Consider the following 56,903-nt stretch of genomic DNA (forward strand, 5'->3'; position numbering starts at 1 on the left):
GACGGCCAGGGCCGGGACCACTCCGCGCTCGTCCATCAGGTACGCCCCGGTGGCCATCCCGATCGCGACGAGCCCGAAGAACAGCAGCGGCACGGCATAGACCGGCAGCCGGCGCCGCAGTCGTGGCCTGGGTGTCTCCCTTTTGAACGTTAGGTAAGTCAACGGCCCCATCACCGTATTGACCGCCCCGGGGCCGATAGTCTCCATTCCCAGCAGGCTAACGAGGAGCGGCAGCCCTGTCGTGACCCTGCGGTACCTCATACCGGGGTATGACTCGATCTCACGAAGGAGAGCGCTGTGCCTCGCACCGTGTTGGTGACCGGCGGAAACCGCGGCATCGGCCTGGCCATCGCCCGGGCGTTCGCCGAACAGGGCGACCGGGTGGCGATCACCCACCGCGGCTCGGGCGCCCCCGACGGCCTGTTCGGCGTGCAGTGCGACATCACCGACTCGGCGGCGGTCGACGCCGCGTTCGGCACCGTGGAGAACGAGCTCGGCCCGGTCGAGGTCCTGGTCGCCAACGCCGGCATCACCGACGACACGCTGCTGCTGCGGATGAGCGAGGAGCAGTTCGAGCGGGTCCTGGACACGAACCTGACCGGCGCGTTCCGGGTCGCCAAGCGGGCCAGCGCCAAGATGCTGCGCAACAAGTGGGGCCGGTTGATCTTCATCTCGTCGGTGATCGGCCTGTACGGCGGACCCGGCCAGGTGAACTACGCCGCGTCGAAGGCCGGTCTGGTCGGTATGGCCCGTAGCATCACGCGGGAGCTGGGCAGTCGCAACATCACCGCGAACGTGGTGGCGCCCGGCTTCATCGAGACCGAGATGACCGATGTCTTGCCGGAGTCGCGCAAGGCGGAAATCATCAAAGCCGTCCCGGCCGGTCGGCTCGCCACTCCCGACGAGGTCGCCGCCGCGGTGACCTTCCTGGCGAGCGACAGCGCGGCGTACATCTCGGGCGCCGTGCTCCCCGTCGACGGGGGCCTCGGCATGGGGCACTAGTCCGCCCCGGCCTGCACATCGAGTTGTCGAGAATTCCTTCAGGAGAGAATGTTGTCTGGACTGCTGGCCGGAAAACGGCTGCTGGTCACCGGTGTGATCACCGACGCCTCGATCGCCTTCTCGGTGGCGAAGCTGGCCCAGGAGAACGGCGCTCAGGTCGTGCTCACCGGCTTCGGCCGGCTGTCGCTGGTGGAGCGGATCGCCAAGCGGCTGCCGGAGGCCGCCCCGGTCATCGAGCTGGACGTGACGAATCAGGAACACCTGGACGCCCTGGCCGACCGGGTGCGTGAGCACGTCGACGGGCTGGACGGTGTGGTCCACTCGATCGGCTTCGCCCCGCAGAGCTGCCTCGGCGGCGGGTTCCTGGACGCGCCGTGGGCGGACGTCGCGACGGCGCTGCAGGTGTCGACGTATTCCTACAAGTCGCTCGCGACGGCGGCGCTGCCGCTGATGGGCGCCGGCGGGTCGGTCGTCGGGCTCACCTTCGACGCGACCAAGGCGTGGCCGGTCTACGACTGGATGGGCGTGGCCAAGGCCGGGCTGGAGTCGGCCAACCGCTACCTCGCGCTGCACCTGGGCAAGCGCGGCATCCGCAGCAACCTGGTCTCGGCCGGGCCGCTGCGCACCATGGCCGCCAAGTCGATCCCGGGCTTCCAGCAGTTCGAGGACGCCTGGTCGGAGCGCGCGCCGCTGGGCTGGGACCTCAACGACCAGGAGCCGGCCGCCCGCGCGGTCTGCGCCCTGCTGTCCGACTGGTTCCCGGCCACGACCGGCGAGATGGTGCACGTGGACGGCGGCTACCACGCGCTGGGAGCCTGACCGCTCCCGCACGCCGGGTCCGGCCGGGGGCCGGGCCGCGTGACGCCGCCGACACGTCGCCGGTTACCGGAGGCCGGGGAACACCCCCGGTGGCAGGATGGGCGCGTGGTTTACGACGCCTTCGTCCTGCTCTCCTTCGGCGGGCCAGAGAAGCCTGATGACGTGATGCCGTTCCTGCGCAACGTGGTGCGCGGGCGCGGCGTGCCGGACGAGCGCCTCGCCGAGGTGTACGAGCACTACATGCACTTCGGCGGGGTCTCCCCGATCAACCAGCAGTGCCGCGATCTGCTGGCCGCGGTGGAGTCCGACTTCGCCGCGCACGGCATCGGGTTGCCGGCGTACTGGGGCAACCGCAACTGGCACCCGATGCTGGCCGACACCGTGGCGCGGATGCGCGACGACGGTGTCGAGCACGCGCTCGGCTTCGCCACCAGCGCGTACGGCGGCTACTCCTCCTGCCGGCAGTACTGGGAGGACATCGCCGCCGCGCGCCAGCACGTCGGCCCCCGGGCGCCGCGGATCAGCAAGCTGCGGCAGTTCCACGACCACCCGGGCTTCGTGGAGCCGCACGCCGACGCGGTGCGTACCGCGCTGGCCACCCTGGACCCGGCCCGCCGGGGCACCACCCGGCTGGTCTTCACCGCGCACTCCATCCCGCTGAGCATGGCCCGCACCGCGGGCCCGACCGGCGGCCGCTACACCGCCCAGCTGGAGGAGACCGCCCGGCTGGTCCGGGCCGCCGCGGCGGCCGACGACCTGGGGTACGACCTGGTCTGGCAGAGCCGCTCCGGCCCGCCGCAGATCCCGTGGCTGGAGCCGGACATCAACGACCACCTGGAGGTGCTCGCCGAGAAGGGGGTCACCGACGTGGTGCTCAGTCCGATCGGTTTCGTCTCCGACCACCTCGAGGTGATCTGGGACCTGGACAACGAGGCCAGGGACACCGCCGCCCGGCTCGGTCTCGGGTTCGCCCGGGCCGCCACGCCCGGCGTCCACCCGCGCTTCGTCGCCATGGTGCGCGAGCTCGTCGAGGAGCGGCTGGGTGATCAACCGCACACCGGGCTGGGTACGCTCCCGACCTGGGACGTCTGCCCGACGGACTGCTGCACCCCTCCGCCCCGCCCCGCGACGCGACCTGGAGCCGCGCAATGAAGGAACGCAAAGCGATCGAGAGCTGGCTCACCGACATGGACGGCGTGCTCGTCCACGAGGGTGAGCCGGTGCCCGGCGCACCCGAGTTCGTCAACCGGATGAAGGCGTCCGGCAAGCCGTTCCTGATCCTCACCAACAACTCCATCTACACGCCGCGTGACCTGCAGGCCCGCCTGGCCCGGATGGGCTTCGAGGTGGACGAGCACTCGATCTGGACGGCCGCGCTGGCCACCGCGCAGTTCCTGGCCGACCAGCGTCCGGGCGGCACCGCGTACGTGATCGGTGAGGCCGGCCTGACCACCGCGATGCACGCGGCCGGCTACGTGCTGACCGAGTTCGACCCGGACTACGTGGTGCTCGGCGAGACGCGCACCTACAGCTTCGAGGCGATCACCAAGGCGATCCGGCTGATCAACGGTGGCGCCCGGTTCATCTGCACCAACCCGGACGCGACCGGACCCTCCAACGAGGGGCTGCTCCCGGCGGCCGGCTCGGTGGCCGCGATGATCTCCAAGGCGACCGGGGTGAAGCCGTACTTCGTCGGCAAGCCGAACCCGATGATGATGCGCTCGGCGTTGAACGCGATCGGCGCGCACAGCGAGACCACCGCGATGATCGGCGACCGGATGGACACCGACGTGCTGTGCGGGCTGGAGGCCGGACTGGAGACGATCCTGGTGCTGACCGGGATCAGCAGCCGGATGGAGAGCGAGACGTACCCGTACCGCCCGTCCCGCATCGTCAACTCGGTCGCCGACCTGATCGACGAGATCTGAGCCGGGTCCGGAGCGAACCGCCGGCCGCCTGATCACCGCACGCGCGATCGGGTGGCCGGTCGTCCCGGTCGCCACCCGGCCCCGACCAGCACGATCAGCGCTGCCGGCACCCCGGCCAGCGCCGCCAGCCGCGGGCCGCCGCCCCGGCGCCACCACAGCACCGGCAATCCGGCGTACCGGATCCGCAGCCGGCCCACGCCGGTCACCGCGCCCGCCGGGACCGGGGTGGCATCCGCCACCGCGTTCGCGTCGCCCTTGGTGATCAGCCGGCCGTCCGGCGCGACCCGGGCGACCCGGTGCAGCACCGCCCGCCCCGGCCGGTCCGGACTCCGGAACCGGATCACCGACCCGGCCCGGATCCGCTGCCCGGTCAGCGGCGCGGTGATCACCACGTCGCCGGCCTCGACGGCCGGGCGCATCGACCCGCTGATCACGACCGACAACGACCACCCCGACAGCAGCGCGACCAGGGCGGTGAGCGCCAGCGCGCCGACGGCCGCGGGCAGTGCCCGTTGCCGGGCCGGGGGCAGTGCCCGTTGCCGGGCCGGGGGCAGTGCCCGTTGCCGGGCCGCGGGCAGTGCCCGTTGCCGGGCCGGGGGCAGTGCCCGTTGCCGGGCCGGGGGCAGTGCCCGTTGCCGGGCCGGGGGCAGTGCCCGTTGCCGGGCCGCGGGCAGTGCCCGTTGCCGGGCCGCGGGCAGTGCCCGCCGCACGGCCGCGCGCAAGGTTTGCCGTCCGGCCGCGAATACGGCCGACCGCCCGGCCGTGGGCCGTGGTCGTCGCTCGGCCGCGGGCAGCGCCCGCCACCCGGCGGAACCGGTCACGTCCTACGGTTCGGCAGCGGCCGGCCCGGGCTGAACGGCTCCCGGCGCCCGGCGGCGGCGCGCCCCTGCAGTAGGGTCGCTGCCGTGCCGGCGAGCGAAGAGTCGTACCTGGAACAGTCGCGGGAGCCGGTCCCCACCGGTCCGGGCGAGGTGGTCGCCGCCGCCTGGGTGTGCGTGCGCGAACGGCGGGTCCTGGTGGTCCGGGCGCACCGCTCCGACGCGTTCTACCTGCCCGGGGGCAAGCCCGAGCCGGGGGAGACGCACGCCGCGGCGGCCGCCCGGGAGGCCGAGGAGGAGGTCGGCGTCGTGCTGGACGCGGGGCGGCTGCGCCATTTCCGTACGATCGAGGCCCCCGCGCACAACCGCCCCGCCGGCACCCGGGTCCGTCTGGTCTGCTATCTCGGCGAGCCCGCCGTCGCGGACGCCGCTCCGGCACCGGCCAACGAGATCGCCGAGCTGGCCTGGTTCGCCTCGGCCGACGCCGCGCGCTGCGCCCCGGCGATCCGCCTGCTCCTCGACGAGCTGGTCCGGGTCGACCTGATCGACTAGGGCGGCGTCACCGTGGCGCCGGTCAGGACGACGACGCCGTTCGGGTTGCCGCATCGGACCCGGATCGTCAGCCGCTCCGCCCCGCCGACGCCCCCGGTCAGCGGCTTGGCGCTGGTCACCGTGGCGCTCTGCTGCCGTCCGGCCTCAGCGGTGGTCAGGTCCCCGGTCTTGCGCCGGGTGCCGGTGACGGCGAAGACGTAGGTCGCCGCGGCGGTGTCGGTGCCGGCCGGGTAGTAGGGGTGCACGTCGGCCCGGAAGTCCAGGTAGCGGCCGCGGAGCAGCCAGGTGACCTCGCGCGTCAGGTCGCCGGTCTGGTTCGACGGGCAGGAGATGGCGATGGGCCGGTCCTTGAATCCGGGTCTGTCGCGCACCGCCGGCGGCACCGGTGCCAGGTTCGCGTGGCCCGCGGCCACGTCGAGGGCGTCCAGGGGCGTGCCGGACGGGTTCCCGGCCCCGGGCGCCACGGTGGCAGCGGCCGTCGGCCCGGCCGTAGGGGAGGAGGTGACCGGGGGGACGGCGACCGGCGCGGGCGAGGGATCCGGCGATTGGGGCCACTGCCAGGCCGCGAGTGCGATCACCGCACTGACCACACCGGCCACCATCGAGGCCACGGCGACCACATCTCGCCGCTTGCGCCTGTCGCCGGGCGCGGGCGTGTCGTCGGGGGGAGGAGTCGTGCTCACCGTTGTGCCGCCTGCCGGGTAGTCGCCGGTTTAGGAGGCGCCACCATACATCGATCGGCGTCCCGAAATGCCACGTCGTCGCGGATGACGGATATTCGACAGATGGATCGAGGCTGGTAGGCGCTATGGTGCCGTCCACCTCCCCATATTGATCAGTCTTTGTTGATCAAACCCTCATTGAACGAAGAGGATGCGATAAGTGTGAGCCACGATAATCCGTTACCGCAGGATCCGCCGACCGGCACCCCACCGGCCAAGGCGCAGAAGGGAGCGGGCCGGGGGCGCTCCGGCTGGACCGCGGTCCTGGCCGGGCTCGCGCTGCTGCTCGCCGCCGTGGCGGTGGTGCTCTCCTGGCACGCCAACAGCGTCGCCGGGGACGCCGCCGCGCGGGCCGACAAGCTGGCCGCGAGGGCGGCGCCACCCAGTGGGCCGGCGGTCACCGTGCCACCGCCCGACCCGGTACAGAGCACCACCGCGCCGGTGGACCCGGGGCAGCCGTCCGAGTCCGCGGAGGGGTCGCCGCCGCCGCTCGGCCCCGAGACGCAGTTCGACCAGTTCTACATCGAGACCGCTCTCGAGATTCCCGGTCCCTGCAACGGCGCCGTGTACATCGATCTGGATAAGCCGCGGGTGCAGGTCGACCCGGCGATCGCCGAGCTGAGTTACCACAACCCGTGCACCGCCGGAAACACCCCCTACCTCACCCTGCAGCCGGGTGTCGAAGGTACCTCCTACGACTCGGAGGCGGTCAAACCGTCCGACTGCGTGACGCGGATCGCGGTCAGGCCCCTGGCCAAGGAGGGACGGCTGCCGGCCGTGCAGGGCGACGTGTACTGCCTGCTCACCTCGGACAGCGATGCGCAGCGGATCGGCATCCCTCGCAAGATGGTGGTCGTCTCGGTGACCGGCCTGGGGAAGGCCGATGCGCTGGCGCTGCAGGCCACCGCCTGGAACATTCCGCGCTGATCGGGGCGGCGGCCGGTCGGCGCCGGGACGCGTCAGGCGGCCCGGCGGATCTCGGTGAACCAGCGGTTCGCCACCTGGGTGTGCAGGCTGAAACCGAGCTCCGTCGGGCCGTGGAGCACCTCGAGCCCGAGCGCCTCGTCCGGCGGTGGCACCGTCGGCAGTCCCGAGCCGTCCGCGAGGCGGGGGAACAGGCCGAAGACGAGCAGGGTGCCGTCCGGCGCGCTGAGGGTGTCGAAAAGGCGTACCTCGTCGGGGTCGGCCTTGATGCCGGTCTCCTCGCCCAGCTCCCGCGCCGCCGCGGCCTGCCAGGTCTCGCCCAGCTCGATGAACCCGCCGGGCAGCGCCAGCCGGCCCTCCGCCGGCGCAATGCCGCGCCGCACCACCAGCAGGCCGGAACCGATCGGTTGCAGGGCTACCGCCACCGGGGCCGGATTGCGGTACGTCGTCTCCCCGCACGCCGCGCAGCGGCGCGGCCAGGCCTGCCCCGGGGTGAACCGCGCCCCGCAGAACGTGCAGTGCGCGTGCCGGTCCGGCGTCACGGGCGCAGCGGGGAGTTGCAGGCGGCCACCAGGGCCTGCCGGCACGCCGCGGTGAGCGGGCGCAGCGCCTCGTCGCGCTGCTGCGCCTCGTAACCGTTGACCGCGCCGCCCGGAGCGTTCGTCTCGGCGAGCGCCAGCACCTGGTCGAGCACGCTGGCCCGGGCGAACAGCCGCCGGGCCCGCGGGTCGAAGCCGGGTGGCAGGGTGGCCGTGCTCTCCGGGCGGCGCAGCGCCTGCAACGCGCCGGCCAGCTCGGGTTTCCACTGCGCCACGTCCAGCTTGGTGAGGCGGGTGGTGGCCTCGCCGAGCGCCGCGGTCAGCTGCGCCTCGGCCTCGGCCGCGCCCATCTGGAAGACCGGGCGGTGCTCCGGGGCGGGCAGCACCCGCCAGAGCAGGGTCTCGAATTCCACACCGGAGCCGGAGGTGTGCCGGCGCACCTCGGGGACCACGCCGAAGCCCGGGGTGATGATCGCCTCACCGGCCAGCAGCGCCGCGCCGGTCAGCGGGCCCGGACCGGGCAGGCCGCGCGGGTCGCCGGGCACCGGCAGCACCAGCCGGATGTCGTCCGGATGCAGTTTCGCGAACAGCGGGAGGCCCTGCCCGAGCGGCACGTCGGTCCAGGTGCCGGGGGCGTCGGCGACGAGGTGCTCCTCGTCCCCGGCGATCTCGTCGGCCAGCTCGTCGAACGGAACCAGTCCGGCGCGCCAGGCCCGCACCCAGGCCACGAACCGGGTGGACCGGCGGGCGGTGCGGGTGGCCGCATCAGCTGCGGGTGACATGCGAGCAAGGGTACGTGCCGTCGCGGAACCTTGTCTCGGTCCGGAGCGTCACCCCGGTGTGTGGCGGTGGCCCGGGTTACCGTGCGGATCATGTATGGGGAGGACGTGCTTTCCGGCAACTGGCGCCGCCGTCGGGCGATCCCGGAGGTGGACGCCGAACCGGAGCTGGTCGTGGAGGACGCCGACTCCGGGTTCTGCGGCGCGGTGGTCGGGTTCGAGCTCGGCGCGGTGGTGCTGGAGGACCGGCACGGCAGGCGCCGCAACTTTCCGCTCGCCCCGGCCGCGTTCCTGCTCGACGGGAAGCCGGTCACGCTGCGCCGGCCGGCGCGGCCCGCGGCGCCCGCGCAGCGACGTGTCACCGCCTCCGGGTCCATCGCGGTGGCCGGGGTCACCGCCCGGGTGGCCAAGGCCAGCCGGATCTGGGTGGAGGGCATTCACGACGCCGCGCTGGTCGAGCGGATCTGGGGCGACGACCTGCGGATCGAGGGCGTGGTGGTGGAACCGCTGGACGGCATCGACGACCTGGCCGCCGCGGTCCGAGACTTCCGGCCCGGCCCGCGGCGCCGCCTCGGCGTGCTCGTCGACCACCTGGTGCCCGGGTCCAAGGAGAGCCGGATCGTGGCCTCGGTCACCCACCCGGACGTCCTGATCACCGGGCACCCGTACGTCGACGTCTGGCAGGCGGTCAAACCCGCGCGGGTGGGGCTGCGCGAGTGGCCGGTGGTCCCGCCCGGCCGCCCGTGGAAGGAGGGGGTCTGCGAGGCCGTCGGCGTCCGCGAGCCGGCCGACATGTGGCGTCGCATCCTCGCCTCGGTGAGCAGCTACAAGGACGTGGAGACTCCGTTGATCAACTCGATGGAGCGGCTGATCGACCACGTGACGGCGCCGCCGGAGTAGCCGCTGTGCCGGCCAGCGCGGCGCCGATGCGGACGGCGGCGTCGGTCAGGCGGTCCGGCGGGTGCGCGGCGTAACCGAGCACCAGGCCGGGCCGGCCGGGCTGGCTGCGGTGCCAGCTCAGCGGGTGCACCAGCACGCCGTGGGCCCGGACCCGTTCCGCGAGCGCGACGTCGTCGCCGGCCGGCAGCTCGGCCAGCAGGTGCAGCCCGGCCGCCACCCCGCGCACCCGGGCCTGCGGCAGGTGCGTGCGCAATCCGGCGAGCAGCGCGTCCCGGCGCGCCCGCTGCCGGGCCCGTACGTGGCGCAGGTGCCGGTCGTAGTCGCCGGAGGCCAGCAGGTGCGCCAGCACGAGCTGCGGGAGCGCCGGGCTGCCCAGGTCGCTGGCGTGCTTGGCGGCCAGCAGCTCGGCCTGTCGGCGCCGGGGCGCGATCAGCCAGCCCAGCCGCATCCCCGGCGCCAGTGACTTGGAGACGCTGCCCAGGTAGGCGACCCGCTCCGGCGCGGCGCCCTGCACCGCGGCGACCGGGGCCCGGTCGTAGCGGTGCTCGGCGTCGTAGTCGTCCTCGACGATCAGCCGCGCCCCCTCGGCCACCCAGGTCAGCAGCTCCCGGCGCCGCTGCGGGGCGAGCACCACCCCGGTCGGGAACTGGTGCGCCGGGGTCAGCAGGACGGTGTGCAGGCCGGTCGCCCGCAGCGGGGCGATCCGCAGGCCGTCGTCGTCGACCGGGACCGGCTCCGGGCGTACCCGCCAATGCGCGACCTGGTCGCGGGCGCCGCGCGAGCCGGGATCCTCGACCGCCCACGCGGCTTCGCCGCGGGCGCTCGCGGCCTGCGCCAGCAGGGCGAGACCCTGGGCGACGCCGCCGCACACCAGGATGTCGTCCGCCTCGGCCCGGACCCCGCGGGTACGCGCCAGCCAGCCGGCCAGCTCGGCACGCAGTCGCGGGCTGCCGCCGGGGTCGCCGTAGCCCAGGTCGGCCGCGGTCACCCGGTCCAGCACCGCGCGTTCGGCCCGCAGCCAGGCGGCCCGGGGGAACGCGGACAGGTCCGGCACCCCGGGGGACAGGTCCAGGTCGATGCCGTCCGGGGTGGGAAGCGGCAGCCGCAGCCGGCGCAGCGTGCGGCGCCGGTCCGCGCTCGGGCGTGGGGCGACCGCCGCGTCGCGCGCCACCACGGTGCCCGAGCCGGTCCGGGCCGCGGCCAGCCCCTCGTCGACCAGTCGCTGGTAGGCCTGCACCACCACCCCGCGGGACACGCCCAGTTCCGCGGCGAGCCGCCGGGTCGCCGGCAGCCGGGTCCCGGGCGCCAGCCGTCCCGCCGTGATCGCGGCGCGCAGCCCGTCGGTCAGCCACCCGGTCAGCCCCTTGGCCGGCGCCTCCTGCGCGCGCAGTTGCAGGAAGTCCGACCCGGGTGCGGGCCGGGACGGCTCGGCAGCGGAAATTGGTCCACCTCATAGCGCTGGGATTGGTCCTCGAACCGGACCATACCCGCCGGGAGCATGGCATGCATGAAGACGTCACCCATCCTCGCCGGCGCGGCCGGCATGGTCTTCGTCGGCGGCGGCGTCGCGGTCAGCGGCCACCTCGCGGACGCGCCGCACCTGACGGTCCAGGCGCTCCGGTACGCGGTCGCCTGCCTGCTCCTTCTCGCCTGGGCGCGGTGGACCCGGACCCGGCTGCGCCGGCCACGCGGCGCCGAGTGGCTCTGGCTGCTCGGCGTGACCGTGGCCGGTCTGCTGGTCTTCAACATCGCCCTGGTGCACGGGGCGCGCCACGCCGAACCGGCCGTCCTCGGGGTGGCCGTGGCCTGCGTCCCGGTCCTGCTCGCGGCCGGCGGCCCGCTGCTGGAGGGCCGCGGGCCGGCTCCTCGGGTGCTGCTCGCCGCAGCCGTCGTCACGCTCGGCGCGGTCCTGGTCGAGGGGCTGGGCCGGACCGACGCGACCGGGGTGTTCTGGGCCGTCGTCACGTTCGCCGGCGAGGCGCTGTTCACCCTGCTCGCCGTGCCGGTGCTGGGCCGGCACGGCCCGCTCGGCGTCTCCGTGCACGCCACCTGGCTCGCCACCGCGATGTTCGGCGTCCTCGGCCCGCTCACCGAGGGGCCGTCCGCGGTCACCCGGCTGCACACCGACGACGTGCTGGCCGGCGCCTACCTGGCGGCCGGGGTCACCGCCGCCGCCTTCCTCCTCTGGTACACCTGCGTGACGCGGATCGGCGCCGGACGTGCCGGGCTGCTGACCGGCGTCGCCCCGGTCGCCGCGGCCCTCACCGGGACGGCGCTGGGCGCGCCGCCGCCCGGCCCGCTGGTCTGGGCCGGCATCGCCACGGTCGCGGGCGGCCTCGCCGTCGGCCTGACCGCGCGCACCCCGGCCCCGGCCGTGGCCGCCACCTGACGCCACCGCCCCCGGCCACGCCCGGGGGTGCGAGGGCCGCGCCGATCGCCGCGGGACGCCCCGGCCGTACCCGGGGAAATCCGGCCGCGAGCGGCGGGGATCACGCCAGGTCGTACGGGTTCCGGCTGTAGCGGAAGGTGGCGATGTCCAGCCCGGTGACCGTGCCGTCCGGGGCGCGCAGCACGGACAGCACCTCGCCCTCGTCGCTGCCGGCGGCGCCGCGCCAGCGGTCCGGGGCCTCGCGGTGGAACCGGGTGTGCCGGCCCGGGCCGGTCATCACCAGGCCGGCGCCCACCGGGGCGACGTCGTACTCCCGGCCCATCCACCACCAGCGGCCGCAGACCTCCGCGGCCTCGCCGGTCGGCGGCGCGGGCGGCTGCCAGGCCGGCGCGGGCGCGGCCGGCTCGTGGTCCAGCACCGTGGTCAGCGCGCGCAGGCCGAGGTCCATGATGCTCTCGCCACCGGCGAAGCCGTAGGCGTTGGCGAACACCACCACGCCCATCCGGCTGCGCCGGTGCACGGCGAGATGGGCGAGGTAACCGGGCATCGAGCCACCGTGCCCGACGTGGACGCGCTCGCCGACCCGGAACAGTTGCGGGCCCAGACCGTGGCCGGCCGTCCACGACTCCGGATCGCTGATCGCCACCGGGCTGCACATCTCGTCGACGGTCTCCCGGGCCAGCACGGCCGGGGCCGGGTCGGCCAGGAAACCGGCCCACTTGGCCATGTCGGTGACCGTGGACCAGAGCTGCCCGGCGGGGGCCATCGCGCCGGTGTCCGCGCGCGGCTGCTCGTGCAGCGTGCCGCCCAGCGCGTGCACCACGTACCCGCGGGCGTACGGCTCCACCGGGTGGTACGTGGTGCGCCGCATACCCAGCGGGTCCAGCACCCGCTTGGTGGCCAGCTCCGCCCAGCTCTGCCCGGTGACCCGGCTGAGCACCGCGCCGAGCAGGCCGTACGCCAGGTTCGAGTAGCGGTGGCGGCGGAACGGCGGGCCGGTCAGCTTCTCGTACGTCAGCCCGGCCAGCAACCGGTCCACGTCCCCGCCGGCGGTGCGCTCCCACCACGGGCCGTCCGGCTCCCGTTGCAGCCCGGAGACGTGCCCGAGCAGCTGACGCAGGGTGACGCCGCCGATCGGGGTGCCCGGCAGGTGCCGGTAGAGCAGGTCGTCGAGGGCGAAGAAGCCCTCGTCGCGCAGCTGCATGACCAGTGTCGCGGTGATCGTCTTGGTGATCGAACCGAGCCGGTACTGGGTCTTCGGGTCGGGCCTCGGGGTCTCCCCGGCACCGGTGAAGTGCAGCACCGCCCGGTCCCGCAGCACGGCCAGCGCCAGTGACGGCACCCGGCCGGCGGACTGTGCCCGGGCGGCGATCTCCTCGATCCGCCGGGCGGTCTCCGGAAGCAGTGTCACGGTGGGGGCCCTCCTGCTGTGCGACTGACAGGTACAACTGCCCGGGGACGGTTCGGCTACGCCGCGCACCGGCATCGCCCGCAGTGCGCGGACGTGACACGATCGTTGATGTGGAAGCCGTAATCTGGATCGTTCTCGCCGTCGCGCTGGCGATCGGTGAGGCGTTCACCGCGACCATTCTGATCATCTTCTTCGCGGCCGGCGCCGCCGCGGCGGCGGTGGCCGCGGCCCTCGGCGCCAACCTGCTTCTCCAGGTCATCGTGTTCGCGCTGGTCTCCGGGCTGTCGGTGGCGGCGGTCCGGCCGTTGATCATGAGGCATGCGCGGTCCGCGCTGGAGAGCGGCGACACCCCGTTCGGCATCGAGGCGATGGAGGGGCACCACGGCACGGTGCTCGAGGACGTGGATGCCGACCACGGCCAGATCCGGATCGAGGGGGAGATCTGGCAGGCCCGCTCCTTCGACGGCCGGGAGACCTTCCCCGCCGGTCAGCGGGTGCGCGTGGTCAAGATCCGGGGCGCCACCGCACTCGTCTGGCACGACGATCTGCCCGACGTCTGAAAGAACACTTCTGTCACATAGAGAGGCGCCATGGAAGCTGTCATCGCTGTCCTGGTCATAGTCATCGCCATCTTCGCGGTGACCACCATCGTCCGGTCCATCCGGATCGTTCCCCAGCAGCGGATGGACGTCGTGGAGCGGCTGGGCCGGTACAAGCGGACGCTCAGCCCGGGGCTGAACCTGCTGGTGCCGTTCATCGACGCGGTGCGCAGCAAGGTGGACATGCGCGAGCAGGTGGTGTCGTTCCCGCCGCAGCCGGTGATCACCTCGGACAACCTGGTCGTCTCGATCGACACCGTGCTCTACTTCAAGGTCGTCGACCCGGTCCGGGCCACCTACGAGATCGCCAACTTCCTGCAGGCGATCGAGCAGCTCACGGTCACCACGCTGCGTAACGTCATCGGCTCGCTCGACCTGGAGCGGGCGCTGACCAGCCGGGAGGAGATCAACCGGCACCTCTCCACGGTGCTGGACGAGACCACCGGCCGGTGGGGCATCAAGGTCACCCGCGTGGAGATCAAAGCGATCGAGCCGCCGCCCAGCATCCGCGACTCGATGGAGAAGCAGATGCGCGCGGAACGGGAGCGGCGCGCCACGATCCTCAACGCCGAGGGCCACAAGCAGGCGCAGATCCTCACCGCCGAGGGTGAGAAGCAGGCCGCCGTGCTGCGCGCCGACGGTGACCGGCAGTCGCGCATCCTGCAGGCCGAGGGTCAGGCCAAGGCCATCCGTACCGTCTTCGACGCGATCCACCAGGCCAACCCGTCGCAGAAGGTGCTGGCGTACCAGTACCTGCAGTCGCTGCCGCAGATCGCCAACGGCTCGGCGAACAAGGTGTGGATCGTCCCGACCGAGCTGACCAAGGCCCTGGAGGGGCTGGGCGGCGCGCTCGGTGGCCTGGCCACCATGGCCGGCGACACCCCGTCGCCGCGGGTCGACTCCGATGCCGTGGAGCGTGAGGCGGTGGCGGCCGCGCAGGCCGCGGCCGAGGAGGCGCAGCGGGTGGACGCCGAGGTGCGCGCCGCCGAGGCGCAGGTCTCCGGGGAACCGGAGGGCGCCGCGGCGCTGTCGGCGGGGGAGCCGGTGCCGCCGTCGGCGGCGCTGGGCGGGACCGACCGCAGCGATGCCCACCAGATCGAGCGCGCCTGACGTGACGGCCGGCCGGCCTCTCGGCCGTCTGGCGCCGCGGCACTGCTGACCGGCGGTCCGCCGCAGGTCCGTTGACCGGCGGTCCGCCGCAGGTCCGTTGACCGGCGGTCCGCCGCAGGTCCGTTGACCGGCGGTCCGCCGCAGGTCCGCTGACCGGCGGTCCGCCGCAGGTCCGCTGGCCGGCGGTCCGCCGCAGGTCCGCTGACCGGCGGTCCGCCGCGCCACCGCCGGTCGGCCGCCCCGACGGACGGTCCCGCGCGCGGTCGGCGGGTGGCATCGGTGTGGCCGGCACCGGCCGGGACCGCGGCCGGCTCGCCGGATGAGTGAAGCGGACGGTCCGCCCCACACGGGACGGACCGTCCGGCATTCCCGGCTTTTTCCTGAGATGTGGCTCACATGGCGTTGTGGGTTTGGCATGCTTCGTCTCGGATTTCCGACCGGTTCCCCCCGGCCGCTCGGCATGTTGCCCCTGCGAGCGAGGCGGAGCCATGAGCATCAGCCATCGTCAGACCGCCAGTGGCCGGCCCCTGCGGGTCGCCCCGGCCTGGGTCGGCGCCGCGACCCCGGTCGCCGGCTCACCGGCGGACCACCACCCCCTTCCGGTACGCGATGCCGTCTGGATCTGGTCGGTCCGCCGATTCGCCCGGCTGGCCCTGTGGGCGCTGCCCGCGTCCGCCGTCCTCTACGGCTGGTTCACCCTCGGCGTGCACGTGCCGCCCGGCCCGCTGCCGATCGCGCTGCTGGCCGGCTGGCTGGCCGCGGTCTCCCTGATCGCCCTCGCCGGCCTGCTCGCCGGGTCGCGCACCCGGCGGATCGCGCTGACCGGCCTGCTGATCACCCTGGCCGGCGCCACCCTGCTGCTGCCGCTGGCCGCGCTGCCCGAGGAGAGCGCCGCGGCCCGCGTCGCGCTCGCCCCCGGCCAGGTGCACACGCTGGTCGAGGCGGCCTGCGCGGTCTCCGGGGCCGGGGTGCTGCTGCTCGGCTGGGCGGTGTTCCGCTCGAAGCTGGTCAACCCGGCCGACGGGGTGCTGCTGATGCTGGCCGCGATGACGCTCGGCGCCGGGTCGTACGGGGTCAAGCCGGTGCCCACGGTCGGCGCGCTGCTGCTGCTCGCCGCCGGGATGGGACTCGCCTGGACGGGCGGCCGGCTGCTGCCGCGCGCCTGAGCCGCGGTCCGGATCGGCCAGCGCGCCGGCTCCCGGACCGGCGGCGCGGCCACCCCGCGAAGGGTGGCCTCGTCCCGCACCGGCTACATCCTTCGGCGTACGCGCCCCTACGACTTCGGCCGGACGTGCCCGCCGCGGCCCGCCGGTAGGTTCGCCGACGAGGGACCGGGACGTACCCGGCGATCCCAGGGCGACCGCGAGGGGCACGATGACCAGAAACCTGCTGACCGGCTCGGCGACCTTCGTGATCGGCCTGTTGCTGTGGCTGTTCACCGGCGACATCGAGATCCCGGTGGTCACCCTGACGAAGGCCGGTGTGGTCCTCATGGTGATCGGCGCCGCCGAGGTGGGTTACGGGCTCTACCGGGCCGTCCGCGGACCGCGCCCGGCGCGGCGCTGAGCGGGTCCCGGGCAGCGCTGAGCGGACCCACGCGGCGCTGAGCGGACCGGCGTGGCGTTGAGCGGGCGCGGCGCTGAGCGGACCCGGCGTGGCGCCGAGTGGGCCCACGCGGCACTGACCGCACCCGCCTCGGCGCTGAGCGGGCGCGGCGCCGGGCGGGCCCGCCCGGGACCGCCCGGTCAGGGCAACGCGTCGCGGGTCAGCTCGTAGAACGTGATGGCGGCCGCGGTGGCGACGTTCAGCGAGTCGACGTTGTTGTGCATCGGGATGGCCACCCGTACGTCACTGGCCGCCAGCGCCTCCCGGGTCAGGCCGGGGCCCTCCGCCCCGAGCAGCAGGGCGGGCCGTCGCCGCTGGTCCGCGGTGAGCGCCTGGAGGGCGACCGCGTCCGGCGCCGGGGTCAGGGCGAGCAGCGTGAAACCGGCGGCACGGATCGCGGCGAGCGGGTCCGGCCAGGTGTCGGTCTTGGTGTACGGGATGGCGAACACCTCGCCCATGCTGACCCGGACCGCCCGGCGGTAGAGCGGGTCGGCGCAGTTCGGGGAGAGCACGACCGCGTCGATGCCGAGCGCGGCGGCGCTGCGGAACAGCGCGCCCAGATTGGTGTGCGTGTTCAGGCCCTCCAGCACGGCCAGGTTCCGGGCCCCGGCGAGCAGCTCGGCCAGCGCCGGCAGCGGACGGCGATGGAACGAGGCGAGGATGCCGCGGTGCACGTGGAAGCCGGTGATCGCCTCCAGGACCGGCGGGGCGGCGGCGTACAGCGGGGCGTCGCCGGGCAGGCCGGTGAGCTGGCCGGCGCGCTTCTCGTCGACCAGCGCCGAACGCATCCGGTACCCGGCCCGCAGCGCCCGCTGGATGACGAGCTCGCCCTCGGCGATGAACAGCCCGTTGGGCGGCTCCCAGCGGGTGCGCAGTTCGAGATCGGTCAGGGCGCGGTAGTCGCCGATGCGGGAGTCGTCGGGACTGGTGATGGCGATGGCTGGCACACCGAGCATTGTGCCGATCCGTGGCGGGGCCGGTCGGTGCCGGTAGTGTCGCGGCCGTTGCCGTCGAGGGGAGTGGCTGGATGAACAGGACACCGGAGCTGGTCACCGCGCGGTTGCGGCTGCGGCAGTGGACCGATGCGGACCTGGCCGGCTGGGCGGCGATGAACGCCGACCCGCGGGTCCGGGAGTTCTTCCCCGGCGCGCTCACCCGGGAGCAGGCCGCCGCGTCCCTCGACCATTTCCGCGCCGGGCTGGCCGCGCGCGGCTGGGGGTGGTGGGCGGTCGAGGTCACGGCGACCGGCGAGTTCATCGGGATGGCCGGGCTCGACCCGGTGGACGACGACGTCCCGGTCACCGGGGTCGAGGCGGGCTGGCGGCTGGCCGCGCCGGCGTGGGGGCACGGGTACGCGACCGAGGCGGCCCGGGCGGTGCTCGACCACGGGTTCCGCGTGCTGCGGCTGCCGGAGATCCTGGCCATCACGGTGGCCGGCAACGCCCGCTCCCGGGCGGTGATGGAGCGCCTGGGGATGGTCCACGACCGGTCCGCCGACTTCGACGACCGCACCGTGCCGCCCGGACCGCTGCGCCCCTCGGTCGTCTACCGGCTGAAGCGCCCGTGTGCGCGCCCCGATGCGGCAGTACGGTTGTACTGAGCGCTCGGTCCGCTTTCTCCGGGGGGGTGTCCGTTGTCGTCTGGTCAGGGATCAGACCCGCACCTGCTCGCCCTGCTGCGGGCCATCCGGCTCCGCCAGAGCGCGCCGGACGCGGCCGCCGCCGGCGCCGCCGACACGGCCGCCGCGCTGTCCGAGCTGTCCGCCGGCAAGCCGCCGCCGAAGCCCGAGCCGGCGCCGGACGCCGGGACACCGCCGCCGGCGGCGCCCGGCGCCGCCGGTGGGCGTGACCCGGGCGGCGCGACCAGGCCGGGCGGGCCGAAACGGGTCGGCGGCGTCGGGCGCGCAACGCCGGGCGGACCCGGGCCGGGCGCCCGGGCCGCGACCTCGGAGGGTGACACGGTGGCAGGTCCGCAGGGCGGTGCGACGGCCGGGCGCTCCGGCGACGACGACCGGCCGCCCAAGGCCGGATCGGAGCTGCTCTGGCGCGGGGACCAGGGTGCTGCGCTGGGCCGGGCCGGGCTCGGCGCCGCGGCCCGGCGGCCGGGCGCCGCGGGGCCGCCGGATCGGGCGGCGAGTGCGGCCTACGGCGTACCGATCAATCGGGTCAATCCGATCAGCGGGATCAACCCGGCCGGACCGGCGACCCCGGTCCCGGCCGTCCCGGGCGTGCCGAAGGTGCGCCCGATCGGCGGCGCGGGCACCGAGTTCCCCTCGGTGACCCCGGCCGAGTACGCCGCGCACTTCGCCCATCGGACCGCCCGGCGCAACCTGCCCTCGGACGGCATGGACCCGGGCGACACCATGGCGCTGCGGGACACCCAACGGCTGCTCAGCACCGGCCTGACCTTCGCCGGCGGTGTCGACGAGGTGGCCGAGCGGCTGTGGGACGCGCTGCTGCAGGCCCAGCCGGACCTGCTCACCACGCTGCCCGGCACCCCGGACTCGCAGCGTGCCCAGCTGGCCCGGGCGCTGACCTGGCTGGTGCACCGGCTCGACGACCCGCCCGCCGTGGTCGCCGGGTGCGCGCAGCTGGGCGCGGCCCTGGCCGAGTGCGGCGTGCAGTGGAACCAGCTGCAGATGGTCAGCGCGGCGCTCGCCGAGGCGATGCGCGCCGGGATGGCGCCGGGCGTCTGGCGGCAGGAGTTCGACCACGCCTGGCGCTGGACCTGGCAGCACGTCTACGAGTGGCTCGTGCACGGGGGCACGCTGGTCGCCTACCAGCCGACCGTCTGGGAGACCGAGGTGGTCGGCCACCAGCTGCGCCGTCCCGACCTGGCGGTGGTGCAACTGCGGCCGTTCCTGCCGCTGCCCTACCGCCCGGGCCAGTACGCCCGGGTCGAGCTCGACGGCGTGCCCGGCGCCTGGCGGCCGTACTCCCTGGCCGGCGCCCCGCAGCGGGACGACGTGATCGAGCTGCACGTGCGGGCCAAGACCGAGACCGGGGTGAGCGGCACGCTGGTGCACCACACCCGGGTCGGCGACCGCATCCGGGTCGGCCGCGCCGAGGGCGCCATGGGCGTGCCCGCCGAGCCCGGCCGCGGCATGTTGATGATCGCCGGGGACACCGGGGTCGCGCCGATGAAGGCGATGCTCGCGCATCTGGCCGTGACCCAGGACCCGCGGCCGGCGGTGCTGTTCTGGGGCGTGCGCAACCTCGACGAGCTGTACGACATCGAGGAGCTGCTGGAGATCGCCGGGGAGGCGCCGCGGGCCACGGTGATCCCGGTGGTCTCCGAGGGCGATCCCGGGCCGTACCCGTACGGGCTGGTCACCGACGCGGTGGCGGCCTACGGCGAGTGGACCCGGCACGAGGTGTATCTGGCCGGTCCGCCGCTCATGCTGGCCGCGACCAGTCTCGCGCTGCAGCAGCTGGGCGTCTCCCCGCAGCGGATCCACCACGACGCCCCGGAGTGACCCTCAGCCGATCGCGTACCCGGGCACGGACGGCCAGCGGACGGTGAGCACCACCGCCTCCTCGGGGGCGTACCACGAATGGTCGACGCCGCGGCCCCAGACCACGTAGTCGCCCTGCTTGCCGAGCACCACGGTGCGGCGTGGAAACTCCAGGTGGAAGCGGCCGCTGATCAGCACGAGCAGCGCGGTTCGCTGCTCGCCGCGGACCCACTCGGCCCGCCGGTCGCCGGCCGGGTGCCGGCCCCACTTGATCTCCACGTCGGTGCTGTGCCGCGGATGCCCCGGCGGCATGAAATGGCCCAGCAGCCAGCCGCGCTCGGCGAGCGCGTCCGGGTCGGCGTTCCCCACGTAGATCGACTCGTCCACGGCCGAGACGCTACCCGCCGGCGTTTTCGCCGCCGCGGCAGCGGCGCGGACGGGACACTCGAGGGCGTGGAGATCACCGACGACGTCCTGGCCGAAGCCGCCCCGCGGCTGCGCGCGGCGCTGACCGCGGCGGCACTGCCGTCGCTGCGGCTGACCACGGCCGGCGAGTGCGCCGGGGACACCGCCGGCACCCGCCTGGGCGGGTTGCCGCTGCTGGTCGCGGGTACGGCGTGGCCGTGCTCGCCGTCCGGCCGGGCGCAGTGCTTCCTCGGCCAGCTGAACAGCGACGACGTCAACGCCCGGTTCGGGGCCGCGCGGCTGCCGGCGGGAACCGTGCTGAGCTTCTTCTACGACTGGGTGGAGCAGCGCTGGGGCTTCGACCCGGCCGACGCGGGGCACTGGCGGGTGCTGGCGACCCCGGTGGACGGGGCGGTCGCGGTCAGCGGGACGGCGGACTCGTTCACCGCGCACGCGGTCACCGCCACCGTGGTGCGCACGGTGCCCGACCTGGGGGAGCCGCCGGTCGAGCCGGTTCGCGCCGTCTCCGGCGAGGCGACCCGGCACCACCTGCCCCGGCACCACGGGTGGGCGCGCGGATGGAACCCGGTCGACGCGTTCTACCGGGCCACCGGCGCGGCCGCCGGGGTGCCCGTGCACCGGGTCTTCGGCTGGCCGGACGTGCTACAGGGGCCGATGGAGCTGGAGTGCCAGCTCGCGGCGAACGGGGTGCGCCACGGCAACCCGGCCGGGCCGGAGCGGGCGCGGGTCGCCGAGCTGCGCCCGGGTGCCGCGGACTGGGTCCTGCTGTGGCAGATCGACACGGACGACGCCCTGGAGTGGCGGTGGGCGGACGCCGGCCGGCTCTACTACTGGATCCGCCGCCGCGACCTGGCGGCCGGCGCGTTCGAGCGGTGCTGGGTGGTGCTCCAGTGCCCGTGACCGGTGGCGGCCTCCGTCCCCGCCGCGGCTCAGAGCGCGTCGTGCAGCAGCTTCTGGTAGGTCGCCGGGATGTGGTGCGGGCCGCCGGGGGTGAACACGTCGCTGTGCGAGACGGTGTCCCACGCCGATGCCGGGACCGCGGCGCGCAGCGCGACCAGCACCGGCGCGTCGTCGGTCAGCATGGAGAGCGCCACCAGGCACTCCTCGGCCTCCCCGACGCACTCGAACGGCTTGTGCGCGTCCACGCCGAGCAGCTCCAGGAAGCCCGGGACCTGCGCCTCGTCGGCGAAGAGGTCGTGGCCGAAGATGTGCGCGAGGCGCTCGCGGGGCATGTGCGGGGCCATCGCGAGGAACACGAACCGGCACTTCGGGCAGTCACCGCACCAGCGCGCCGTAGGATCGTGCAGTTTGAACGCCTTGTTACAGCTGGTAACAACATCATCGTACGCTGTGTGACCGGCGAACAGCCGCGCGATGTGCAGCTCGGACAGCGTGCGCAGCAGCGAGAAGTACGGTTCGGTCAGCCCGGTGTGCGCCGTGACGGCGGCCCGCAGCAACCCCTCGGCGAGCACTCCCTTGGACCACTGGTGGTTGACCTCGTGACCGTTCCAGACCAGGTTGGGGTCGGAGGCGGAGCGCTCGTTCGACATCACCACCGGGCCCAGGCCGTGCCAGACGGCGGTGGCGATCGCGATCAGCGAGTTGATCGCGGTGACCGGGATGTGCCCGTTCAGCGCGCCGGCCTTGTTCAGCTCGAACAGACGCGGGTCCAGCCGGCGGCGGGCGGCCAGCGCGGGCAGGCCGGAGGCGGCGTTCACGTTCTCGATCACCGGGTTCGGGTTGACCGAGAAGGGCACCGGGTCCAGCCCGGCGGCGCGCAGGATCTCCAGCGTGACGATGGAATCCTTGCCGCCGCCGACCGCGGACAGCGGGCGGCCGGTGACCTCGACCGGGGCGGCGGCGGGCGCGACCCCCGGCGTTTCCACGGCCAGGTCCAGCACGTGCGGAAGCTGGTTGCGGTAGGCGTACTCGGCCAGGCCGTCGGTGTAGATCGCGGTGAACCAGGCGGCGACCTCGGGCGCCACCGGCCGTGGCGCGAGCACCCGCGGCGGGGCGCCGACCTTGTAGTAGCTCACCCCGGCGACCACGTGCAGCAGCTCGAGCACCCGGTGGAAGGCGGCCGGGACCTCCGGCTCTGACTCCGGCCGCGGGAACGTGATCGTCTCGGTGAAGTGCAGGGACTCCGGGCCGTCGAGCACGTAGTCGAACGTGGCGACCCCGCTCGCCGGGTCGAACGCGTACGAGGGGAAGCGCATGACGTCGAACTGCACCCGGGGACTCCTGTCTTCTGGCCGACGGGCAATATTAGTGCGGTCCGGCGGGGATCGATCGGTTCGGTCCGGCGACGACCGCCGCGAGGGACGACTTTGGGGGGACTGACGTGCGCCTGGCAGACCTGCGCGACCGCTCGGTGGCGGTCTGGGGAACCGGCCGGGAGGGGCGCGCCGCGGTGACCGCGATCGCCGCGCACGGTCCGGCCCGGCTGATCGCCGTCAACGACGGTCCCGGCTATCTCGATGACCCGTGGGACGGCACGCTCGCCCCGCTGGCCGGCGGCGAGCACGCGTTCGCGGCGCTGGTCAGCGCGGACGTCGTGGTGCGCTCGCCGGGCGTGCCGTCGACCCACCCGTTCATGGCCAGCCTGCGCGAGCGCGGCGTCACCATCACCGGCGGCAGCGCCCTCTGGATGGCCGACCACGCCGCGCGGACCGTCGGCGTCACCGGCAGCAAGGGCAAGAGCACCACGTCCAGCCTGATCAGCCACCTGCTGGCGGCGGTCGGCCGGCCCAACGCGTACGGCGGCAACATCGGCGTCCCGCTGCTCGACCTGCCGCCCGCCGAGCTCTACGTCCTCGAGCTCTCCAGCTACCAGTGCGCCGACCTGACCGACTCGCCGCGGGTGGCCGTGGTCACCTCGCTGTTCCCGGAGCACCTGGACGCGCACGGCGGCGAGCGGGAGTACTACCGCGACAAGCTCAACCTCCTCCGCCACGGACCGGATCTGATCGTGGTCAACGGCGCTGACGAGCGGCTGCGCGACGAGATCCGGGGCGTCACCGACCGCAACGGCTTCCCGCCCGTGCCGGCCGCCGCCGGCGACTCCCGTTTCCGGGTCGCGGACGGCATGGTGTTCTGCAGCGACGAGCCGCTGTTCGAGCGGGCCGCGCTGCGGCTCAAGGGCGGGCACAACGAGCGGAACCTGTGCGTCGCCCTGGCCGTCCTGGACGGCATGGGCGTCGACGTGGTGGGCGGTCGGGCCGAGCTCGCCGCCGCGGTCCGCTCGTTCGAGGGGCTGCCGCACCGCCTGACCGAGATCGACGACCCGTCCGGGGTGACCTTCGTCGACGACACCCTGTCCACGTCGCCGTACTCCGCGATGCACGCCATCGAGGCCTACCAGGACCGCCCGCTCACCGTGCTGGTCGGCGGTACCGACCGCGGCCTCGACTACGCTCCGTTGCGAGACTTCCTCGCCACGCGGGAACTCACCGTGATCGGTATACCGGACAGCGGCCCGCGCATCCTGGCCGAGCTGGCCGGCCTCCCGAAGATCACCGCCATCTCGGCCGAGGACCTCGCCGACGCGGTCCGGCTGGCCCGCGAGGCGACCCCGCCCGGCGGCGTGGTCCTGCTGTCCCCGGCGGCGCCGAGCTACGGCCGCTTCCGCAATTTCGAGCACCGCTCCGAGGCGTTCGCCGAGGCGATCCGCGCGACCGCGAAGTAGGGGCTGCCCCGGCTGGTGAGGCGCGGTCGGCGCTGCCCGGGTGGTCGGTGTGCCGGGTGGCGCGGTCGGTGCTGCCCGGGTGGTCGGTGTGCCGGGTGGCGCGGTCGGTGCTGCCCGGGTGGTCGGTGTGCCGGGTGGCGCGGTCGGTGCTGCCCGGGTGGTCGGTGTGCCGGGTGGCGCGGTCGGTGCTGCCCGGGTGGTCGGTGTGCCGGGTGGCGCGGTCGGTGCTGCCCGGGTGGTCGGTGTGCGGGGTGGCGCGGTCGGTGCTGCCCGGGTGGTCGGTGTGCGGGAGTGGCGCGGGCCCCGCTCCGGGCGGATCCGCCCGAGAGGGTGCCGAGGTCCGCGTGCCGGGCGGATCGGCCCGAGAGGGTGCCGAGGTCCGCGTGCCGGGCGGAATCGGCCCGCTCAGGTTCAGGATCTCGATGTCGTGGGTGGTCGGGAGGTGCGGGCCGCCGCTCCCGCCGAGGGCGCCTGCGGGCCGCGGGCGCGTCCGGGGCGCGAAGCCCGGGGCTACGCCCGTGGGTGGTCGCGGTCAGAGATCCGAGTACCGCCCGTGGATGGTGGCGGTCAGACATCGAGTACCCCTTGACCTCCCTCTCCTGGGCGAGGTCCGGGCTCCGGCTCGGGCTTCTGCGGCGGGGGGCTGTTCTGCGTCTCCGGCTCGGGCTTCTGCGGCGGGGGGCTGTTCTGCGTCTCCGTCTCCGGCTTCTGCGGCGGGGGGCTGTTCTGCGTCTCCGTCTCCGGCTCCTGCGGCCGGGAGCTGCCCCGCGTCCCGGGTCCGGCGCGGGCCCGTCGCTGCCCGTGGAGGCGACCAGCTGCGGCCGGCCTGCGGCTCTGCGGGCGCGTCCCGGGCAAGAATTTTTTTGATCTTGTTTCCCGCGTAACGGGCGGGTTTCGGGGTGTGAGCGGAACCGGCCGAACGGACTATGCGCCGACCGCCCTTCCGGAGCGGTGAGCCCACCGAACGGTTGATGGCAAAACGGGCGTAAGGCGGACATGTGATGGCGGTCACGTCGTAAGGGTTATTTCTGGATCGATGGCCGTCATCCGGCGGCGCCGAAACATCCGTTCATCGGCCCAGGTCAGGTAACGGTTTGAAAACTTCATCCACAGCCTTGACACAGGGGGGCGGTTAGTAAGAACTTTTACCGCGACAGTAAACAGTCCTTCCTGAAAGGGTGTCCGATGGCTGAGCCGGAGATGGACGGCACCGCGTCGACCGCGGTCGCCGACTCGCTGGTTCGCGACCAGGCTGCCCCGAACGGGAGCGACCGGGCCGCGCCAGACCGGCTGGACCAGGGCATCTGGGTCCGAGCCGAGCCCCGCAGCCGCCCCCCGGCCGGCCGCGCCGACACCGGCCGCGGCGAGGCCCGCCAGGAGAACGCCCGCAGCGACATCGGCCGTGGCGAGACGCGCCAGGACAACGGCCGTGGCGAGACGCGCCAGGACAACGGCCGTGGCGAGACGCGCCAGGAGAACGGCCGCAGCGACATCGGCCGCGGCGACGGCCGCGCCGACATCGGCCGGGGCGACCACGGGCGTACCGAAAAATTGGACCGGAACGGGAGCGACCCCATGGACCACCCGCCCGCCGACGGGGTCCTGGTCCGGGTCCGCACGCTGCTCCCGGAGTTCACCGGAGCGCTGCAGCGCGTCGCCGAGCAGGTCCTCGCCGACCCGGCGGCCGCCTCCCGGGCGACCATCGTGGAGCTGGCCGAGCGCAGCGGCACCTCACCGGCCACGGTGACCCGGTTCTGCCGGGCGCTCGGCTTCGACGGCTACGCCGATCTGCGGCTGGGCATCGCCGCCGAGACCGGGCGCGCCCGGTCGGCCGGCTGGACGGTGGACATCGGCCGGGAGATCCAGCCCAACGACCCCCTGGAGCGGGTGCTCGGCCAGATCATGGCCGCCGACACCAGGGCCATGCACGACACCGCCTCGCTGCTGGACCTGGCCGAGGTGGAGCGGGCCGCGGCGGCGATCGCCGCCGCCCCGCGGGTCAACATCTTCGGCGCCAGCGGAAGCGCGCTGGTCGGCGAGGAGATGCAGTTCAGTTTGCACCGCATCGGCATCCCGGTGTGGGCCTGGACCGACGTGCACAACGGTCTGGCCAGCGCCGCGCTGTCGAGGCCCGGCGACGTCGCGCTCGGCATCTCGCACAGCGGCGAGACCGGCGAGACGATCGAGTTGGTCGCCGAGGCGAGCAGCCGGGGCGCCACCACCATCGCGCTCACCAGCTTCCCTCGTTCCCCGCTGGCCGAGCTGGCGGACATCGTCCTGCTCACCGCCACCCAGGCGACCACCTTCCGGCCGGACGCGCTCTCCGCGCGCCACCCGCAACTGGTCGTCCTCGACCTCCTGTACGTCGCCGTCGCGCAGCGGACCCACGAACGCTCGCACGCCGCCTTCCAGCGCACCGCCCAGGCGGTGCACGGCCACAAAGCGGCGAAAGACGCCTGAGCAGCACCATCACCCACCTGTGAGATATGAAACCCCTTCGGGAGGAAAAGTGAAGCGCAAGATCGCGGTCGCCGCGGCGCTCGCTGCGACGTTGGCCGGCACCGCCGCGTGCGGCGGTAACAGCGACGACGGCGGCACCACCTCGGCCAACGGGACGGTCGACGGCAAGGGCAAGACCATCAAGGTCTGGCTCATGGTCGACGCCCAGAGCGGGTGGAAGGACGTCGTGGACGACGCCGGAAAGCGGTTCACCGCGGCCACCGGCGCCAACGTGACCGTCGAGTACCAGCAGTGGGCGAACGTGCTGACCAAGCTGGACGCCTCGCTGGCCGGCTCGGACGTCCCGGACGTGGTGGAGCTCGGCAACACCCAGTTCCCGAAGTACGTGGCCAACCAGGCGTTCGCCGAGCTGGACAAGAAGAGCTTCGAGAACTCCGACACCTGGCTGCCCGGCCTGTCCGGCGCCTGCGAGTCGGACGGCAAGACCTACTGCGTGCCCTACTACGCGGGCTCGCGTGTCCTGATCTACCGCAAGGACCTGTTCGAGAAGGCCGGCATCACCGCCGCGCCGAAGACCTACGACGAGTTCCTCGCCGACGCCGACAAGGTGCAGGCGGCGAACAAGGACGCCAAGTTCGGCGCCGTCTACATGCCGGGCCGGTACTGGTACGCCGCGATGTCCTGGGTGAAGGCCAACGGCGGCGACATCGCCAAGAAGGACGGCGACAAGTGGACCGGCACGCTGTCCACGCCGGAGTCGCAGGCCGGTCTGCAGAAGTGGGTCGATCTGGTCAAGAAGTACTCCAAGGCGGACGTCACCAAGGACGAGGCCGACCAGTACCTGGTGTTCAGCCAGGCCAACGCCGGCATGTTCTACGGCAACGGCTGGGAGCAGGGTTCCGCCGAGGAGGTCCGCAAGGACCCGAACGACCCGAACTCCGCGCTGGTGCCCACCAAGGTCAAGGGCAAGCTGGCGGCGGCGCCGATGCCGGGCATCCCGTCGCTGCTCGGCGGCTCGAACGTCGGTGTCCCGCTGAAGAGCAAGAACGCCGACCTCGCCGCGCAGTGGATCAAGTACTTCACCGACAGCACCTCGATGAAGGGCCTGATCAAGGCGAGCGCCCTGCCGAACGCCACCGCGCTGCTGGACACGGCGGCCACCGAGAACCCGAAGCTGGCGGTCGGCGCCGAGGCGGCCAAGAACAGCTGGGCCGTGCCGAACTCCGGCAAGTGGGCCGACGTGGAGAAGGCCAACATCCTGCAGAACATGCTGTCGGACATCCTGACCGGCAAGAAGTCCCTCGCGGACGCCACCACCGCGGCTGACGAGCAGATCGCCAAGACCCTCAACGGCTGATCCGCCTGCCCGCCTGCCCGCCGCACGGCGGGCAGGCGGCGCACCGCCACAGTCCTTCGGTGAGAGAGGAAAGCTGATGTACGCCGTCGACTCTCCGGCGGCCCGCACGCGCAGCGGGCCGAGCGGAACCGGCGCCAACCAGCCGGTGACCCGGCGCAAGCGGCGCGTCAGGGGCGACGACGTCGTCCTTCCCTGGCTGCTCGCCGGTCCGGCCCTGCTGCTTCTGGCCGCCCTGCTGGCCTACCCGGTCGGGCGCATGCTCGTGCTGTCGTTCCAGAAGTTCGAGCTCAGGGAGCTCTGGACGGGCGCCACGCCGGCGTGGCGCGGGATCGACAACTACACCGCCGTGCTGTCCGACGGCGCCTTCTGGTCGGTGGTGCTGCGTACGATCCTCTTCACCGCGGTGTCGGTGATCCTGACGGTGCTGCTGGGCCTGGCCGTGGCGCTGCTGATGCGCCGGGTCAACCGGGCCGTCCGGCTGCTCATGATCGTCGCGATGATGTTCGTCTGGGCGCTGCCGGCGCTGGTGCAGGCGCAGGTCTTCAAGATGATGACCGACTCCGACGTCGGTGTGCTGAACTACCTGATCGACAAGCTGCCGGGCGTCGAGTTCCAGAACCACTCCTGGTTCTTCACGCCCACCCAGGGCTGGATCGTGATCACCTCCTGTGTGGTGTGGGCCGGTATCCCGTTCCTGGCGATCACCCTCAACGCCGGGCTGACCCAGGTCCCCAAGGAGCTGATGGAGGCCGCGACGGTCGACGGCGCGAACGCCTGGCAGTCGTTCCGCAACATCACCGTGCCGATCCTCAAGCCGCTGCTGGTGATCGTCACGACGCTGTCGGTGATCTGGAACTTCGGGCTGTTCACCCAGAACTGGGTGATGCGGGACGGCAAGCCGGAGCCGGAGTTCCAGACCCTCGCCACGTACTCCTACGTGCAGGCGTTCGGGCAGAACAAGTACGGCCTCGGCTCGGCGATCGCGGTGATCACCGTGGTCCTGCTGCTCGCCGCGATGGCGGTCTACATCCGCCAGATGTTCAAGATCGGAGAAGTGGACTGATGGCCGTCATCTCCGCCACGACGCCGCGCCGCCGCCGGGCCGGCCGGGCCGCGGAAGGCACGATCACCGTCGGGCGCAGCCCGCTCGGCACCTTCTTCGCCAACCTCGGTGGCGTGGTCTTCGCGATCGTGATGTTCTTCCCGGTCTACTGGGTGCTGGTCACGTCGTTCAAGCCGCAGACCGAGTGGTCCAGCTTCACCCCGACGTTCCTGCCGGACCAGCCCACACTGGACAACTTCAGGTCGGCGTTCAACGCGCCGGGCTTCAAGCAGTCGCTGGTCAACGGCGTCCTGATCACCGCCATCGCGGTGGTGGCGGCGCTGCTGGTCGGTTTCCTGGCCGCGCTCGCCGTCGCCCGGTTCCGGTTCTACGGCCGGCGGGCCATCATCCTGGTGGTCCTGGCGGTGCAGTTGGTGCCGTTCGTCGCCCTGCTGATCCCGATCTTCCTGATGCTGCAGAGGGCCGAGCTGACCGGTGACAGCATCATCGGCGTGACCCTGGTGTACGTGGTGCTGCTGCTGCCGTACACGGTATGGACGCTGCGGGGTTTCATCGCCGGCATCCCGCGGGAGCTGGACGAGGCGGCGATGATCGACGGATGCACCCGTGGCCAGGTGTTCTGGCGCATCATCCTGCCGCTGACCGGGCCCGGCCTGGTGGCGACCTCGGTCTACGGGTTCATCCAGGCGTGGAACGAGTTCATCATCATCAACACGCTCAACGACCCGGAGCACCAGAACCTGATGGCCTGGCTGATGCAGAACCAGACCAGCCGGGGCACCTACTGGGGTCCGCTGATGGCGGGCGCGATCATCACCTCCATCCCGGTCGTCGTCTTCTTCCTGGCCGTGCAGCGCAACATCGCCTCCGGGCTCACCGCCGGCGCGGTCAAGGGCTGAACCGTCTCCTCGTCACCCACCCGAAAGGACACCGATGTCTGAGATAACGACCTCCGAGCTGGACCGCCGTACCCTGCTGCGCCGTGCCGCCGCGGTCGGCCTGGTGGCCACCCCGGGCGTGAGCTTCCTGAGCGCCTGCGCCGGCAGCTCCGGGGACGGTGGCGACACCAAGCAGGCGACCGGCACCAAGTCGGCGGACAACCCGCTGGGCATCGACCCGAAGGCGGGTGTCGAGATCGTCATCTTCGACGGCGGCCTCGGCACCAAGTACGCCACCGACGTGGACACTCCGCTGTTCAACCGGAAGTGGCCGGACGCGAAGATCACCTACTCCGCGACCCAGCAGGTGGCCACCACGATCAAGCCCCGGCTGAACGCGGGCAACGCGCCCGACATGATCAACAACTCGGGCACGGACCTGATGGACTTCGGCGCCATCGTCAAGGCCGGTCAGGCCGCCGACCTGAGCGACCTGTTCGCCGCCCCGTCGCTGGACATCCCCGGCAAGACGGTCGCCGAGACGCTGGTCCCGGGCGCCGTGCAGCAGGGCACCTACGACGGCAAGCCGTACGCGGTGAACTACTCCTTCACGGTCTTCGGGCTCTGGTACAACAGGAAGCTCTTCGAGAAGAACGGCTGGACCGTCCCGACCACGTGGGCCGACTTCACCGCCCTGCTCGACAAGATCAAGGCGGCCGGCATCACGCCGTTCGGCTACGCGGGCGCCAACGCCCCTTATTACATGGTCCGCGCGATCATGACCAGCGCCGCGAAGATCGGCACCGAGCAGGTGCTCAAGGACATCGACAACCTCAAGCCGGGCGCCTGGACCAACGACGCCGTGTTCAAGGCCGCGCAGGCGTGGGGCGAGATCGGTACCAAGTACATCGACAAGTCGTACCTCGGCCTCAAGCACACCGAGGTCCAGCTCCAGCAGAACCAGGACAAGCTGGCCTTCTACCCGTGCGGCTCGTGGCTGGAGAACGAGCAGGCCGCCAGCACCCCGCCCACCTTCGAGTACGCGATGATGGCGTACCCCGGCGTGACCGCCTCGGACCAGCTCCCGGCGACCGCGATCAACGCCGCGGCCGGCGAGATCTACTTCGCGGCGGCCAAGAGCAAGAACCCGCAGGGCGGCAAGGAGTACCTGCGCACCATGCTCTCCAAGGAGGCGGCGGTGGAGTTCACGAAGCTCACCAAGTCGCTCACGGTGGTCGCGGGCGCCGCCGACGGCCTCACCATCTCGCCCGGCCTCACCAGCGCGAACGAGGCGCTGAGCAAGGCCGGCAAGGACGTGTTCATGGGTTACCTCTTCGACACCTGGTACAAGAAGCTCGACGACGCCTCCCGCGAGGCGGCCAATCAGCTGATGTTCAAGGGCGGGGACGCGAAGAAGTTCTGCGACACCATGGAGGCCGCCTCCCGGGCCGTCGCCAAGGACTCCTCGATCACCAAGTTCGACCGTTCCTGACCCGCGTCCGGCAGAGGACCAGCGACAGATAGGCAGGCGTCATGCGGCACGGCAAGTACCCCTTCATCATCGGTTTCCTTGTCGTGCCGCTGGCGCTCTACCTGACCTTCGTGGTCGGTGCCTACCTGCAGATGTTCCAGCTGTCGCTGACCGACTGGTCGGGCTACGGCGCGTTCCGCTACGTCGGGCTCGACAACTTCGCGAAGCTCTGGGACGACTCGGTCTTCTGGATCGCTCTGCGGCACAACCTGTACATCCTGATCGGCATGCCGATCGTGACCATCGGGTTCTCGCTGTTCCTGGCGTTCCTGCTGAACGTCGGCGGCCGGAGCGGCGGCGGCGGCCCGCGGGGCGTCCGGGGCTCCAAGGTGTACCGGATCGTCTACTTCTTCCCGCAGCTGCTCGCCCTGCCCATCGTGGCGGTGATCTTCGGCCGGGTGTTCGGCTCGGACCGCAGCGGCATGATCAACGGGTTGTTGCCGGACTCCTGGTCGCCGAGGCTGTTCCTCGCCGACGAGCGCTGGGCGCTGGTCTGCATCGCGGTCGTGCTGATCTGGCAGCAGGTCGGCTTCTACGTGGTCCTCTTCTCGGCCGGCATGGGCTCGATCGGCCAGGAGATCTACGAGGCCGCGGCGCTGGACGGAGCCACCAAGATCACGCTGTTCTTCCGGATCACCCTGCCGCTGCTCTGGGACACCCTGCAGGTCGCCTGGGTCTACCTGGGCATCGCCGCGTTCGACCTGTTCGCCCTGGTCAACATCATATCGGTGAACAAGGGCGGACCGAACAACGCGACCCAGGTGCTCAGCTACCAGATCTTCCTCAACGCCTTCCAGAACTCGCAGGCGGGTTACGCCTCCGCGATCGGCGTGGTGCTGTTCTTCCTGACCCTGACGTTCGCCGCGCTGACCCTGCGGGTCACCCGCCGCGACGCCGCCCAGGCCTGATCCGCGGAGATTGTCATGATCGACTGCATCGAGCGGCACCTGGCCGCACCGGACGGCCTCGTCGGCGAGGGCCGGCAGAGCGGGACCGAGGAGGCCCAGCGATGACGAATCTGGTTACCGACCCGCCGGCCGTCGCCGCGCGGCCGGCGCCCGCCGCGGAGAAGCACCGGCAGGTCAGCCCGCTGGGCGGCGTCGCGCACCTGGCCCTGTTCCTCTGGGCGCTGGCCACCGCCGGCCCGCTGATCTGGGTGCTGCTCGCCTCGTTCAAGAACAACACCGAGATCTTCCTCGGCAAGCCGTTCGCGCTGCCGGAGAGCTTCTCGCTGCAGACGTACGCCGACGCGTGGAGCGAGGCGCACATCGGGCAGTACTTCCTGAACAGCGTGTTCGTGGTGCTCGTCAGCACGGCCGGCACCATGCTGTTCGGCTCGATGGCCGCGTACGTCCTGGCCCGCTACAGGTTCCCCGGCAACCGGGCGATCTACTACCTGTTCGTCTCCGGCCTGGCGTTCCCCACCTTCATGGCCCTGGCGCCGCTGTTCGGCATCCTGCAGAGCCTGCAACTGCTGAACACGTTCACCGGACTGATCCTGGTCTACATCGCGTACTCGCTGTCGTTCACGGTGTTCTTCCTGACCGCGTTCTTCCGCACGCTGCCGGCCGAGATCGACGAGGCGGCGATGATGGACGGGGCCGGTCACCTGCGCCGGTTCTTCCAGGTGATGCTGCCGATGGCGAAGTCCGGCCTGGTCAGCATCACGATCTTCAACATCGTCGGGCAGTGGAACCAGTACCTGCTGCCGGTGGTGATCATGCAGGGTTCGGGCGCCGACTCCAAGTGGGTGCTCACCCAGGGCATCGCGAACATCAGCACCCAGGCCGGCTACCACGCCGAGTGGTCCACCCTGTTCGCCGCGCTGACCCTGGCCATCCTGCCGATGATCGTGGTCTACGCGATCTTCCAGCGGCAGATCCAGGCCGGCCTGACCGCCGGTGCGGTGAAGTAGGAAAGCTGTCGTACCCCGCGAGCAGAATGACGATGTGCTCGTAGCGGTACTCCCCGACGGTCGGCTGCAGGACCTGCAAGCCGACGGGCGGCCGGTCGGGGCGCCTCACCCGGCGCCCGACCTGCCGGCGGCGATCGCTGCGCGCGAGGCCGCCGAGCAGCCGCGCTGGGTCTGGGCGGCCACCGCCGACACCTATCCCGCGCTGCTGCGCGCCGGCGTCCGCGTCGCGCGCTGCCACGATCTGGAGCTGACCGAGGCCCTGCTGCTCGGGCACGCCGGTCGTTGGGGCGAGCCACGGGGGCTGGCCGCGGCGGTCGCCCGGCTGCACGGGCGGCCCGTCCCGCCGGACCGGCTGCGGCCCGGGGCCGAGCCGCCCGGCTTCGCCCAGGCCGCGCTCTTCGAGGCGGTCTCCGCCCCGCCCCCGGTCTCGCCGGCGGATCTCCTCGCGGTGTATGCCGATCAGCAGCGCCGCCTCGCCGGCACCGAGCACCCCGGTCGGTTCCGGATGCTCGCGGCCGCCGAGTCGGCCGGCGCCCTGACCGCCGCCGAGATGGGCCACACCGGTCTGCCCTGGCGCGCCGACCTGCATGACCAGCTGCTGCGCGAGCTGCTCGGCCCGCCCCAGCCGGTGGGCCCGCCGCGCCGTCTGGCCGAGCTCACCGCGGTGATCAACGACGCGTTCGGCGCGCACGGGCTGCATCCGGACTCGCCGGCCGAGGTGGTGCGCGCGTTCGCCCGGGCCGGCATCCACATCCCGAACACCCGGCGGTGGGTGCTGCGCCAGGTCGACCACCCGGCGGTCGCCCCGCTGCTGGAGTTCAAGGAGCTCTACCGGATCTGGACCGCGCACGGCTGGGCCTGGCGCGACGCCTGGGTGCGCGACGGCCGCTTCCGCCCGGAGTACGTTCCCGGTGGCGTCGTCTCCGGCCGGTGGGCCACCCGTGGCGGCGGCGCCCTGCAGGTCCCCAAGGTCGTCCGCCGGGCGGTGGTGGCCGACCCGGGCTGGCGGTTCGTGGTGGCCGACGCCGGCCAGCTCGAGCCCCGGGTGCTGGCCGCGGTCTCCGGCGACGACCGGCTGGCCCGCGCCGCCGCCGGGGGCGACCTCTACGCCGCGCTGGCGGCCGACTCCTTCGACGGCGACCGGGCCAAGGCCAAGCTCGCCCTGCTCGGCGCGATGTACGGGCAGACCGGCGGGGACGCCGTCCCGGCCCTGGCGGTGCTCCGCCGGCACTATCCCACCGCCTTCGACTACGTGGAGCGCGCCGCGCGGACCGGTGAGCAGGGCGGCCTGGTGCGCTCCTGGCTGGGGCGCACGTGCCCGCCCGCCTCGGGGGCGGCCCGCGACGCCGGCCTGGATCCACCCGATGAGGTGGCGCCGCCACCCGGACGGGCGAGGGGGCGGTTCACCCGGAATTTTGTGATTCAAGCCACTGCTGCCGAGTGGGCGCTGGTCCTGCTGGCCACCCTGCGCACCGCCCTGGCCGGCACCCCGGCCGAGCTGGTCCTGTTCGTGCACGACGAGGTGGTCGTGCACTGTCCCGCGGAGCAGGCCGCGGAGGTCGCCGACGCGGTCCGGGAGTGCGCGGCGCGGGCCGGGCGGATGCTGTTCGGCGCCACCGAGGTCCGGTTTCCTCTGGACGTCTCAGTTGTTGGTTGCTATGCCGAGGCCAAGTGAGTAATTGGGTATCGTTGAGGCTCCGGCCGAGAGGCGCTGCAGCGGGCCACCCGTCACGCTCGACCGGTGATCCATCCGAACAAGGGCGCCTCCGACTTTTCTCGGAGGTGTGCCCCGTGACTCACAACGTCACCATGCTGCGCGACCTGCTCGCCGAGCGGATCCTGGTCCTCGACGGCGCGTGGGGCACGATGCTGCAGGGCGCCAAGCTGACCCCGGACGACTACCGCGGCGACGTGATCCCCGCCGAGCACCACAAGGACGTCACCGGCGACCCCGACCTGCTGATCCTGACCCGGCCGGACCTGATCCTCGACGTCCACCGGCAGTACCTCTCCGCCGGCGCCGACATCACCACCACCAACACGTTCACCGCGACCGGCATCGCCCAGGCCGACTACGGGTGTGAGCACCTGGTGCGCCGGATGAACGTGCAGGGCGCCCGGCTGGCCCGCCAGGCCGCCGACGAGGCCGCCGCGCGCGACGGCCGCCCGCGCTTCGTGGCCGGCTCGGTCGGCCCGCTCAACGTGACGCTCTCGCTCTCGCCGAAGGTCGAGGACCCGGCGTACCGCGCGGTCACCTTCGACCAGGTCAAGGCGACGTACGCGGAGCAGATCGGCGCGCTGGCCGAGGGCGGTGTCGACCTGCTGCTGGTGGAGACGATCTTCGACACGCTGAACGCCAAGGCGGCGATCGCGGCGGCCCGCGAGGTGGCCCCGCAGCTGCCGCTCTGGATCTCGGTGACCATCGTCGACCTGTCCGGGCGGACCCTCTCCGGCCAGACCGTCGAGGCGTTCTGGCGCTCGATCGAGCGGGCCGAGCCGATGGTCGTCGGCGTGAACTGCTCGCTGGGGGCGGCCGAGATGCGCCCGCACGTGGCCGACCTGGCCCGGCTGTCGAAGACCTTCGTCGCCTCGCACCCGAACGCCGGGCTGCCCAACGCCTTCGGCGGCTACGACGAGACCCCGGAACAGACCGCCGGGCTGGTCCGCGAGTTCGCCGAGTCCGGCCTGGTCAACCTCGTCGGAGGCTGCTGCGGAACCACGCCGCCGCACATCGCCGCGATCGCCGAGGCGGTCCGGGGCATCGCGCCCCGGCGGATCGACCCGCCCGCGCCGACCACCCGGTTCAGCGGGCTGGAGCCGTTCGAGATCGGCCCGGACACCGGGTTCGTGATGATCGGCGAGCGGACCAACGTGACCGGCTCGGCCAAGTTCCGCCGGCTGATCGAGGCCGAGGACTACCAGGCCGCCGTCGACGTGGCGCTGGACCAGGTCCGGGGCGGGGCCAACCTGCTCGACGTCAACATGGACGCCGACCTGCTGGACAGCGAGCGGGCCATGACCACGTTCCTGAACCTGATCGCGACCGAGCCCGAGGTGGCCCGGATCCCGATCATGATCGACAGCTCGAAGTGGAACGTGCTGGAGGCCGGCCTCAAGTGCGTGCAGGGCAAGGGCGTGGTCAACTCGATCAGCCTGAAGGAGGGCGAGGAGCAGTTCCTCGAGCACGCCCGCCGGATCCGGGACTTCGGCGCCGGCGTGGTGGTGATGGCCTTCGACGAGCAGGGCCAGGCCGACACCACCGAGCGCAAGGTGGAGATCTGCGGCCGGGCCTACGACCTGCTGGTCGGCGACGGCTTCGACCCCACCGACATCATCTTCGACCCGAACGTGCTGGCCGTCGCCACCGGCATCGCCGAGCACAACGGGTACGCCAAGGCGTTCATCGACGCGCTCCCGCTGATCAAGCGGCGCTGCCCGGGCGCCCGCACCAGCGGCGGCATCTCGAACCTGTCCTTCGCGTTCCGTGGCAACGACGTGGTCCGCGAGGCGATGCACTCGGCGTTCCTGTTCCACGCGGTCAAGGCCGGCTTGGACATGGGCATCGTCAACGCCGGACAGCTCGCGGTCTACCAGGACATCCCGGCCGACCTGCTGGAGCTGGTCGAGGACGTGCTGTTCGACCGCCGGCCGGACGCCACCGACCGGCTGGTCACCTTCGCCTCCACGGTCACCGGCAGCGCCGCCCGGCGCGAGGTCGACCTGTCCTGGCGCGACGCCCCGGTCGAGGAGCGGCTCTCGCACGCGCTGGTGCACGGCATCGTCGACTTCATCGAGGCGGACACCGAGGAGGCCCGGCAGAAGCTGCCCCGGCCGCTCGACGTGATCGAGGGCCCGCTGATGGACGGCATGAGCGTGGTCGGCGACCTGTTCGGCTCCGGCAAGATGTTCCTGCCCCAGGTGGTCAAGAGCGCCCGGGTGATGAAGCGATCGGTCGCCTACCTGCTGCCGTACATGGAGAAGGAGAAGGCCGAGGGCGCCCGTGGTCAGGGCAAGGTGGTGCTGGCCACGGTCAAGGGCGACGTGCACGACATCGGCAAGAACATCGTCGGCGTGGTGCTGGGCTGCAACAACTACGAGGTGATCGACCTCGGCGTGATGGTGCCGACCGCGAAGATCCTGGACACCGCGGTGGCCGAGGGCGCCGACGTGATCGGGCTGTCCGGCCTGATCACCCCGTCGCTGGACGAGATGGTCGCGGTCGGCGCCGAGATGCAGCGGCGCGGGCTGCGGCTGCCGCTGCTGATCGGCGGCGCGACCACGTCCAAGCAGCACACCGCGGTGCGCATCGCCCCGGCCTACGACGGCTCCACCGTGCACGTGCTGGACGCCTCCCGGGTCGTCGGCGTCGTCTCCGACCTGCTCGACGCCGACCGCGCGGCCAAGCTGGACGAGGCCAACCGCAACGAGCAGCAGCGGCTGCGCGAGCAGCACGAGAAGCGGCACGCCCAGCCGCTGCTCACTCTCGGCCAGGCCCGGGCCAACCGGGAGGTCGTCGACTTCGGCGAGCTGCCGGTGCCGGCCTTCACCGGCGTACGCGAGGTCCAGCCGACCATCGCCGAGCTGCGCGACATGATCGACTGGCAGTTCCTCTTCCTGGCCTGGGAGATGAAGGGCAAGTACCCGGCGATCCTGGAGGAGCCGGTGGCCCGGGAGCTGTTCGACGACGCCAACACGCTGCTCGACAAGATCATTGCGGAGAGCTCGTTCCAGGCCCGCGGCCTGTACGGGTTCTGGCCCGCGCACTCCGAGGGCGACGACATCGTGCTCGGCGGCGGTCAGCGGCTGCCGATGCTGCGCCAGCAGACCCAGAAGCCGGCCGGCCGCGCCAACCGCTGCCTCGCCGACTACGTCGCGCCCGCCGGCGACCACCTCGGCGGTTTCGCGGTGGCCATCCACGGCGCGGAGGCGCTGGCCAAGAAGTACGAGGCCGAGCACGACGACTACCGCGCCATCATGGTCAAGGCCCTGGCCGACCGGCTGGCCGAGGCGTTCGCGGAGTACCTGCACCTCAAGGCCCGCCGCGAGTGGTTCGAGCCGGACGCCCAGCCGAAACTGGAGGACCTGCACGCCGAGCGTTTCCGCGGCATCCGGCCCGCGCTCGGCTACCCCGCCTGCCCCGACCACAGCGAGAAGAAGGACCTGTTCCAGCTGCTCGACACCGGCCGGATCGGGGTCGGGCTGACCGAGTCGTACGCGATGACCCCGGCCGCCGCGGTCAGCGGCCTGATCTTCGCGCACCCCGAGGCGAAGTACTTCACCGTCGGCCGGCTGGCCGAGGACCAGATCGAGGACTATGCCACCCGGCGTGGCGTACCGGTCGCCGAGGTGGAACGCTGGCTGCGTCCGAATCTGGCGTACTCGATCGACTGACGGGGGTACACGGGGATGGTCCCGATCGTGGTGATGGGGGTCTCCGGCTGCGGCAAGAGCACGATCGGCCAGGCGCTGGCCGATCGGCTCCAGGTGCCGTACGGCGAGGCCGACGACTTCCATCCGGCGGCCAACGTGACGAAGATGCAGTCCGGGGTGCCGCTCACCGACAACGACCGCCGGCCGTGGCTGGCCGCGATCGCCGAGCGGATCGGCGCGGCCGGGGACAAGGGGCTGGTGGTGTCCTGCTCGGCGCTCAAGCGGGCGTACCGGGACGTGCTGCGCGCCCCTGACCCGCGGACCCTCTTCGTCCATCTGGTGCTGACCCGGGAGGTGGCCACGGTCCGGGTGGGCGGCCGGGCCGGCCACTTCATGCCGAGCAGCCTGGTCGAGTCCCAGTTCGCCGTCCTGGAGCCGCTGGGTCCCGACGAGAACGGCATCGGGGTGGACGCGACCCTGCCGGTCGACCGGATTCTCGCGAAGGTGCTGAGCCGTCTCTGACGCACCGGGCCGCCCGCGTCGGCGGCCCCGCGCGGTGCGGGACTATTGGGACGCCCACACGTCCAGGTCGAGGCGGTCCAGCAGGGCCGGCGCGAACAGCCCGGCGATCGAGAGCAGTGAGATCACGGTGAACGTGGTCCGCAGCACGACCGTCTCAGTCTTGCCGCCGACCTTCACCGCCATGCGGTTCGGGATGCCGATCATCCGCCACATCCGGCCCCGCCCGGTCGGGATCGGCCAGAGGATCGGCACGCCGTTCTTGGTGATCATGTCGCCGAGCAGGTGCACCACGCAGCCGGCGCCGACGGCGAAGCCGAGAGTCGGATAGCCCCGGTCACCCGGCAGGTTGGCCGCGGTGAACCAGGCGATCGCGGCCGAGCACAGGGTGACGACCACCCAGCCGGCCCGCTCCGCCCACTTGTCGAACAGCCCGCGCAGCGCCAGACCGGCCATGAAGAAGATGATGCCGACCACCGCCCACTTGCCGTAGTTCGCGGCGAGCGCGGTGGTGCCCCAGCCGATCAGCGCGGCGAACGGCAGCGTGTGGGTGAAGGTCCGGTGCCCGTGGTCGCGCCGCGGGTCCCGGCTCTGCCGGGTGGCCGCGTAGATGCCCAGCGAGATCTTCTCCACCACCTCGGACACGAACAGCGAGAAGACGCCGAACGTGCGGGCCACCGTCGCGCCGCCCTGGTTGGTGGTCACCTTCCCGGACAGGTCCAGGTCGGGCAGCAGGGCGCCGCCGGCGCACATCGCCGTGCCCACCGCGATCATCAGCGGCGTCTGGTGGTAGTCAGCGAACTGGTCGAGCGCCCAGCTGCCGGCCAGCCAGGCGGCCGCCCCCGACAGTGCGTGCGACGGACCCATCATGTGCGTCGTCCCTCCCCGAACAAACTGCGACACTGTCGCAGAGCCGGGAAGGAAGATCAACGACCGGCGGGTCCACACCGGAGTGGAGTCGGCCACCCGACAGTCACGGCTCAGGGCCGCAGGTGCATCCGGTGCGCGTCGCGGAAGTCGTAGCGGCCGTGGCGGGCGTGCCGGACCAGGCCCATCACCAGGAAGAAGAGCGGGAAGGCCGGCCAGAAGAAGGCCGCCCCGGAGAGCAGCCACAGACCGATCAGGACCCCGGCGGCGACCAGCAGGAAGCTGGCGTGCCGCTGCAGCGACCGGCGTGTCGCCGCCCGCCGGTGCGGCAACCGGGCCAGCGCTTGCCGGCCGCCGTGCGGCAGGTCGCGGGTCAGCGCCGCGAGCTCGTCGCGGTAGGTCGCGCGGTAGGCGGTGGCCAGCCGTTGCTCGCCCTCGTCCAGGTCGAGCCGGCCCTCGGCCATCGCGGCCCGCACGATCTCGGCGACCTCCTCGCGTTCGGTGTCGGAGGTCCGCAGCCGGGCCGGCCCGGACCAGGTGTCGTCTTCGAGATGCACGATGTCCTCCTCGGATCTGCTGCCTCCAGAATCGCCGCCGCGCGCCGCCGGCGCGTCGGCCCGGCGAAGCATCCGGACGGAGTGCCGGGGCGCGACGCGACGACTTTCCGGTACGCCCGTGGGCGTAGCCGACCCTCCCGCGTACGCCCGTGGGGGTATGCCGGGAACCGGCCCGTGCGCCGATGCCCCGGCGGTCGGCGGTGACGTAGTTTCGGCGTCATGAGCAAGCGCGGCGGGGACCGGCGGCGACCGGGCGGCGGCCGATCCGGCCGGTGCCCCCTCCCCGGTGCTCCCACGGCGCCGGAGGGCGGGGCCGACGGCCCGGGTGACGCGTTCACGCCGGAGGGTGGGCGTGACCGCTTCGGTGCTTCGGCCGCGTCGGCGGCCGGGGGTGGCGGCCCGGGTGCCGCTGTCGGCGGCGGCGCCCCGCTCGGCGAGTGGCTCGGCGACCCGGGCCGGCCCGGACCACCCTGGCATCACCGGCGCCGGCACCCGCACACCGGCTGGCCACCCGGCGCCGTGGTGCTGGCCGGGGCCCTTCACCTGGCCACACTGAACAACCTGGCCGCCCACGGCGGGCTGTACCGGCCGTGGGACCTCCTCACCACGCTGACCGTCATCATCGGCCCGGTCGCGCTGTTCTGGCGGCGGCGCGCGCCGATCGCCGCCTTCGCGGTCGCGTCGGCCGCGACGATCGGCTTCGCGCTGCACGCCGTGCCGCATCCGGGGTACGCCGCCGCCCCGGCCGTGGCGCTCTACTCGCTGGCCCGCCAGGGCCACCGCACGGCGGCCCTGAGCTGTGCGGCCACCGCCTGGGCGGTGTGGGCCGGCGCCGTCCTCGGGCTGTCCGGGCCGCTCGGCCTCGACCCCGGCGTGCGCCCGGCGTTCGGGCAGGTGTGCCTGGCCGCCGCCCTGCTCGGCCTGATGATCCTGCTCGGCGGCGCCGCCCGGATCCGCGCCGAGAACTACGCCGAGCAGGCCCGGACCCGGGCCGAGCAGGAGCGGGCGCGCGCCGAGCAGGCCCGGGCGCGCGCCGAGCAGGAGCGCCGGCAGGCCTCGGAGGAGCGGCTGCGGATCGCCCGGGAGCTGCACGACGTGCTCGGACACCACCTGTCGTTGATCAATGTGCAGGCCGGGGTCGGGCTGCATCTGATGGATCAGCGGCCGGAGCAGGCTCGGGAGGCGCTCGCCGCGATCAAGACCGCGAGCGCGGAGGCGCTGCGCGAGGTGCGGTCGGTGCTGGGCGTGCTGCGCACCGAGGGGGAGGCCGCGCCCCGGCAGCCGGCGCTCGGGCTCAACCGGCTGAGCGAGTTGACCGCGGCGGCCGGCATCCCGGTGCGGACCACGGTCACCGGGACGCCGCGGGAGCTGCCGGCCGAGGTGGACCGGGCGGCGTACCGGATCGTGCAGGAGGCGCTGACCAACGTGCGCCGTCATGCCGGACCGCGGCCCGAGGCGGACGTCGCGGTGAGCTACCTGCCGGCCGCGCTGTACCTGTCGGTCCGCAACAGCGAGCCCGAGGCGGCGCAGCCACCGGCCGCCGACGGCGCGCGGGGCAGCGGCATCGCGGGGATGCGGGCCCGGGCGGAGAGCCTCGGCGGTCGGCTGGCGGCGGGACGGCCACCGACCGGCGGCTTCCTGGTCACGGTGATCCTGCCGACCGGTCGGTCGCCGGCCGGTCCGGCTGGTCCGGGCTCTTCCGGTGTGTCGTCGGCTGGTCCGGGCTCTTCCGGTGTGTCGTCGGCTGGTCCCGGCTCTTCCGGTGTGCCGCCGGGCGGCCCCGGCTCCTTCGGTGTGCCGCAGGCCGGCCCTGACTCACCGGCTTCGGCCGGCGTGCCACGGGACCCGTCGGGTGAGGACGGCGCGGCCGGGCCGGATCCGGGCGGTGCCGACGTGGGGTCGCGCGCCCCGGACGGAGGCGGTCCGGACGGCGGCGGTGTGCCGGAGGCCGCGGAATGTCCGGGTCCGGTGGCCGGTGGCGGGGCGGAGTGCGGGGCAGGGGAGCGCGATGACGTGGGCCGGCGGACGGCTCCGGAGGGGGAGCGATGATCTCAGTGGTGCTGGCCGACGACCAGGCGCTGGTGCGGGCCGGGTTCCGGGCGTTGCTGGATGCCGAGGCGGACATCCGGGTGGTCGGTGAGGCCGCGGACGGCTTGCAGGCGATCGGCCTGGTCCGGGCCACCCGGCCGGACGTGGTGCTGATGGACATCCGGATGCCCGGTGTGGACGGCCTCGAGGCGACCCGGCGCATCGCCGCCGACCCGGTCTGCGGGGACACCCGGGTGGTCATCCTGACCACGTTCGAGCTGGACGAGTACGTGTTCGAGGCGCTGCGCACCGGCGCCTCCGGATTCCTGGTCAAGGACACCGAGCCGGTGGAACTGCTGCGCGGGGTGCGGGCGGTGGCGGCCGGGGACGCGCTGCTGTCGCCGAGCGTGACCCGGCGGGTGATCGGCGAGTTCGCCGGGGCGGGGACCGGGCGCCGGCCCGAGCCGCCCCGGGAACTGGAGCAGCTCACCGACCGGGAGCGCGAGGTGATGACGCTGGTCGCCGAGGGACTGTCGAACGACGAGATCGCCAGTCGTCTGGTGATCAGCCCGGCCACCGCGAAGACCCACGTCAGCCGCACGATGATCAAGTTGGGGGCGCGGGACCGGGCGCAGCTCGTGGTCTACGCGTACGAGGCGGGGCTGATCCGTCCGGGCTGGCTCGGGTGAGGCGCCGCCTGCCGGGTAGCGCCCGGGGCGGCCCGGCGCAGCGAGCGCGACGGGGGCAGGGTCGCCCCTGGCCCCGGTGGAGTCAGAGGCCGTTTTCGGACATCCGCACCGGTCCGCTGCCGGTCGCCCCGGGTCCGGGTGGGTCAGAGACCGCCCTGGCCGGGGGCGGCGAAGTAGGGTCGGTCGCCTTCGTCGAGCGCGATGGCCAGCAGCTTGCCGGCGAACGGGTTGATCGCGGGCATCGCGTCCAGCGGGAACCAGCCCACCGCCAGCGACTCGGTGTCGTTGACCCGGGCCTCGCCGCCCACCGCGCGGCAGCGGAAGCACATGTTGACCATCTGGCAACGGTCGCCGTTCGGATAGGTGACGTCGTGCGACACCACCCCGGCCAGCCGCTCGATCTCGACCTGGACGGCGGTCTCCTCCGCCACCTCGCGGACCACCGTGTCGGCTGGCTGCTCGCCGGGATCCATCATCCCGGCGATCAACGTCCACTGCCCGGTGTCGCTGCGCTGGTGCAGCAGCACCTCGCCGCGGTCGTTGAGGACGACCGCGGAGACCGTGGGAAACATGATGAGTTCCTGGCCGACGCGGGCGCGCAGGTTCCGTACGTACTCGGAAGCGGGCATGCACGGACCTTAAGCGTGCGCGCTCGCCGGGCGTGCGTGCCTTGACCGTGCGCGCTCGTTGGGCACGCGTGCCTCAACCGTGCGCGCGCCGGGGCGTGCGTGCCTTGACCGTGCGCACTCGCCGGGCACGCGTGCCTCAACCGTGCGCTCGCCGGGGCGCGCGCGCCTCAACCGTGCGCACTCGCCGGGCGCGCGTGCCTCAACCGTGCGCTCGCCGGGGCGCGCACCTTGACCGTGCGCGCTCGCCGGGGCGTGCGTGCCTCAGCCGTGCGCGCTCGCCGGGGCGTGCGCGGCGGGTGCGACCACCGTACGGTTGCGCCCGGCGGCCTTCGCCGCGTAGAGCGCTTCATCGGCGGCGCGCAGCAGCCCGGCCGGTTCGGTGCGCGGGCCGCGCGACCAGGCGGCGCCGATCGAGGCGGTCACCGTGATCAGCGCCCGGTCCGACACCTCGATGGGGAGTTCCGCGATCGACTGCCGGACCCGTTCGGCGACCAGCGGCAGCTCCGCGGCGTCGAGGTGGGGCACCAGCGCGACGAACTCCTCGCCGCCGTAGCGGGCCAGCATGGTTCCGGCACGCCGGCCCGCGGTCAGCCGCCGGGCCAGCTCGCGCAGCACCCGGTCGCCGGCCGGATGGCCGTACGTGTCGTTGATCTTCTTGAAGTGGTCCACGTCGATCATGAGCAGGCCGAGACCGTAACCGGCCCGGGCGGCCCGCCGGCACTCGGCGGTGAGCGCGTCCTCGAAGTGCCGCCGGTTGCGGACCCCGGTCAGCCCGTCGGTGACCGCGGCCCGCCGCTGGGTGGCGACCAGGCCCGCCATGCGCGCCAGGACCAGCAGGAACATGACGGCGCAGGCGGCGGTGGCGAGCGGCACGCTGAGGTCCTGGTGCCGCAGGTGCTGGATCAGCTGGAGGCCGGGGGCCATCAGGACGGCGACGGCGAGCACTCCGAGGCGGCCGGGGCTGGCGTCCGGGATGGCGGTGTCGGTGCGCCGGTCGAAGTGCCGGATGCCGGGGTGCAGGGCAGCCGCGCCGAGCAGGCCGAGCGCGATCATCCACAGGCCATCCAACCAGGACTCGAACGTCGTCTGCCCGGTCACCACGCCGACCACCGCATACAGGGTGTCGGCGGTGAACATCGTGGTCAGCCCGGCGAGCAGGAAGTACAGCACGGCGCCCCGGGTACCGTGGCCCATCACCAGGCGGACGGTGAGGATCAGCAGCATCAGGTCCAGCACCGGGTATGCCGACTCGGTGAGTTTGGCCGCCATCGGCAGCTCCGAGTCGGCGGTCAGCGGCTGGATCAGGTAGACCCAGGTGAGCAAGCCCGCGCTGATCGCCACGATGAGCGCGTCCACCGCGCTGGGCACGTCCCAGCCGGGCGCGCGGCGCCGGATGAAGATCAGCACGGCGGCCGCGACGAGCACGTAGCTGGCGAGGTACATCAGGTCGGCCGGGGTCGGTTCGAGGAAGTCGCCGGACAGCCACTCGTCGACGATCGAGAGCACGTCGCCGACGGCGTACAGGAGCTGACCGACGGCCAGGGTCAGCCAGCCGGCGCGGTGCGGCGGCCGGTGCCGCAGCGTTCCGACCAGTACGGCCACCGGCGTGCCCACCGTGACCACCAGGTACGGCACGGTGGTCACGAGGTAGGGCAGGTGCACGGCGCTCATCCCGACTCGCAGGACGACACAGACCAGCACCAGCCCCAGCCAGAGCCGCCAGGGCCCGTGATCGGGGGTGTCCGAGCCGCTCGGCTGTTCAGATCGCACCTGGAGAGCCTGACGGCGGCGGGTTGCAATCCGGGTGCGACAGCCCCGCCGTTGGGGTGCGGCAGGGAATCGGCGGAACCCCACGGCCCGGCGCGGAGACCCCACGGCCCGGCGCGGAGACTCCACGGCCCGGCGCGGAGACCCCACGGCCCGGCGCGGAGACTCCACGGCCCGGCGCGGAGACTCCACGGCCCGGCGCGGAGACTCCACGGCCCGGCGCGGAGACCCCACGGCCCGGCGCGGAGACTCCACGGCCCGGCGGGGAAACCCGACCGCCCGGCGGCGGAAACCCCACGGCCCCGCGGGGAACCCGAGCGGGCGGAGGTTGGCCGCGAACCACGCAGACCGGCGGCCGGAACGTGATCGGGCGCACGGTGGACACGGGTGTGAACCTCCGTCCTATGGGCAGAATCGGCGGAGCGGACACACTTGACACCAGACCGTGACAGTTGCAATGGCCGACTCACGGGTCGTGACGATGGGGACGGTGAGGACGGACGTGTCGGAGCGCGATCGGCTGGCCCAGGCCGATTCCGGCGAGCAGCCGTGGCGCGCCTGGGGCCCCTACCTCGCCGAGCGGGCCTGGGGCACGGTCCGGGAGGACTACAGCGAGCACGGGACCGCCTGGGACTACTTCCCGCACGATCACGCGCGCTCCCGGGCGTACCGGTGGAACGAGGACGGCATGGCCGGCATCTGCGACGACCGGCAGACGTTCTGCTTCGCGCTCGCGCTGTGGAACGGCCGGGACCCGATCCTCAAGGAGCGGATGTTCGGCCTCGGCGGCGACGGCGGCAACCACGGTGAGGACGCCAAGGAGTACTGGTGGTACCAGGATTCCACGCCGACCCACTCGTGGATGCGGTGGCGCTACCACTACCCGCAGGCCGAGTTCCCGTACGACGAGCTGGTCCGGGTCAACGGCCACCGCTCCCGCGCCGAGAGCGAGTACGAGCTGGTCGACACCGGGGTCTTCGACGCCGACCGGTTCTGGGCGGTGACCGTCGACTACGCCAAGGCCGGCCCGTACGACATGTGCATCGCGATCACCGTCGCCAACCGCGGCCCCGACCCGGCCACCCTGCACGTGCTGCCCACCCTGTGGTTCCGCAACACCTGGTCCTGGGGGTTGCCGAACCGGGCACGCCCGTCGCTGACCGGCACGCCCGGACGCCTGGCCGGCCAGCACCGCTCGATCGGCCACATCACCCTCGACGCCGAGGGCGCCCCGCCCGCCCTGGTCTGCGACAACGAGACCAACGCGCAGCGGCTGTGGGGGCTGCCCGGGCGCAGCCCGTACCCGAAGGACGGGATCAACGACTTCCTGGTGACCGGCGCGCCGACGGTCAACCCGGACGGGGTCGGCACCAAGGGCGCCCTGCACTTCCCGCTCACCCTGGGGCCGGGGGAGACCCGGACGATCCGGCTCCGGCTGACCCGCGGCGACGCCGCGCCGCCGCCGCTGGACCTCGGCGACGGGTGGGCCGCGGTGATGCGGGACCGGCGCGCCGAGGCCGACGAGTTCTTCGCCGGGATCATCCCGGCGTCCGCGACCCCGGACGAGGCGGCGGTGGCCCGGCAGGGCATCGCCGGGCTGATGTGGGGCAAGCAGTTCTACCACTTCGACGTGAAGCAGTGGCTGGTCGGCGACCCGGGCAACGCGCCGCCGCCACCGGGCCGGCGCCACGGGCGCAACCACGGCTGGTGGCACATGAACAGCTTCGACGTGATCAGCATGCCGGACCCCTGGGAGTACCCCTGGTACGCCGCCTGGGACCTGGCCTTCCACTGCGTCAGCATCAGCCGGGTCGATCCGGGTTTCGCCAAGTCGCAGCTGCTCCTGCTGCTGCGCGAGTGGTACATGCACCCGAACGGGCAGATCCCGGCGTACGAGTGGTCGTTCGGCGACGTGAATCCGCCGGTGCACGCCTGGGCCGCGCTGCGGGTCTTCGAGATCGACGGCTCCCGGGACTACGACTTCCTCGCCCGCGTGATGCACAAGCTGCTGCTCAATTTCACCTGGTGGGTCAACCGCAAGGACGTCGGCGGCAACAACGTCTTCGAGGGCGGCTTCCTCGGCCTGGACAACGTCGGGCCGTTCGACCGCTCGGCCGCGCTGCCGGTCGCCGGGGTGCTGGAGCAGTCCGACGGCACCGGCTGGATGGCGATGTACGCCCTCAACCTGCTGGACATGGCGATCCAGCTGGCCCTGCACGACCGGGCGTACGAGGACATGGCCACCAAGTTCTTCGAGCATTTCACGTACATCGCGGAGGCGGCGTACCGGCAGGGGCTGTGGGACGAGGAGGACAGCTTCTTCTACGACGTGCTGCGCCTGCCCGACGGGCACCGGGTGCCGCTCAAGGCACGCTCCATCGTCGGCCTGCTGCCGCTGGCCGCCACCACCCGGCTCACCTCCGACACCCTCCACCGGCTGCCCGAGCTGAACGCCCGGGTCCGCTGGATGCTGCACCACCGCACCGACTACCGCGACGTGATCAGCGCCCGGCGGCTGAGCGGCGCCGACCGGCGCCACCAGCGGTTGCTCAGCATGGTCGGGCAGGACCAGCTGTTGCGGATCCTGGCCCGGTTGCTGGACCCCGAGGAGTTCCTGTCCCCGTACGGCCTGCGCACGCTGTCGCGGGCCCACCTGGAGAAGCCGTTCACCGTCTCGCTGGGCGGATCCGACTTCACCGTCGGTTACGAGCCGGCGGAGAGCACCAGCGGGCTGTTCGGCGGCAACTCGAACTGGCGGGGCCCGGTCTGGATGCCGGTCAACTACCTGATCGTCGAGGCGTTGCGGGAGTTCGCCGAGTTCTACGGCGAGGACCTGCGGGTGGAGTACCCGACCGGGGCGCAGACCAGGATGTCGCTCACCGAGGTCGCCGACGACCTGGCCCGGCGGCTGATCGCGCTGTTCGTCCCGGACGCGGACGGGCGCCGGCCGATCTACGGGGCGACCGACCTCTTCCAGACCCACCCGGACTGGGCCGGCCTGATCGCCTTCCCGGAGTATTTCCACGGCGACAACGGCGCCGGGCTGGGCGCCTGGCACCAGACCGGGTGGAGCGCCCTGGTCGTCGACCTCATCCTGACCCTGCGCGCGAAGCGCCGCTGAGCCGCCGCGGCGGCTCAGCGCACCGCCGGCCGGCTCCGGGCCGCCCGGCGGTGCGCGTCGCGGCCGGTCAGCGGGCCTGGCCGACGATCGTCTCGGCCACGTGCCGCAGCTGTTCGTGGTCCGGGTGGAATCCGGCGGCGATGTCCGGGTGCAGCCCGGCCCGCGCCTGCTCCAGGAGCATCGTGGTGACCTGCTCGACGCTCTCCCCGGCGTACCGCTGGCGGATCTTCGCCGTCGCCGCCTGAAGCGCCGAGCTGAGCTGATCCTCCAGCGGGCCGCGCAGCTTCTCCTCCACCGGATTGAGCGATCGCGGATCGAGTGTGACGTGCGGCTCGGTCAAGGTGTCCCTCCGGAGATCAACGACGCCGTGCGCATACCCGTCGGTCAACCCGAAGTAAACCCCGCCGGGGCGCCGGCCCGCCGACTTTCCCCTCAACCGGGGATTCCGGGCCCGCCGCGGCCGGTCAGCCGCGGCCGCGTTTCACCTCGAAGAAGGTGTCGATGCGCATCAGGGCGGCGGTGGCGTCCCAGATGGCCAGCGCCTCGTCCGGCGCCGGCACCTCGCCGATGATCGGGCCGTGCAGGCCGCGCGCCGCCCCGGCCAGGTGCAGCACCGGCGACCCGATGTCCGGCCCGGCGAGGGCCATCGCCGCCTCGTGCGACTCGCGTACGGCCGCGTCCCACGCCGGGTCGTCGAGGACGGCGCCGGCCTGCTCCACTCCGGCCGCCTTCGCCGCCTCGTCGACGACGGCGTCCGAGAGCGGGGTGCCGGCCTCGAACGTCCGGTTCCCCAACTCGGTGTAGAACGCCCCGGCCGCCTCCTCGCGCCCGTCCGCGCGCAGCGCCTCGACCAGCCGCAGCGCCCGGCTCGACGCCTGCATCATCGGCCGGTACTTCTCGGGCGCGTCGTCGCCGTTGAGGATGGTCAGACTGAACGCCCGCCATCGCAGCCGCACCCCGCGCTCGGCCGCGACCGAGGTGAGCCACCGCGAGGTGCGCCAGGTGAACGGACATGCCGGGTCGAAGTAGTAGATGGCCTCCATCCCCTGATCCTAGGGGTGTCGCGCCCGGACCGCCGGGTGCCCGCGCCGGGCGGTCCGGTTCCGGGTCGGTGGCCCAAGGTGAGGCTCTCGATCGCCTTGGACCACCGACGTGGGTAATCGCTACCCGTTCGTCAGCGGGCTAACCACCTCGGCGAACAGTGGCGGGAGAAGTTCACGGAGAACATCGATGCCGTCCCGGCTGAGGACCGATTCGGGATGGAACTGGACCCCGGCGAACGCGCGGCCGCGCAGCGCGTGCACGGTGCCGTCGAGCGGGTCGCGGGCGATCTCGACCGGGCCGTGGGCGGAGTCCAGGGCGGACACCGCGGAGACGGCGGCGAAGCTGGAGTAGAAGCCGACCCGCCGTACGGCGCCGAACAGGTCGACGTCGCGGGCCAGGCCCTGGTAGGGGGAGTCGCGCCGGATCAGCGCCAGCCCCAGGCGCAGCGCGAGCATCTGCTGGCCCAGGCAGACGGCGAACAGCGGCCGTCCGGACGCGAGCCGGGCGGCCACGATCGCGCGCATGGCGACCATCTTGGGCTCGTCCGGGTCGCCCGGATCGCCCGGCCCCGGCCCGACCACGAGCAGGTCCGCGGCGTCGGCGGCGCGGGGCGCGTGCGCGGCGGACCACGGCACGACGGTGACCGTGAGCCCGAGGGCCTTCAACTGGTGGGCCAGCATCGCGGTGAACGTGTCCTCACCGTCCACGATCACCGCGGACCGGCCGGTCAGCGCCGGCACCGCGAGCGCCCCGGCCTCCCGGGAGTCCAGCCAGAACCGGGCCAGGTCCACGTTGCGCTCGGCCAGCGTGCGCAGTTCCGCCTCGCCCACGGCGGGCGGCGCCTGGTCGCGTACGGCGATGGTCGCCGCACCGAGCGCGGCCAGCACCCCGGCCGCCTTGGTGTGGGTCTCCGCCACCTCGCCCGCCGCGGTGGAATGCCGGACCAGGGTCGCCCCGACCGGTACCCGCAGGGTGCCGTCGGGGGTGATCTCCGCGGTGCGGATCAGGATCGGCGCGTCCAGGGTCTGCTCCCCGCGGTCCGAGACCGACAGCAGCGCCAGCACCCCCGCGTAGTACCGCCGCCCGCGCCGCTCGTGCCGGGCGATCACCCGGCAGGCGTTCTCGATCGGGCTGCCGGTGACGGTCGGCGCGAACATGGTCTCGCGCAGCACCTCGCGCACGTCCAGCGAGCCGCGGCCGGCCAGCAGGTACTCGGTGTGGGTCAGGTGCGCCATCGGCTTCAGGTACGGCCCGGCCACCTGCCCGCCGTGCTCGGCGACGGTCGCCATCATCTTGAGCTCCTCGTCGAGGACCATGTGGAGCTCCTCGACCTCCTTGGGATCGCGCAGGAAGTCGAGCAGCGGTCCGGAGCCGTGCCGGAACGTGCCGCTGATCGGGTTCATCATCACGATGCCGTCGTTGACGCTGACGTGCCGTTCCGGGGTGGCGCCGACCAGCGTCCGGGTCCCGGTGTGCACCAGGAACGTCCAGTAGGTGCCCTGTTCCCCGGCGAGCAGCCGGCCGAACGCCGCCCGTGCCGCGTCCACCGGATCGCCCTCGACGGTCGCCTCGTACACCCGGTGGATCACGAAGTTGGCGCCCTCGCCGTGCCCGATCTCGTCGCGCAGCACGTCCTCGACGACGCGGCCGTACTCCTCGTCGGTCAGGTCGAAGCCGCCGCCGCTGACGCGCAGGTCCCCGGCCGGGAAGTCGCTCAGCGGGCGGGTCGTGGTCTCGGCGACGAGCAGGCATTCCAGTGGCGCGCCGTCGTCGACGCAGGCGAAGCCGCGCTCGGCGATCTGCCGGTAGGGGACCACGGCCAGCACCGGGCGGCCGGGGCGCAGCGGGATGTCGGCGAGCGCGTCCACGGTGATCATCTCGCCGGTGAGAACTTCGACGTGGTCGGCGCCGTCGCGGTGCAGCAGGGCGAAGGGCATGGTTCCTCGTTCCGGGCCGGGCGGGCGCCCACCGAGTCCGGACCATGCGAAACGGCCGCCTCGGGGAGGCGGCCGCGGGTTGGTTACGCGCGGGGGGTGTGGCCGCCGGTCAGGCGGGCCACCACATGCTCATGCGCGCGTTCATGCCGGCGAGCTTAGCCGAGGCCGGTGGCGCGCGCCACCGGCCTCGCGGTGTTCCGGCCCGGCCGGGGCGCGACGGTCGTACCGGAACGGTCCTATCCGGCGAATGCCCGCTGGACCGCCGTGCGGGCCCACCGCATCCGCCCGATGGCGCAGTCCGGGTGCTCGCCGAACTCCTGCGCGACCAGTGCGGCGCAGCCGCCCGCGCCGAGCCGGTTCACCGTCGCGATGACCGCCGCCCGGATCAGCTCCGGCGTCGGCTGCTGCGAACGCTGCAGGTCCGAGACGAAGAGCGCTTCGGTACGGACGTCGTCGATCAGTGTGGTCATCGGTTCCTCCCGTGCCGGTCGAGGGCTGGCGGTTGCCTGGAGATCAGCACACCGCCGCGGGAGTGCAGACCCGGCGCGTCGCGGTTGCGGATCGGTTGCGAGTCGCAATCCCGCCGTCTGACGACCTGAGCCCGGATAACCCGATATCGTCGGAAACTGAGTGATACCGATCGAGGGGAGCTGCCGTGACCACGGTCCTGGTGGCCGACGACGACGCCGACATCCGTGACCTGGTGGCCTTCAAGCTGGAGCAGGCCGGGCTTGAGGTGATCACGGTCGGTGACGGCCAGGCCGCCGTGGAGCAGGCCCGGATGCACCATCCCACCCTCGCCGTGCTGGACGTCTCGATGCCGCTGCTGTCCGGCATCGACGTGTGCCGGATGCTGCGCGCCGACCCGTCCACCGCCGGGATGCTGATCATCATGCTCACCGCCCGCGTGCAGGAGCAGGACGTCGAGGGCGGGTTCAGCGCCGGCGCCGACGATTACGTGACCAAGCCGTTCAGCCCGCGTGAGCTGGTCTCGCGGATCCAGGCGCTGCTGACCCGCGCGCGTGCCTGACCGCCGCCGGCGGGCGTCACCGGCCGGGAGCTCAGCGCTCGTGGCCCCGGGCCGGTGGCCGGCCGCGCCGCGGCGGCCCGCAACCGGAGAGGTCGCGGGCCACCGCGCCCGGATGCCGGGTCAGTCGTTGGCGGCCCGGACCAGCTTCTCCACCATGTCCGCGGTGAGCGGGCTGCCCGGGAAGGCCGCCATCCGGTGCAACGGCAGGCTGCCCATCATCATCACCATCGCCGGGTCGGTGGTCAGCGCGGCCAGTGCCGAGTCGCCGGCCGCGGCGGCCGCCGCGGTGAACGCCTCGCCCAGCAGCCGCGCGCCACGCGGGTCGGCGAACCACTCACCCACGCTGGAGTCCGCGGTCAGCGGCACCCGGGCGGCGTCCCCGCCGACGTGCCGGGTCACCGTGGCCCGGATGTCGCGGGACGACGCGCCGACCTCGAAGACGTACTCGCCGTCCTCGACCACCCAGCGGTGCAGCCGGGTGTCCCAGTAGGCCAGGTCGTCGCGCTCGACGTGCAGCACCACCTCGACGGTCTCGCCGGCCGCGATCGGCACGTTCGCGAACGCCCGGAGCTCGCGCGGGGGCCGCCGCACCGCGGAGCCGGGCAGTCCGGCGTAGACCTGCACCACCTCGCGGCCGTCCCGCTCGCCGGTGTTGGTGACCCGGACGCGGATCTCGACGCCGTCGCCGGTCACCGTCGCCCGCGCCGCCCCGTACGAGAACGTGGTGTACGACAGCCCGAACCCGAACGGATAGGACACCGGAAGCTGGCGCGCGTCGAAGCCGCGGTAACCCACGTGCAGGCCCTCGCCGTACCGGACGTGCCCGTGCTCGCCGGGGAAGTCCAGGTAGGACGGCTGGTCGGCGAGCCGCACCGGGATCGTCTCGGCCAGCCGCCCGGACGGGTTGACCCGTCCGAACAGCACGTCCGCGAGCGCGCTGCCGCCGGCCTGGCCGAGCAGCCAGCCCTCCACGATCGCCGGCACGTCCGCCTCCCATCCGCTGGTCAGCAGCACCGCGCCGTTGGAGAGCACCACGACGGTGCGCGGATTGACCGCGGACACCCGCTCGATCAGCGCCCGGTGCGCGACCGGCAGGTCCAGCGAGTCCCGGTCGGCGCCCTCGGTCTCGTGCACGCTGCCCACGAAGACCAGCGCCACATCGCTGGTCCGGGCCGCCTCGACCGCCTCGGCCAGCAGCGCCTCGTCGACACCGTCGCCCTGCGCCGGGTAGCCGGCGGCGAACCGTACCCGCGCGTCGGTCGACGCGGTGATCTCGGTGAGCGCGTCGTCCAGCCGGGTCGGCGTGATCTGCGAGCTGCCGCCGCCCTGGTAGCGGGGCGTGCGGGCGAACTCGCCGAGCACCGCCAGGCTCTGCTGCCCGGCGCGCAGCGGCAGCAGCCCGCCGTCGTTCTTCAGCAGCACGATCGCCCTTGCGGCGATCTCCCGGGCCAGCGCGTGGTGCGCCGCGGCGTCGTAACCGCCGGGCTCGCGCCGGCCCGCGGCCAGGACCATGCGGCGTACCCGCTCGGCCGACGCCCGCAGCGGCGCCGCGTCCAGCGCGCCGGCCCGTACCGCCTCGGCCAGCGCCCGATCGCCGTCCGGGTCCGGGCCCGGCATGGTCAGGTCGAGCCCCGCCGCGACCGCCGCCACCCGGTCGACGACCGCGCCCCAGTCCGAGACCACCACCCCGTCGAAGCCCCACTCGTCGCGCAGCACCTCGGTGAGCAGCCAGTGGTTCTGGCTGGCGTGCACCCCGTTGATCCGGTTGTAGGCGCACATCACGGTCCACGGCCGGGCCCGGGTGACCACCCGCTGGAAGGCCCGCAGGTACATCTCCCGCAGGGTGCGCTCGTCGACGTCGGCGCTGATCCGCATCCGGTCGGTCTCCTGGTTGTTGACCGCGAAGTGCTTGAGCGACGCGCCGACGCCGCGGCTCTGCAGGCCGCGCACCCACTCGGTGGCCAGCACCCCGGTCAGCAGCGGGTCCTCGGAGAGGTATTCGAAGTTGCGACCGCCCAGCGGGCTGCGCTTGAGGTTGACGCCCGGACCGAGCAGCACGGCGACGTCCATCGCCCGGCACTCGTCGCCGAGCGCCTCGCCGAGCCGGCGCAGCAGCTGCGGATCCCAGGTGGAGGCGCTGGCCACCGCGGGTGGGAAGCAGGTGGCCGGGATGCCGGCCAGCAGGTCGTCGCCGGAGGCCTGCATCCGCACCCCGTGCGGGCCGTCGGTCACGGTCACCGCCGGCAGGCCCGCGGACGCTACCGCCGTCGTGTGCCAGAAGTCGCTGCCGCTGGTGAGCGCCGCCTGTTCGGTGGTGCTGAGCTCGGAGGTCATGGGGGCGGGCTCCTCCCGGGGAGAGTGCTACCTAGTACCTACTAGGTATTAACTTCTCGGTAACATAGGGCACGTCCTGACCGGCGGACAATAGGCTGCTGATAGGAAGAACGCTGTGAACACGGCACCGCTCCGCCGCCGCGACCGGCCCCGGCTGCCCGCCGCGCAGCGGCGCCGGCAGATCCTCGACGTGACCACCCGGCTGATCGCCGAGCGCGGCTTCTGGGGGCTGTCGATGCAGGACGTCGCGGACGGCTGCGGGCTGACCGTGCCGGGCCTGCTGCACCACGTCGGCTCCAAGGACGCTCTGCTGATCGCGGTCCTTGAGCACCGCGACGAGGAGGACCACCGCTCGCTCGCCGTGCAGCTGGGGATGCCCCGGGCGGAGATGGCCGGGCGGGTGCCGCTGCCGGAGATCTGCGCGGCCGTGGTCCGCCGCAACGCCGGGCAGCCGGAGATCGTCCGGCTGTTCGCGGTCCTGGAGGCCGAGTCGCTGGCCCCCGACCACCCGGCCCACGACTACTTCCGCGCCCGCCAGGACCGCACCATCGCCGAGTTCAGCGAGCTGGCCCGGGGCCTGGTGGCCGAGCCGGAGACCCTGGCCGGCCAGGTGATGGCCCTGATGGACGGCCTGCAGATCCAGTGGCTGCGCGACCCGGCCCGCTTCGACCTGGTCACCGCCTGGACCGCCGCCGCCCGGGTGCTGTTCGCCGCCGCGCCGCCGCCCGGACCGGCGGCCTCGCGCGTGACCGCCCCGGAACTCGGCTCCTGACCCGCGGGCCGGGCCGGGTACCCGCGGCGGTGGCGCGGCGGGCCGGCGCTGCGCCGCTCAGCTCGCGCCGAGCCAGGCGCGGACCTCGGCGATCTCCTCCTCGCTGAGCGCGATGGTGGCCGCCTCGGCCCGGTTCAACACGTTGTCGGCGAACGCCGACGCGATCTCCGCGGCGTTCGGCGGTGGCTGCCGGTACAGCGGCGCCCCGCCGAACGCGGTGCCCCGCGTGACGAACGCGATCGCGCTGCGACTCACGTCCACGCCCTGCGCGGCCAGCTGGTCACGGGCCCAGCGGGTGGCCTCGGTCAGGTTGAAGTGGTGGCCGGCCGCGTAGTCGGCGAGCGCCTGGTAGACCGGCGGCCACATCTCCTTGGCCAGCCGGGGCAGGCTGAGCAGGGCGGACAGCCGGCCGACCGGTTCCGGGGCGGGCCCGGTGGCGACCCCGGACTCCGGCGCCTCGTGCCGGGCGGCGTCCCACACGAAGTGGTTGGAGAACTTCGCGTTCGGCAGGCTGAGGCTCTCCAGCGCGCGGACGAACCCGCCGTTGCCGAACCAGTTCGTCTCGTCCACGCTCGGGCCGAGCTGGCGGCGCAGGTCGTGGGCCAGCGAGGCGAGGTTGAGCGGGCCGGTCGCCGCGGTGTACCGCCAGCTCACCAGGTCGCGGAACTGCTCGTAGGAGACCGGTGTCTCCGGGTCGACCGGGGTGACCGCCGCCTCGTCGCTCTCCACCGGCTCGCCCTGGACCAGCTCCAGCAGCTCCTGGCTGGTGATCAGCCGGTCGGCGACCGCGGTGAACGCCTCGGCCGCGTCCGACGGCGAGACGATCGTGGTCCGCCGGTCGGCCCGGCGCAGGCGCACCAGCAGCGGCGTCATGTCCGAGTCGCCGGAGCCGATCACGAACTCCTCGTACGGGACCGGGTCGGCGAGCGCGTCGACCGCGTCCACCACCATCCGGATGTCCGCGGCGTTCTTGGTGTGGGTCAGCCGCGGGCAGTCGATCACCTCGAAGCCGGCGTTCACGAAGAACGGCCGGAACTGCGAGTAGTACAGCCGCTGCTGGGTCGCGTCGGTGTCCGGATTGGGCACCCAGCCGCCGGGGTTCATGTAGCAGCGCAGGATCAGCCAGCGGCGCGGGCCGTCCACGGTCAGCGCCGTGGTCAGGCGGACCAACCACGCGGCCGGGTCCTTGGCGAACTGGATCGCCACGTCCGGGTCCTGCTTGATCAGTCCGCTGAACACGTTGTCGAAGTCCAGATACAGTGCGGCGCGTACGCGGGCCATGACCGAAAACCTACCGCGCCCGCGCCGCGCCGTCCGCCAGGAGCCTCGGCTCGTTCGTCCCCCGGCTCGGACAGACCCCGCCGGCCGACCGG

51 protein-coding genes (1 of these 51 running past the window's edge) are annotated in these 56,903 nt (G+C 73.0%); 31 read left to right on the forward strand and 20 right to left on the reverse strand.

Annotated features, from left to right (window positions below; all coding sequences use genetic code 11):
- Positions 1-171, reverse strand: the beginning of a protein-coding gene (locus ACTEI_RS08930; RefSeq protein WP_122977217.1) for a sensor histidine kinase. It extends 1,014 nt beyond the left edge of the window; only the first 171 of its 1,185 coding nucleotides appear in the window; its start codon is at positions 169-171; its stop codon lies beyond the left edge, outside the window.
- 126 nt (positions 172-297) lie between these two features.
- Between ACTEI_RS08930 and ACTEI_RS08935 the strand changes: the two genes are divergently transcribed.
- The 4 genes from ACTEI_RS08935 (at position 298) to ACTEI_RS08950 (ending at position 3,749) form a co-directional block, all read left to right on the forward strand.
- Positions 298-1,002, forward strand: a complete 705-nt coding sequence (locus ACTEI_RS08935; RefSeq protein ID WP_122977218.1) for a beta-ketoacyl-ACP reductase — start codon at positions 298-300, stop codon at positions 1,000-1,002.
- Positions 1,003-1,053: 51 nt separating this feature from the next.
- Entirely contained in the window at positions 1,054-1,821 is a 768-nt protein-coding gene (gene fabI, locus ACTEI_RS08940) for an enoyl-ACP reductase FabI (protein ID WP_122982010.1), read from the forward strand.
- A gap of 105 nt (positions 1,822-1,926) precedes the next feature.
- A complete protein-coding gene (locus ACTEI_RS08945) occupies positions 1,927-2,973 on the forward strand; it encodes a ferrochelatase (RefSeq protein WP_122977219.1) in 1,047 nt (348 codons plus the stop codon).
- Positions 2,901-3,749 carry an HAD-IIA family hydrolase gene (locus ACTEI_RS08950; protein WP_122977220.1) on the forward strand — a complete coding sequence of 283 codons (849 nt, stop codon included), beginning with the start codon at positions 2,901-2,903 and terminating at the stop codon, positions 3,747-3,749. The genes ACTEI_RS08945 and ACTEI_RS08950 overlap by 73 nt, the downstream gene beginning before the upstream one ends.
- A gap of 32 nt (positions 3,750-3,781) precedes the next feature.
- On the opposite strand, the gene ACTEI_RS08955 is transcribed toward ACTEI_RS08950, so the two are convergent.
- A complete protein-coding gene (locus ACTEI_RS08955) occupies positions 3,782-4,459 on the reverse strand; it encodes a signal peptidase I (RefSeq protein ID WP_164465881.1) in 678 nt (225 codons plus the stop codon).
- Positions 4,460-4,654: 195 nt separating this feature from the next.
- On the opposite strand from ACTEI_RS08955, the gene ACTEI_RS08960 reads away from it, so the two are divergent.
- Positions 4,655-5,119 carry an NUDIX domain-containing protein gene (locus ACTEI_RS08960; RefSeq protein ID WP_239082254.1) on the forward strand — a complete coding sequence of 155 codons (465 nt, stop codon included), beginning with the start codon at positions 4,655-4,657 and terminating at the stop codon, positions 5,117-5,119.
- On the opposite strand, the gene ACTEI_RS08965 is transcribed toward ACTEI_RS08960, so the two are convergent.
- Positions 5,116-5,802, reverse strand: coding sequence for a hypothetical protein (locus ACTEI_RS08965; RefSeq protein WP_145830828.1), 687 nt, complete (start codon positions 5,800-5,802; stop codon positions 5,116-5,118). The two genes, ACTEI_RS08960 and ACTEI_RS08965, sit on opposite strands and share 4 nt — an antisense overlap.
- A gap of 201 nt (positions 5,803-6,003) precedes the next feature.
- On the opposite strand from ACTEI_RS08965, the gene ACTEI_RS08970 reads away from it, so the two are divergent.
- Positions 6,004-6,768 (forward strand): hypothetical protein, encoded by a 765-nt coding sequence (locus ACTEI_RS08970; RefSeq protein WP_122977223.1) that lies wholly within the window; start codon positions 6,004-6,006, stop codon positions 6,766-6,768.
- Positions 6,769-6,800: 32 nt separating this feature from the next.
- Here ACTEI_RS08970 and ACTEI_RS08975 read toward each other — a convergent pair whose 3' ends face one another.
- Positions 6,801-7,307 (reverse strand): NUDIX domain-containing protein, encoded by a 507-nt coding sequence (locus ACTEI_RS08975; protein ID WP_122977224.1) that lies wholly within the window; start codon positions 7,305-7,307, stop codon positions 6,801-6,803.
- The gene (locus ACTEI_RS08980) at positions 7,304-8,086 is read right to left on the reverse strand and encodes a hypothetical protein (protein ID WP_122977225.1); all 783 of its coding nucleotides are present in this window, start codon (positions 8,084-8,086) and stop codon (positions 7,304-7,306) included. The genes ACTEI_RS08975 and ACTEI_RS08980 overlap by 4 nt, the downstream gene beginning before the upstream one ends.
- Positions 8,087-8,176: 90 nt before the next feature.
- Between ACTEI_RS08980 and ACTEI_RS08985 the strand changes: the two genes are divergently transcribed.
- On the forward strand, positions 8,177-8,983 hold the full coding sequence (locus tag ACTEI_RS08985; protein WP_122982012.1) for a DUF3097 domain-containing protein: 807 nt from the start codon (positions 8,177-8,179) through the stop codon (positions 8,981-8,983).
- Here the strand turns inward: ACTEI_RS08985 and pdxR are convergent.
- Entirely contained in the window at positions 8,934-10,424 is a 1,491-nt protein-coding gene (pdxR, locus tag ACTEI_RS08990; RefSeq protein ID WP_122977226.1) for a MocR-like pyridoxine biosynthesis transcription factor PdxR, read from the reverse strand. The two genes, ACTEI_RS08985 and pdxR, sit on opposite strands and share 50 nt — an antisense overlap.
- 66 nt (positions 10,425-10,490) lie before the next feature.
- Here pdxR and ACTEI_RS08995 point away from each other — a divergent pair, with 66 nt between their 5' ends.
- A complete protein-coding gene (locus ACTEI_RS08995; protein WP_239082255.1) occupies positions 10,491-11,372 on the forward strand; it encodes a DMT family transporter in 882 nt (293 codons plus the stop codon).
- A 100-nt stretch (positions 11,373-11,472) separates the two neighbouring features.
- Here the strand turns inward: ACTEI_RS08995 and ACTEI_RS09000 are convergent, their stop codons facing one another.
- Positions 11,473-12,783: a serine hydrolase domain-containing protein gene (locus tag ACTEI_RS09000; protein WP_122977228.1), complete on the reverse strand. Its 1,311-nt coding sequence runs from the start codon at positions 12,781-12,783 to the stop codon at positions 11,473-11,475.
- Positions 12,784-12,893: 110 nt separating this feature from the next.
- Between ACTEI_RS09000 and ACTEI_RS09005 the strand changes: the two genes are divergently transcribed.
- The 4 genes from ACTEI_RS09005 to ACTEI_RS09020 all read left to right on the forward strand — a co-directional run bounded on the left by ACTEI_RS09005 (position 12,894) and on the right by ACTEI_RS09020 (position 16,058).
- Positions 12,894-13,343: an NfeD family protein gene (locus ACTEI_RS09005; RefSeq protein WP_122977229.1), complete on the forward strand. Its 450-nt coding sequence runs from the start codon at positions 12,894-12,896 to the stop codon at positions 13,341-13,343.
- A gap of 30 nt (positions 13,344-13,373) precedes the next feature.
- Positions 13,374-14,492: an SPFH domain-containing protein gene (locus tag ACTEI_RS09010; protein WP_122977230.1), complete on the forward strand. Its 1,119-nt coding sequence runs from the start codon at positions 13,374-13,376 to the stop codon at positions 14,490-14,492.
- A gap of 488 nt (positions 14,493-14,980) precedes the next feature.
- On the forward strand, positions 14,981-15,658 hold the full coding sequence (locus ACTEI_RS09015; RefSeq protein ID WP_122977231.1) for a hypothetical protein: 678 nt from the start codon (positions 14,981-14,983) through the stop codon (positions 15,656-15,658).
- Positions 15,659-15,866: 208 nt separating this feature from the next.
- Complete coding sequence (locus ACTEI_RS09020; protein WP_122977232.1) at positions 15,867-16,058, forward strand: DUF5708 family protein; 192 nt, start codon at positions 15,867-15,869, stop codon at positions 16,056-16,058.
- A gap of 179 nt (positions 16,059-16,237) precedes the next feature.
- Here the strand turns inward: ACTEI_RS09020 and ACTEI_RS09025 are convergent, their stop codons facing one another.
- The gene (locus ACTEI_RS09025; RefSeq protein ID WP_122982013.1) at positions 16,238-17,044 is read right to left on the reverse strand and encodes a TrmH family RNA methyltransferase; all 807 of its coding nucleotides are present in this window, start codon (positions 17,042-17,044) and stop codon (positions 16,238-16,240) included.
- An 80-nt stretch (positions 17,045-17,124) separates the two neighbouring features.
- Here ACTEI_RS09025 and ACTEI_RS09030 point away from each other — a divergent pair, with 80 nt between their 5' ends.
- Positions 17,125-17,697 (forward strand): GNAT family N-acetyltransferase, encoded by a 573-nt coding sequence (locus tag ACTEI_RS09030; protein WP_122977233.1) that lies wholly within the window; start codon positions 17,125-17,127, stop codon positions 17,695-17,697.
- 33 nt (positions 17,698-17,730) lie between these two features.
- Positions 17,731-19,572, forward strand: coding sequence for a flavohemoprotein (locus tag ACTEI_RS09035; RefSeq protein WP_122977234.1), 1,842 nt, complete (start codon positions 17,731-17,733; stop codon positions 19,570-19,572).
- Positions 19,573-19,575: 3 nt separating this feature from the next.
- Here ACTEI_RS09035 and ACTEI_RS36830 read toward each other — a convergent pair whose 3' ends face one another.
- The gene (locus ACTEI_RS36830) at positions 19,576-19,938 is read right to left on the reverse strand and encodes a cupin domain-containing protein (RefSeq protein ID WP_145830829.1); all 363 of its coding nucleotides are present in this window, start codon (positions 19,936-19,938) and stop codon (positions 19,576-19,578) included.
- Between the two features lie 66 nt (positions 19,939-20,004).
- On the opposite strand from ACTEI_RS36830, the gene ACTEI_RS09040 reads away from it, so the two are divergent.
- Positions 20,005-20,877, forward strand: coding sequence for a YwqG family protein (locus tag ACTEI_RS09040; protein ID WP_164465882.1), 873 nt, complete (start codon positions 20,005-20,007; stop codon positions 20,875-20,877).
- Between the two features lie 29 nt (positions 20,878-20,906).
- Here the strand turns inward: ACTEI_RS09040 and ACTEI_RS09045 are convergent, their stop codons facing one another.
- Complete coding sequence (locus tag ACTEI_RS09045) at positions 20,907-22,193, reverse strand: MurL-like N-terminal domain-containing (protein WP_122982014.1); 1,287 nt, start codon at positions 22,191-22,193, stop codon at positions 20,907-20,909.
- Between the two features lie 125 nt (positions 22,194-22,318).
- Here ACTEI_RS09045 and murD point away from each other — a divergent pair, with 125 nt between their 5' ends.
- The 11 genes from murD to ACTEI_RS09105 all read left to right on the forward strand — a co-directional run bounded on the left by murD (position 22,319) and on the right by ACTEI_RS09105 (position 38,758).
- Positions 22,319-23,662 (forward strand): UDP-N-acetylmuramoyl-L-alanine--D-glutamate ligase, encoded by a 1,344-nt coding sequence (gene murD / locus ACTEI_RS09050; protein WP_122977236.1) that lies wholly within the window; start codon positions 22,319-22,321, stop codon positions 23,660-23,662.
- A 1,575-nt stretch (positions 23,663-25,237) separates the two neighbouring features.
- Positions 25,238-26,122 carry a MurR/RpiR family transcriptional regulator gene (locus ACTEI_RS09060; protein WP_122982015.1) on the forward strand — a complete coding sequence of 295 codons (885 nt, stop codon included), beginning with the start codon at positions 25,238-25,240 and terminating at the stop codon, positions 26,120-26,122.
- A gap of 49 nt (positions 26,123-26,171) precedes the next feature.
- Complete coding sequence (locus ACTEI_RS09065) at positions 26,172-27,479, forward strand: extracellular solute-binding protein (RefSeq protein WP_122977237.1); 1,308 nt, start codon at positions 26,172-26,174, stop codon at positions 27,477-27,479.
- A gap of 76 nt (positions 27,480-27,555) precedes the next feature.
- Positions 27,556-28,542: a carbohydrate ABC transporter permease gene (locus ACTEI_RS09070; protein ID WP_187645892.1), complete on the forward strand. Its 987-nt coding sequence runs from the start codon at positions 27,556-27,558 to the stop codon at positions 28,540-28,542.
- Positions 28,542-29,441: a carbohydrate ABC transporter permease gene (locus tag ACTEI_RS09075; RefSeq protein ID WP_122977239.1), complete on the forward strand. Its 900-nt coding sequence runs from the start codon at positions 28,542-28,544 to the stop codon at positions 29,439-29,441. The genes ACTEI_RS09070 and ACTEI_RS09075 overlap by 1 nt, the downstream gene beginning before the upstream one ends.
- Before the next feature lie 34 nt (positions 29,442-29,475).
- Entirely contained in the window at positions 29,476-30,912 is a 1,437-nt protein-coding gene (gene ngcE / locus ACTEI_RS09080; protein WP_122977240.1) for an N-acetylglucosamine/diacetylchitobiose ABC transporter substrate-binding protein, read from the forward strand.
- 41 nt (positions 30,913-30,953) lie between these two features.
- Entirely contained in the window at positions 30,954-31,859 is a 906-nt protein-coding gene (locus tag ACTEI_RS09085) for a carbohydrate ABC transporter permease (protein WP_122977241.1), read from the forward strand.
- A 101-nt stretch (positions 31,860-31,960) separates the two neighbouring features.
- Complete coding sequence (locus ACTEI_RS09090) at positions 31,961-32,866, forward strand: carbohydrate ABC transporter permease (RefSeq protein WP_122977242.1); 906 nt, start codon at positions 31,961-31,963, stop codon at positions 32,864-32,866.
- Positions 32,867-32,900: 34 nt separating this feature from the next.
- On the forward strand, positions 32,901-34,541 hold the full coding sequence (locus tag ACTEI_RS09095; RefSeq protein WP_122977243.1) for a bifunctional 3'-5' exonuclease/DNA polymerase: 1,641 nt from the start codon (positions 32,901-32,903) through the stop codon (positions 34,539-34,541).
- Between the two features lie 134 nt (positions 34,542-34,675).
- On the forward strand, positions 34,676-38,257 hold the full coding sequence (gene metH / locus ACTEI_RS09100; RefSeq protein WP_122982016.1) for a methionine synthase: 3,582 nt from the start codon (positions 34,676-34,678) through the stop codon (positions 38,255-38,257).
- A gap of 15 nt (positions 38,258-38,272) precedes the next feature.
- The gene (locus ACTEI_RS09105; protein WP_122977244.1) at positions 38,273-38,758 is read left to right on the forward strand and encodes a gluconokinase; all 486 of its coding nucleotides are present in this window, start codon (positions 38,273-38,275) and stop codon (positions 38,756-38,758) included.
- Positions 38,759-38,800: 42 nt separating this feature from the next.
- On the opposite strand, the gene ACTEI_RS09110 is transcribed toward ACTEI_RS09105, so the two are convergent.
- The gene (locus ACTEI_RS09110; RefSeq protein WP_122977245.1) at positions 38,801-39,625 is read right to left on the reverse strand and encodes a metal-dependent hydrolase; all 825 of its coding nucleotides are present in this window, start codon (positions 39,623-39,625) and stop codon (positions 38,801-38,803) included.
- Between the two features lie 110 nt (positions 39,626-39,735).
- Positions 39,736-40,179 carry a DUF1707 domain-containing protein gene (locus ACTEI_RS09115; RefSeq protein ID WP_239082256.1) on the reverse strand — a complete coding sequence of 148 codons (444 nt, stop codon included), beginning with the start codon at positions 40,177-40,179 and terminating at the stop codon, positions 39,736-39,738.
- Positions 40,180-40,398: 219 nt separating this feature from the next.
- Here ACTEI_RS09115 and ACTEI_RS38910 point away from each other — a divergent pair, with 219 nt between their 5' ends.
- On the forward strand, positions 40,399-42,228 hold the full coding sequence (locus tag ACTEI_RS38910; RefSeq protein ID WP_262384576.1) for an ATP-binding protein: 1,830 nt from the start codon (positions 40,399-40,401) through the stop codon (positions 42,226-42,228).
- On the forward strand, positions 42,225-42,896 hold the full coding sequence (locus ACTEI_RS09125; RefSeq protein ID WP_122977247.1) for a response regulator: 672 nt from the start codon (positions 42,225-42,227) through the stop codon (positions 42,894-42,896). The genes ACTEI_RS38910 and ACTEI_RS09125 overlap by 4 nt, the downstream gene beginning before the upstream one ends.
- 143 nt (positions 42,897-43,039) lie before the next feature.
- Here ACTEI_RS09125 and ACTEI_RS09130 read toward each other — a convergent pair whose 3' ends face one another.
- Both ACTEI_RS09130 and ACTEI_RS09135 read right to left on the reverse strand, forming a co-directional pair.
- Positions 43,040-43,525 (reverse strand): NUDIX hydrolase, encoded by a 486-nt coding sequence (locus ACTEI_RS09130; RefSeq protein ID WP_122977248.1) that lies wholly within the window; start codon positions 43,523-43,525, stop codon positions 43,040-43,042.
- A 261-nt stretch (positions 43,526-43,786) separates the two neighbouring features.
- The gene (locus ACTEI_RS09135) at positions 43,787-45,295 is read right to left on the reverse strand and encodes a GGDEF domain-containing protein (protein WP_239082257.1); all 1,509 of its coding nucleotides are present in this window, start codon (positions 45,293-45,295) and stop codon (positions 43,787-43,789) included.
- A gap of 478 nt (positions 45,296-45,773) precedes the next feature.
- Between ACTEI_RS09135 and ACTEI_RS09140 the strand changes: the two genes are divergently transcribed.
- The gene (locus tag ACTEI_RS09140; protein WP_122982018.1) at positions 45,774-48,413 is read left to right on the forward strand and encodes an MGH1-like glycoside hydrolase domain-containing protein; all 2,640 of its coding nucleotides are present in this window, start codon (positions 45,774-45,776) and stop codon (positions 48,411-48,413) included.
- A 67-nt stretch (positions 48,414-48,480) separates the two neighbouring features.
- On the opposite strand, the gene ACTEI_RS09145 is transcribed toward ACTEI_RS09140, so the two are convergent.
- The 4 genes from ACTEI_RS09145 to ACTEI_RS09160 all read right to left on the reverse strand — a co-directional run bounded on the left by ACTEI_RS09145 (position 48,481) and on the right by ACTEI_RS09160 (position 51,864).
- Positions 48,481-48,753 carry a hypothetical protein gene (locus ACTEI_RS09145; RefSeq protein ID WP_122977250.1) on the reverse strand — a complete coding sequence of 91 codons (273 nt, stop codon included), beginning with the start codon at positions 48,751-48,753 and terminating at the stop codon, positions 48,481-48,483.
- A gap of 124 nt (positions 48,754-48,877) precedes the next feature.
- A complete protein-coding gene (locus ACTEI_RS09150; RefSeq protein ID WP_122977251.1) occupies positions 48,878-49,456 on the reverse strand; it encodes a mycothiol-dependent nitroreductase Rv2466c family protein in 579 nt (192 codons plus the stop codon).
- Positions 49,457-49,576: 120 nt separating this feature from the next.
- On the reverse strand, positions 49,577-51,394 hold the full coding sequence (locus ACTEI_RS09155) for an anthranilate synthase family protein (RefSeq protein WP_122977252.1): 1,818 nt from the start codon (positions 51,392-51,394) through the stop codon (positions 49,577-49,579).
- A gap of 236 nt (positions 51,395-51,630) precedes the next feature.
- Entirely contained in the window at positions 51,631-51,864 is a 234-nt protein-coding gene (locus tag ACTEI_RS09160) for a hypothetical protein (RefSeq protein ID WP_122977253.1), read from the reverse strand.
- Between the two features lie 185 nt (positions 51,865-52,049).
- Between ACTEI_RS09160 and ACTEI_RS09165 the strand changes: the two genes are divergently transcribed.
- On the forward strand, positions 52,050-52,424 hold the full coding sequence (locus ACTEI_RS09165; RefSeq protein ID WP_122977254.1) for a response regulator transcription factor: 375 nt from the start codon (positions 52,050-52,052) through the stop codon (positions 52,422-52,424).
- Positions 52,425-52,544: 120 nt separating this feature from the next.
- Here ACTEI_RS09165 and ACTEI_RS09170 read toward each other — a convergent pair whose 3' ends face one another.
- Positions 52,545-54,758: a glycoside hydrolase family 3 C-terminal domain-containing protein gene (locus ACTEI_RS09170; protein ID WP_122977255.1), complete on the reverse strand. Its 2,214-nt coding sequence runs from the start codon at positions 54,756-54,758 to the stop codon at positions 52,545-52,547.
- 115 nt (positions 54,759-54,873) lie between these two features.
- On the opposite strand from ACTEI_RS09170, the gene ACTEI_RS09175 reads away from it, so the two are divergent.
- The gene (locus tag ACTEI_RS09175; RefSeq protein WP_122977256.1) at positions 54,874-55,530 is read left to right on the forward strand and encodes a TetR/AcrR family transcriptional regulator; all 657 of its coding nucleotides are present in this window, start codon (positions 54,874-54,876) and stop codon (positions 55,528-55,530) included.
- A gap of 57 nt (positions 55,531-55,587) precedes the next feature.
- Here ACTEI_RS09175 and ACTEI_RS09180 read toward each other — a convergent pair whose 3' ends face one another.
- Positions 55,588-56,811 carry an NYN domain-containing protein gene (locus ACTEI_RS09180; RefSeq protein WP_122977257.1) on the reverse strand — a complete coding sequence of 408 codons (1,224 nt, stop codon included), beginning with the start codon at positions 56,809-56,811 and terminating at the stop codon, positions 55,588-55,590.
- Positions 56,812-56,903 lie beyond the last annotated feature (92 nt).

Origin of the sequence: Actinoplanes teichomyceticus ATCC 31121, assembly GCF_003711105.1 — a bacterium.
Lineage (GTDB): Bacteria > Actinomycetota > Actinomycetes > Mycobacteriales > Micromonosporaceae > Actinoplanes > Actinoplanes teichomyceticus.

Excerpts from the sequence above, each read along its gene's own strand:
- ACTEI_RS08980 (WP_122977225.1), bottom strand. The coding sequence starts at position 8,086 with ATGTCACCCGCAGCTGATGCGGCCACCCGCACCGCCCGCCGGTCCACC.
- ACTEI_RS08985 (WP_122982012.1), top strand. The coding sequence starts at position 8,177 with ATGTATGGGGAGGACGTGCTTTCCGGCAACTGGCGCCGCCGTCGGGCG.
- ACTEI_RS08995 (WP_239082255.1), top strand. The coding sequence starts at position 10,491 with ATGAAGACGTCACCCATCCTCGCCGGCGCGGCCGGCATGGTCTTCGTC.
- ACTEI_RS09010 (WP_122977230.1), top strand. The coding sequence starts at position 13,374 with ATGGAAGCTGTCATCGCTGTCCTGGTCATAGTCATCGCCATCTTCGCG.
- ACTEI_RS09015 (WP_122977231.1), top strand. The coding sequence starts at position 14,981 with ATGAGCATCAGCCATCGTCAGACCGCCAGTGGCCGGCCCCTGCGGGTC.
- ACTEI_RS09020 (WP_122977232.1), top strand. The coding sequence starts at position 15,867 with ATGACCAGAAACCTGCTGACCGGCTCGGCGACCTTCGTGATCGGCCTG.
- ACTEI_RS09030 (WP_122977233.1), top strand. The coding sequence starts at position 17,125 with ATGAACAGGACACCGGAGCTGGTCACCGCGCGGTTGCGGCTGCGGCAG.
- ACTEI_RS09045 (WP_122982014.1), bottom strand. The coding sequence starts at position 22,193 with ATGCGCTTCCCCTCGTACGCGTTCGACCCGGCGAGCGGGGTCGCCACG.
- ACTEI_RS09060 (WP_122982015.1), top strand. The coding sequence starts at position 25,238 with ATGGACCACCCGCCCGCCGACGGGGTCCTGGTCCGGGTCCGCACGCTG.
- ACTEI_RS09070 (WP_187645892.1), top strand. The coding sequence starts at position 27,556 with ATGTACGCCGTCGACTCTCCGGCGGCCCGCACGCGCAGCGGGCCGAGC.
- ACTEI_RS09075 (WP_122977239.1), top strand. The coding sequence starts at position 28,542 with ATGGCCGTCATCTCCGCCACGACGCCGCGCCGCCGCCGGGCCGGCCGG.
- ngcE (WP_122977240.1), top strand. The coding sequence starts at position 29,476 with ATGTCTGAGATAACGACCTCCGAGCTGGACCGCCGTACCCTGCTGCGC.
- ACTEI_RS09085 (WP_122977241.1), top strand. The coding sequence starts at position 30,954 with ATGCGGCACGGCAAGTACCCCTTCATCATCGGTTTCCTTGTCGTGCCG.
- ACTEI_RS09090 (WP_122977242.1), top strand. The coding sequence starts at position 31,961 with ATGACGAATCTGGTTACCGACCCGCCGGCCGTCGCCGCGCGGCCGGCG.
- metH (WP_122982016.1), top strand. The coding sequence starts at position 34,676 with ATGCTGCGCGACCTGCTCGCCGAGCGGATCCTGGTCCTCGACGGCGCG.
- ACTEI_RS09105 (WP_122977244.1), top strand. The coding sequence starts at position 38,273 with ATGGTCCCGATCGTGGTGATGGGGGTCTCCGGCTGCGGCAAGAGCACG.
- ACTEI_RS09110 (WP_122977245.1), bottom strand. The coding sequence starts at position 39,625 with ATGATGGGTCCGTCGCACGCACTGTCGGGGGCGGCCGCCTGGCTGGCC.
- ACTEI_RS38910 (WP_262384576.1), top strand. The coding sequence starts at position 40,399 with ATGAGCAAGCGCGGCGGGGACCGGCGGCGACCGGGCGGCGGCCGATCC.
- ACTEI_RS09125 (WP_122977247.1), top strand. The coding sequence starts at position 42,225 with ATGATCTCAGTGGTGCTGGCCGACGACCAGGCGCTGGTGCGGGCCGGG.
- ACTEI_RS09130 (WP_122977248.1), bottom strand. The coding sequence starts at position 43,525 with ATGCCCGCTTCCGAGTACGTACGGAACCTGCGCGCCCGCGTCGGCCAG.
- ACTEI_RS09140 (WP_122982018.1), top strand. The coding sequence starts at position 45,774 with ATGGGGACGGTGAGGACGGACGTGTCGGAGCGCGATCGGCTGGCCCAG.
- ACTEI_RS09150 (WP_122977251.1), bottom strand. The coding sequence starts at position 49,456 with ATGGAGGCCATCTACTACTTCGACCCGGCATGTCCGTTCACCTGGCGC.
- ACTEI_RS09155 (WP_122977252.1), bottom strand. The coding sequence starts at position 51,394 with ATGCCCTTCGCCCTGCTGCACCGCGACGGCGCCGACCACGTCGAAGTT.
- ACTEI_RS09160 (WP_122977253.1), bottom strand. The coding sequence starts at position 51,864 with ATGACCACACTGATCGACGACGTCCGTACCGAAGCGCTCTTCGTCTCG.
- ACTEI_RS09170 (WP_122977255.1), bottom strand. The coding sequence starts at position 54,758 with ATGACCTCCGAGCTCAGCACCACCGAACAGGCGGCGCTCACCAGCGGC.
- ACTEI_RS09180 (WP_122977257.1), bottom strand. The coding sequence starts at position 56,811 with ATGGCCCGCGTACGCGCCGCACTGTATCTGGACTTCGACAACGTGTTC.